Consider the following 41321-nt stretch of genomic DNA (forward strand, 5'->3'; position numbering starts at 1 on the left):
GCCTCGCGAAAATGCTTTAGATGTGCTTTTCAACCACGATGGCACTGGCGACGCAGAGTGCGACGTAAGTGACGGCTGAGCGCTGACGCTGATCCGGGGGATGCTCGGCAGGACGCCGAGCAAGCCGCACCGGGCCATGGATGGCCCGTTGCGGCGACCGCCGGATCAGTGTCAGGGCGAAGGAACCCGACGAAGTCGGGCCGGAAACGGAGCCAGGATTTTGCTTACTTTGATCCCTCAAAGTAAGGCGCCGTAAGGGCGCAAACGTGACCTGAGTCAGACGCAAATACCACTGACATCGCAAAACCGCTGTGTGACGCGGAGCGTCACGAACTGCATACCGACGCGGAGCGTCGGCACGATAGTCAGAGTCAGACGCAAATACCACTGACACCGCAAAACCGCTGTGTGACGCGGAGCGTCACGAACTGCATGCCGACGCGGAGCGTCGGCACGATAATCAGCGTCAGACGCAAATACCACTGACACCGCAAAACCGCTGTGTAACGCACAGCGTCACGAAAGGCGCCTCACCGTCATCGCATCCCGCTCACCCTCGAAAAACGTATCCAGCACCTCCTGAAATACCGGCCGGTCAGGCGCAGCGATGGCGAACAGCGTCATACTCGAGTGCAACTTCATATCATCCGGCGAACCGAACATCTGCCGCGCCGTACGTCCCACCTGAGGCACAATAATACTCGCGCACTGCTCCAGACGCGTTCCGAGCAGCGGGTGTTGCAGGTAGGCGCGGGCTTCATCCAGATCGCTGATGGCGTAACGTTGCGCCATATCACTATGGCCCAGCCCCTGAATCTGCGGAAACACGAACCACATCCAGTGACTGCGCTTGTGTCCCGCCTCAAGCTCGGTCAACACCTGTTGGAACACCAACTGCTGAGCGTTGACAAAGCGTTGCAGGTTGTAAGCATCGTTCATGATGACCGTCCTGTTTTTTAACGAACCTGTGGTCGTATGATGGCCGCCCGGCACGGGGGTTCGACCTGTCTCCAGAGTTTTTGCGTATGCCCGTCTTCAAACGCTTCACCCTTTTCATGCAACAAGCCTTGCGGGCCATGCACCTGGTCTGGACCACTTCCCGCGGCTTGTCCGTCGGACTGATTCTGGCGACGCTCGTTGCTGGCCTGTTGCCCGCACTGGCCGCCTGGTTGGGGCAGCGCATCGTCGACGCTGTCGTCGCCGCGATGCAGTTGCATGCCAGCGCTGGCGAAGCGCCTCTGTGGCCAGTGTTGCGCTACGTACTGTTCGAGGCCGGCGTACTGGCGCTGCTGGCCGGCGCGCAACGGGCGTTATCGGTGCAACAGGCGTTGCTGCGAGTGTTGCTGGGGCAGAAGGTCAACACGTTGATTCTGGAGAAGGCCCAGACATTGTCGCTGTCGCAGTTCGAAGACTCGGAGTTCTACGACAAGCTGGTGCGAGTCCGGCGTGAGGCTTCGACCCGTCCGCTGGCGCTCGTGACCAAATCGCTGGGCTTGCTGCAAAATTTCATTTCGCTGATCAGCTTTGCCGTGCTGTTGGTGCATTTCTCGCCGTGGGCGTTGCTGATTCTGGTGGTGGGGGCGTTGCCGGTGTTCTTCGCTGAGGCGCACTTTTCCGGTGATGCGTTTCGCCTGTTTACCCGCCGTGCCCCGGAAACCCGTCGGCAGAACTACATTGAAACGCTGCTTTCCCACGAAGGCTATATCAAGGAGGTCAAGCTGTTCGGCTTCGCGCCGCTGCTGCTTCAGCGCTATCGCGAGACTTTCGAGCGGCTGTATGCCGAAGACCGCCGCCTGACCCTGCGCCGTGATGGCTGGGGCTTTCTGCTGGGCCTGCTGGGCACGGCTTCGTTCTATCTGGCGTATGCCTGGGTGGTGATCGATGCGGTACACGGGCGGATCACCCTTGGTCAGATGACCATGTACCTGGTGCTGTTCAAGCAGGGGCAGGCGGCGGTCAGCAGCAGCCTCAGCGCGATCAGCGGTTTGTATGAGGACGGTCTGTACCTGGCCGATCTGTACGTATACCTCAGCCAGCCGGTCTCGCCACCGACCGGCAGCCTGACGCAGGGCGCGTTGCCCGGTGACGGCATGCGTTTCGAAAATGTGAGCTTCACCTACCCAGGCACCAGCCGCCCGGCGCTGGAACACATCGACTTGCACCTGGCCCCCGGCCGCAGCGTGGCGCTGGTGGGCGAAAACGGTTCCGGCAAGACCACCCTGATCAAGCTGCTGACACGCCTGTATCGACCCGATCAAGGCCGGATCCTGCTGGATGGCAGCGACTTGCAGGAATGGGACGAAAATGCGCTGCGCTCGCGGGTCGGCGTGATCTTTCAGGACTTCATCCGCTATCAGTTTCTGGTCGGCGAAAACCTCGGCGTCGGCGACACCCACGCGTTCCACGATGAAAACCGTTGGCGCGAAGCGGCAGCGCAGGGCATGGCTGCGCAGTTCATCGAGCAGCTCGACAAGGGCTACGCCACGCAATTGGGCCGCTGGTTCGCAGGCGGACAAGAGCTGTCTGGCGGGCAATGGCAAAAGATTGCCTTGTCACGTGCCTACATGCGTCGCGACGCCGACATCCTGATTCTCGACGAGCCGACTGCTGCGCTGGATGCGGGCGCGGAAGCGGCCGTGTTCGACCATTTCCGCGAATACGCCAAGGGCCGTATGACGCTGCTGATTTCCCATCGTTTTTCCAGCGTGCGCAATGCCGAGCACATTGTGGTGCTGGAGCACGGGCGGGTGCTGGAACGCGGTGATCATGACAGCCTGATTGCCGCCGCCGGGCGGTATGCCGCGCTGTTCGATCTTCAGGCGCAGGGTTATCGCTAAATAAAAAATGTTGCAGTGAGTGACCAGTCGGCGTTTTATGGGGACCCTGTTTCACGTCGTATTTTTTGAATCAAACGGAGACATCGATGCAATTTCGTAAATTGGGCAAAACCGACCTGTCGGTCAGCGCGATCTGCCTGGGCACCATGACCTGGGGCGAGCAGAACACCCAGGATGAAGCATTCGAACAGATTCGTATGGCCAAAGACGCCAGGGTCAACTTCCTCGACACCGCCGAAATGTACCCGGTGCCGCCGCGCGGCGAGACCTACACCAAGACCGAAAGCATCATCGGCGAGTACTTCAAGAAGTACGGCGACCGCAGTGACTGGGTGCTGGCCAGCAAAGTGGCCGGCCCTGGCCGCATGGACCATATTCGCGATGGCAATCCACGCCTGGACCGCAAGAACATCACCGCAGCGCTGGAGGCCAGCCTCAAGCGCCTGAACACCGATTACCTGGACCTGTACCAGTTGCACTGGCCGGACCGCAAGACCAACTTCTTCGGTGTGCTGGGCTATACCCATGACCCGGATGATCAGGCCGTCGACATCGAAGAAACCCTGTCGGTGCTGGGTGATCTGGTCAAGGCAGGCAAGGTTCGCCATATCGGGCTGTCCAACGAAACGCCGTGGGGCACCCAGCGCTTTCTGCAGCTTGCCGAAAGCCTTGATCTGCCGCGTGCGGTGTCGATCCAGAACCCCTACAACCTGCTCAACCGCACCTTTGAAGTCGGTCTGGCAGAAATCGCCATTCGCGAACAGATCGGCTTGCTGGCGTACTCGCCTCTGGCGTTTGGTGTGCTGGCCGGCAAGTACCTCAACGGCGCTCGCCCGGCCGATGGACGCCTGACCCTGTTTGAGCGTTTTCAGCGTTACAACAACCCGCAGGCCGTCAGCGCGACCGAAAAATATGTCGCGCTGGCCCGCGAGCATGGCCTGGACCCTTCGCAAATGGCACTGGCGTACGTCACCAGTCGCCCGTTCGTGACCAGCAACATCATCGGCGCCACCAGGCTGGATCAACTAGAGATCAACCTGCAAAGCATCGACTTCACGCTGTCCGACGAGGTGATCGCCGGCATCGAGGCCATTCATACCTCGCAACCCAATCCGGCGCCGTAACCTGAACCATGAATAAGCTGCACTGAACTTCTTTTCAGCCTCGCCAGTCAGCACTAATACGCTTACTCCGAGGCTGAATTCGATGCACATCTCACTCAAGCAACAAGTCGCAATCGTCACCGGAGCCAGTTCCGGTCTGGGGGCCGGTGCCGCAAGGGCGCTGGCCGATGCCGGTGCCGCCGTGGTCATCAACTACAACTCCAAGGCTGAGCCTGCCGAAAAGCTGGCCGAAGACATTCGTGCTGCGGGCGGCCGCGCCCTGGCTGTCGGGGCCGACGTGTCGAAAGAGGAAGATGTCGAGCGGATGTTTGCCCAGACCATCGAGCACTTCGGTGCGCTGGATATTCTGGTTGCCAATTCCGGGCTGCAAAAAGACGCTTCCATCGTCGACATGAGCCTGGACGACTGGAACACCGTCATCAACGTCAACCTGACCGGCCAGTTTCTTTGTGCTCGCGCGGCGTTGCGGCAATTCATCAAGCAAGGCATGCGCCCTGACGTATCGCGGGCGATGGGCAAGATCATTCACATGAGTTCGGTCCATCAGTTGATTCCCTGGGCCGGCCACGTCAATTACGCGGCGTCCAAGGGGGGTGTCGATCTGCTGATGCGCAGCATCGCCCAGGAAGTCGGCGAACTGAAGATTCGGGTCAACAGTGTTGCGCCGGGCGCCATTCGCACGCCGATCAACGCCGACGCCCGCAAAGGCGATGCCGAAAAGGAGATGCTCAAGCTGATTCCCTACGGTCGCATCGGTGAGCCGGAAGATGTCGCCAACGCAGTCCTGTGGCTGGCGTCCGACGCGTCGGATTATGTTCACGGCACCACGCTGTTCATCGACGGTGGCATGACCCTCTATCCGGAGTTCCGTGGCAATGGCTGACTTTCCGCAAGAGGCGCAGAACCGAATCGAGAATCACGGCATCATCGGCGACATGCGCAGTGCCGCGCTGATCGCCGACACGGGCAGTATCGACTTCTGCTGCTGGCCGGATTTCGACAGCCCGTCGATCTTCACCGCGCTGCTGGACACCCCGAACGCCGGGATTTTCCAGCTGGCGCCGGATTTGCCTGACGCGCGCCGTTTGCAGATTTATCTGCCTGACACCAATGTGCTGCAAACCCGCTGGATTTCCGAGCAGGCAGTCGTGGAAGTGACCGATCTGATGCCGATTGGCGAAGATCAGGACGACCTGCCCCGCATCGTACGACGTGTCCAGGTGCGTTTTGGCGAGGCGACGATTCGCATGCGCTGCCGGGTGCGGATGGATTACAGCCGTGCCGACACTGCCGCGCGTCTTGACGGCCAAGACGTCTGTTTCGAAGCCGAAGGGCAACCGGGCATGCGCTTGTCGGCGGCGACGCCGTTGCAGCTGGATAAGAACGACGCTGTGGCTGAGTTTCACATGCAGAAAGGCCAGACCATCGAGTTCATTCTGGGCGGTGTCGACGACCCGAATGTGGCGGCAGGCAAGTGTTCGCGTTACTTCGACGATACCCTGACGTTCTGGCGGCGCTGGGCCGGGCAGTCGCAATACAAAGGCCGCTGGCGTGAAATGGTCACCCGTTCGGCGCTGGCGCTCAAGTTGCTGACCTCCCGCAAGCACGGCGGCATCGTCGCAGCGGCCACGTTCGGTCTGCCTGAAACCGAGGGCGGCGAGCGTAACTGGGATTACCGGTACACCTGGATCCGCGACGCATCGTTCACCGTTTATGCGTTCATGCGCCTGGGTTACACCGATGAAGCCAATGCGTTCATGGGCTGGGTGCGTGAGCGGCTGGATGAGTGCTGCGAACAGACCGAAAAACTCGGCATTCTGTATGCCCTCGACGGCCATGCAGAACTGCCCGAAGAGCACCTTGATCATTTGTCCGGTTACGGCGGCGCCCAGCCGGTGCGGATCGGCAACGAAGCGTACACGCAGGTACAGCTGGATATATACGGCGAACTGATGGACGCCGTTTACCTGGCCAACAAGTACGGGGACGCGATCTCCCACGACGGCTGGAAACACGTGGTGCGCCAGGTCGATTACGTGTGCGAGCACTGGAACGACCGCGACGTGGGCATCTGGGAAATGCGCGGTGGCGATCAGCATTTTCTGCACTCGCGGCTAATGTGCTGGGTGGCGCTCGACCGGGCGCTGCGCCTGGCCTTCAAGCGTTCGCTGTCCGGGCCGTTCGAGCGCTGGAACAAGGTGCGCGAAGAGATCCAGAACGACATCTGGGAAAACTTCTGGAACGAAGAGCTGGGGCACTTCGTGCAGCACAAGGGCAGTCGAAATCTGGATGCGTCCATGCTGTTGATGCCGCTGGTGCGCTTTGTCGGCGCCAACGATCCCAAGTGGCTGGCGACGCTGGACGCCATCGAAGCGGCGCTGGTGCGCGACGGGATGGTCTTCCGCTATCGCAACGACGACGATCATGATGACGGCCTGGAGGGTGAAGAGGGCGCCTTCGTGGCCTGTTCGTTCTGGTACGTCGAATGCCTGGCCCGGGCCGGGCGGGTCGAGCAGGCGCATCTGGAGTTCGAGCAACTGTTGCGTTACGCCAACCCGCTGGGGCTGTATGCCGAAGAGTTCGACAGCCATGCCCGTCATCTGGGCAATACACCACAGGCCTTGAGCCATCTGGCGCTGATCAGCGCGGCCAGTTTTCTGGACCGCAAGCTGGGCGGCGGGCAGGCGCTCTGGCAGCCTTGAGTGCAGTGAACGTGGATGAATGAGCGCTGCACATCCTCCGTATTCGGGTCACTGGCGGCGTAAAACGTGCCCCGGCGCCTGTTCTTCCAGCGGGTCATCATTCGCCCAGGAGGGCGGATGATTGGCTGGCGAGCGATGGACGCTGGTCGTGCAAAGAGAAAAAAGAGGGAATTTTTCGGCAACAGTTCGTGTCACCTATACTCAAGCCACTGCTGAAAAAGGATCAGGCTTTCAATGGCACTTCCAAAGCATTACCGCATTGATTATCTGTTAAACGGTTCGTTCAAGAGCTTTTACATACGCACCGAGAACATGGATAACGCAGAGGCGTGGCACCACGCGAGTGTGGATGCAGGCCTCGCACGTATTCCTAAATACCGACTGGAGAAGGTTCAGCGCGTCTCCAAACCCTACGCTGAACACTTCGGTGTCACTGACGTGGAGTGGGCTCAGGCCTGAGCCACTCCACGGTTTATTGTCACCGCTTTATGTCAGCGGTGGGTTATCTGCTCCAGCGCCAGGTTGCGTGTGCGCGGTCCGAAACGACCGATCGTGATGATCACGATCAACATGCTGCTGACGATAAATGCCAGCACCCCCGGCGTGCCGAAATGGTCGAGAAAGATGCCGACCAGCAGGCTGCTGAACACGGTGGACAGGCGACTGAACGAGTAGCAAAAGCCGACCGCCCGGGCGCGGATGTTCGTCGGAAACAGCTCACCCTGATACGAGTGGTAACTGAAGCTCAGCCATGCGTTGCAGAACGTGATCATGATCCCGCAGAAGATTAATCCGACTGCACTGGTCTGAAACGCGAACAGGCTACCGAAAATCATTGCGCCCAGCGCCGAGCCCACGATCTGCCATTTGTTTTCAAACCTATTGGCAAACTTCACGAACAGCAACGGGCCCAGTGGATACGCCAGCGTAATGACAAATGCATATCCCAGGCTGTGGGTGACACTGACGCCTTGACCGGTCAGCAGGGCGGGCAGCCAGTTGCCGAAACCAAAAAAGCCTATTGCCTGGAAAATGTGAAACACCACCAGCATCAGTGCGCGACGGCGGTAAGGTGGTTGCCACATATCGGCAAAGCGTCCCTTGCCCTCGACTGCAACGATTTCCGGCTCTGGTTGGTCTAGCGGTTTGCCATGCTGTTTCGCGCAGCGTGCTTCAAGGGTGTCCATGATCCGTTCGGCTTCATCGAAGCGACCCTGTTGCGCCAGCCAGCGTGGCGACTCGGGGAGCGCGGAGCGCAGCCACCAGACAAACAGCGCGAACACGGCGCTGCTGATGACCACCCAGCGCCAGCCGGAAAAGCCGAACGGGTCTTGCGGCACCAGCCACCACGACATCAGTGCGACACAGGGCACCGACAAAAACTGGATGAAAAATGCGAAAGCGAAGGCTGAACTGCGGATGCGTTTGGGTACCAGTTCTGACAGATACGTGTCGATGGTCACCAGTTCGACCCCAAGACCAATGCCCACCACGAAGCGCATGCCTATCACGCCCAGCGCAGAAGTTTGCAGGCCCATGATCACGGTGGCAACGGTGTACCAGATCAGCGCAAAAGTAAAAATCGCACGGCGACCGAAACGATCGGCGATCGGGCTAAGCAGGCTGGCACCGAAGAACAGACCGAGAAAAGTGGCCGAGGCAAAGGCTGCTTGATCAGAGAAGCCGAACAGGCCCTGACTGCCGGTGGCGAAGATGCCCTCGCGGATCAGACCCGGGCTGATATACGCAGTCTGAAACAGATCATAAAGCTCGAAAAATCCGGCGATGGACAGTAGCGCGACCAGTCGCCAGATGCCCGCAACCGCAGGCAATCTGTCGATGCGCGCCGATATATAAGCTGCACGCAACGGTTCATTCGCAGCAGTGCCCGTCTGTTGGGAAGGATTCATCAGTGGCCATCCTGAGTTCTTGTTGGAGACTGGATGGTACGCCTTACACTTGGCAATGATTAGCGTCGAGTGCGTTTATCAGCTGTTTGTGGATGAATAATTGTTTAGTTTGCAGCATTGTTGAGTATTTATTTCACTTCAGCTTGAGTGGTGGCAAATTATTGGGTTGTCTGTCACCTAGGCAGATCAGACGGCAGGCACGCAATACAGTCCGCAATCTCAGCCCTGGTGTCTGGCATGTCATCTGTCGGATCACCGAATCATGGGCGTCAACGCCAGGATCCTCCGCTACGCTGAACTCAAGGGTATGCGCAGCATTGGAAGTTGAATCCGCACGGCGGCGATAGCGTGCGTCGTTCGAGATGGCATTACCTGAGACAGCGTTGATAGTTGAACTTAATGACAAGGATGTTGATATGTTGAACTTTAAGAAAAAGACGGGTTTGGTCTGTGCTTCATTGTGTCTGTGTTTTCCGCTCATGGCCTCGGCCGCCAGCTTTCAGGACACCAAAGTCACCGTAAAGTTAGATGGGAATGTCGTGAGTAACATGGATGTCCCGGGTCACACTGAGCAAATTAGTAGTTTCTCTATCCACCGGTCATCCCGGTACAGTGGTGGCCATATTGCTTATGCAGGAAATATTGATAACCACCCGGTCAATACACCTTATACCATCACGCGCGTGCCGCCCCAATCCGCACAGGCAGGGTCTTATCTGGATACCCTTGTCATAATTCAAGGTGTCTCCAAGAATGGTGCTCGAAGTAAGTCATGGAGCAATCAACCCTGACAGTGCGGGTGGCTGCCGCTTTTCTGAAGGGGCTAAAGGTATCTTTAAGCGTTCTTGATACTTGGGCAGCGTGACTTTCGTTGTGACGGTTGTAAAAATTGCAGCCAGGCAGATACGGACGTTAAGCCGGTCATTTGACGTGCAATGATCGGCTTATCAAGTTGGACAACCTATCGGAATGATTGGGCCGCTGACTCGTTCTGAGACGGAATTTCCGCAAGAACCCGGAAAGAATACATCCTTCCTGTCACAGAAAAGACCGGGTTGATTTCAGCTTACATGTATCAACATGTGTCGCAAAACCTTAGGATGAGGTTCTTCATTCTTTTGCCGACGGGTTCCCGTGACGTACAAACTGCCCAACACAGCTACCGCTCCGTTTTGCCCATCGGCGACCAGTGATAGCGTTGTCATCCCGCCCAATGCGTCGCTGCTGCGCAAAATGATGTTATTCGTCGGCCCCGGGTTGCTGATATCCATCGGCTACATGGACCCCGGCAATTGGGCGACGGCCATTGAGGCAGGCTCGCGTTTCGGTTATGCATTGCTGTTTGTGGTGGTGTTGGCCAGCTTGTCGGGCATGGTGCTGCAAAATCTCTGCTCGCGTCTGGGCATCGCTACCGGTCGTGATCTGGCGCAGTTGTCTGCCGCTCGCTACAGCCGTAACGTTGCCAAAGGCCAGTGGCTGCTGGCAGAGCTGTCGATCATCGCCACCGATCTGGCAGAAGTGCTGGGCGCTGCCTTGGCGTTTCACCTGCTGCTGGGCGTTTCCATCACCACCGGCGTGGCGCTGACCGCTTTCGATACGCTGATCGTGCTGGCCTTGCAAGGTGCCAACTTTCGACGCCTCGAAGCCATTGTGCTGGGGCTGATTGCGACCATCGCCAGTTGCTTCGCCGTCGAACTGATTCTGATCAAGCCGTTCTGGCCGGATGTCTTTGCCGGGCTGAAACCCAGTTGGGATGTACTGAGCAGTCAGGAACCGCTGTACATCGCCATCGGCATTCTCGGTGCCACGGTCATGCCGCATAACCTTTATCTGCACTCTTCGGTGGTGCAGACCCGGGTCAACGGTACGGACGTCGCCAGCAAGGCCAGTGCCATTCGTTATGCGCGACTGGACACCATCGGTTCGTTGAGCCTGGCGCTGCTGATCAACGCCGCGATTCTGATCCTCGCTGCCGCGGCGTTTCACAAGACCGGCCACACTGAGGTGGTCGAGATTCAGGACGCCTATCACCTGCTGGACCCGCTGGTGGGTGGCGCCATCGCCAGCGTGCTGTTCGGCGTTGCGTTGCTGGCGGCAGGGCAGAGTTCGACGTTTACCGGCACCATCGCCGGGCAAGTGGTGCTGGAAGGCTTTCTGCAGGCAAAAATCCCCTGCTGGCAGCGCCGCCTCATCACCCGTGCGCTCGCGTTGATCCCGGCCTTGATCGGGGTGATCTGGCTGGGAGACGGTTCGGTGGGCAAGATGCTGGTGCTCAGCCAGGTGGTATTGAGCCTGCAACTGCCGTTTGCGCTATGGCCGCTCATTCGCTTCACCAGTGATCCGCAACTGATGGGGCCGTTCGTGAACAGTCGGCTGGTCAAAACAGTGGCATGGGGGTTGTTTGGCCTGATCTCGGCGGCCAATCTGGCGCTGATGTGGTTCTGGATCAGCTGAACTCGGCCGAATTCAGCGACTCTCAACCCTGACATCAACGTCAGTCCTGGGGAGCCCGGAGATGAACACGAACCGTGACAATGGAGCAGTGTTCGAAACTGATTTGCCTGCCCGTCTGGACCGTTTGCCGTGGGGGCGTTTTCATACCTTGCTGGTCGTGGCGTTGGGCATTACCTGGCTGCTCGACGGTCTGGAAGTGACCCTCGCCGGTTCGGTCGCAGGGGCCTTGAAGGCCAGCCCGGCACTCAATCTCAGCAACAGTGACATCGGCCTTGCGGGTGCCGCTTATATCGCCGGTGCCGTGCTGGGCGCGCTGTTCTTTGGCTGGCTGGCCGACCGTCTCGGGCGTCGCAAGCTGTTCTTCATCACCCTCCTGCTGTACGTCGGCGCTACCGCTGCGACGGCGTTTTCCTTCAGTTTCTGGAGTTTCATGCTGTTCCGGTTTCTGACTGGCATGGGCATCGGCGGCGAATACACGGCAATCAACTCCACCATCCAGGAATTCACACCGGCCCGTTACCGTGGCTGGGTCGACCTGACCATCAACGGCACGTTCTGGCTGGGTGCGGCGTTGGGGGCAATCGGCTCGATTGTGTTGCTCGATCCGCAGTGGCTGGGCGCGGAACTGGGCTGGCGTCTGTGCTTCGGAATTGGCGCGGTGTTGGGGCTGCTGGTGCTGTTGATGCGTTTGTGGCTTCCGGAAAGCCCGCGCTGGCTGTTGATTCACGGCCAGACAGCAGAAGCGACAAGGATCGTCGAACAGATCGAGGCGGATTTGCAGCGTCAGGGCCATACGTTGCCCGCTGCCGAAGGCAAGCCGTTGCGTCTGCATGTGCGCGACCATACCCCGCTCGGTGAAGTCGCCCGAACGCTGCTGGTGACCTTCCGGCAGCGCTCGCTGGTCGGCCTCACACTGCTGACGGCTCAAGCGTTTTTCTACAACGCGATCTTCTTCACCTACGCCTTGGTGCTGACCGACTTTTATGGCGTGCCTGCCGAGCGGGTAGGCTGGTATGTGCTGCCGCTGGCGCTGGGTAACTTTTGCGGGCCGCTGCTGCTCGGCAGGCTGTTCGACGTGATCGGACGGCGGATCATGATCAGCCTGACGTACGGCGTGTCCGGGGTGTTATTGGCCATCAGCGGTTACCTGTTTCAGCAGGGGCTGCTGGACGTGACCCAGCAGGCCATCGCTTGGATGGTAATTTTCTTCTTTGCTTCGGCGGCGGCCAGTTCGGCTTACCTGACTGTGGCCGAAACCTTCCCGCTGGAAATCCGTGCTTTGGCGATTGCGGTGTTTTATGCGTTCGGTACGGGCTTGGGCGGGATGATCGGGCCGACGCTGTTTGGTGAGCTGATCGACACCGGCGAGCGCAGCAATGTGCTGATTGGCTATCTGATCGGGGCGGGGTTGATGCTGCTGGCGGCGTTAGTGCAGTCTGTCTGGGGAGTAGCTGCCGAACGCAAATCGCTGGAGGAAGTGGCGAGGCCGCTGTCGCACGCCGGAGACCGGTAGGCCGTCAGCTGAACACGCCGCGAAGGCCGTCTACTGATGCGCGCAAACCGACGATCCGCTCGCTGACTTCTCGGGCTTCGTGCGGGCGAGACGTACGTTCAAGGTACAACAGGTGCCCGGCCATGTTGGCCGAGACGCGTTCAAGGTCGTCGGCGGTGCGCTGTACGTAGGCCTGGATGTCTTTCAACTGCTCGATCTGCACGGATGTTCCCCAGTAGGTCGCATCCGAGCGCACTAGCTTGATAAATGGGCGGCTCCATTGAGCCTGCCCACACAATTTGTCGGCAACCTGAATAGATTTCTTTAATGCCTGGCTTAAATAAATTTATCAGGCAGCAGCGGCCCCGCTAATCTTCATCGTGTTCGTCCTGTTCCGTGTAGGAATCCAGCAACTCGGCCAGGGCCAGGGTGCGGTCCAGCCCGCTTCGGCTGGACATGATGTCAGCGACTGCTTGCGTGGCGGCGACTCTGGCCGCTTCGCGCTCGGCATCGGTGTTATTGGGCGTGGCAGCTTGCGCAGCCTCAATAATCGATTGCTCAAAGGTATTCATGATGCTCGCTCTTGGGGTTCAGGTAGCTGTGATACCGAGAAAGATGAATTGTTTCAAGGGCGATCAGTCACCTTCGTAGGGAAATTCCTCAAGTGTTTGCATCAGCGCAACGCCTTGAGGCCCTTGCATGTTGTCCAGCACCCAGCAACTGTTGGCATTTTTGGTCAGCAGCAGACGTGTCGTCTGGCTGGTGACCGGCTGCTGAGGCGCGTCCTTGTAACCCAGGTTGTAGGTCATCTCGACCACCGCCTGCTTATCGGAATTGGACACCAGCTTCCAGTCGATCGGCTTTTGCACGTCCCCTTCCTGTGCGTCGGTCCACGGGTTGGCGCTGACCGCACACTGATCACCGTTCTGACAGGCCCAGTCTTTCTTCAGCAGGCTCAATAAGGGCTTGGACAGGTAGTCGGCGCTGCCTTTGCCATTCGCGTAAAAATCCTGATGCTTTTCATAGATCCAGCGTGCGGTGTCAACCGGGCTTGCGGCGGGGCAGGCGGCGTGCGCGGTGGATGACAGCAGGCAGGCGAAGGCGATGGCAACGGTTCTGGACATGGAACAGGCTCGCAGAGAAGGTGGCAGAGATATTACAGGCAGATGCCACTTCATTTGTAAGCCATGCGGACAAAAAAGCAACGGTTTTACGCTGTGCGCCAGACGGTCAGATCAATGACGCGGTATCCAGGGCGATTTCTTTCAATGTAACGAGGGACTCTTAACGGATGCAGCAGAGCGGCGCGCATCATGCAGAGTGTCTCTCCGGCATTCTCAGGCGAAACGTGAGAAGCCGGAGACAGAAGCGTTTTACTTCTTGACCGGTACGATGTCCATGATGTTGCCATTGACCTTCTGGAACCGCACGTACTTGTCGTTGATCTTCACCCATTCGCTTTCCTTGGCCGGCTCCTCAAGGCCCTTGCTTTTCCAGTCCTTGACCTCGAGATCGCTGCGGCGGTACTTCTCCGGTACGCGGGAACCCAATTCCAGTTCATGCATGTTGTCCTTGGACTCGGTCACTTTCGGGTCTGGCGTCTCTGCTGCGTGAACCGGCAGGGTGACGGCGGAAAAACAGCCGAGCAAGGTCATGCAGGCGATCAGCGATTTGGTATTCATGTGAAGACTCCCAGTCTTAGGTATCAGGCGGCGGCTTAATGCCTGTCGTCATGACTGGGACCTTCACCGTTTGAAATCATTCGATCGGGTTTGCAGTGGCTCAGTCCTGCAGCGCCTCGGCGACGGTTACCGACAGCGGTGTCGTAGGGCGACCGATCAGGCGGCTCAACTGACGGCTGTCGTCGAACAACGCGCCTTTGGCGGCGGCTGCGTCGGAATCGGCCAGCAGCTGTGCCACGAAATCGGGCAGACCGGCTTGAATCAACGCCGCTTCAAACTCCGGTTGCGGCAGGTTGATGTAAGGCAGGGTTTTGCCCGCCTGCCTGGACAGCTCGGCAGCGAATTCAGTAAGGGTGTAAGACGCGTCGCCCGCCAGTTCGTAAACGCGACCTGTCTGATGCTCTTCAGCGGTCAGCAGCACAGCCGCCGCCTCAGCGTAATCAAGGCGCGAAGCCGAGCTGATGCGGCCTTCGTCGGCGCTGCCCATCACCGCGCCATGCGCCAGCGCTCCCGGCACGCCCGCTGTGTAATTCTCGGTGTACCAGCCATTGCGCAGCAGGGCGAACGGCACGCCGCTGGCGCGCAAGTAGTCCTCGGTCTCACGATGCTCTTTGGCCAGGCCCAGTGCCGAGGTGTCAGCATGCAAGACGCTGGTGTAAGCGAGCAGACCGGCGCCGGCGCGCCTGGCGGCATCGATCACGGCCTGATGCTGCGCAAAGCGCTGGCCTATTTCGCTGGATGAAATCAGCAATACCTTGTCGGCCCCGGCAAACGCGTGGTCCAGAGTCGACGGTTGCGAATAGTCGGCGTGCCGCACCTGAACGCCTTGCGCCGACAGATCGGCAGCCTTTTCCGGGCTGCGCACCGCAGCGATGATCTGCCCGGCAGGGACGCGAGCGAGCAGTTGCTCAATGACGAGGCGGCCAAGCTGGCCAGTGGCACCGGTAACAACGATCATGGCATGAGTCCTTGAATCAGGTTGAAAGGAAGTGCCAGCATAGTCATGATGCTTACCTTTCGTAAGTACGTACAAAAAGGTAAGTGTCATGCCAGAATCTGCCGCTCGTTCATCGTCTGAAACGGTCGAGTCCATGCTGGCCTTCGTGCGCCAGGGGCATGTGCTGGCCTCTGACTGCCCGTCAAGGGTTGTGCTCAACCACGTTTGCAGCCGGTGGGGCGTGTTGGTGCTGGTGGTGCTGCGGGGCGGTGTGCATCGCTTCAGCGAAGTGCGGCGCAAGATCGGCGGGGTCAGCGAGAAAATGCTGGCACAGACCCTTCAGCATCTGGAACAGGACGGCTTCGTCAGCCGCAAATCGCTGCCCGTGGTTCCGCCGCATGTCGAGTATCGATTGACGCCGATGGGGGAAGAAGTTGCCCTGCAGGTTGAAACCCTGGCCACCTGGATCGAGACCAATCTGCCGCGCATCATGCAGGCCCGCGAAGCGTCAGCCGAGGCCCGTACGACGCCGGCCTGAGGCATTTCTGACAGATTTTTCATCTGGCGATCGTCGGCGTAACTGCCTGTCGTCAGCCGCTTCTTGCTATGGTGCGCGCCCGAATATTCATTTACACGTTCAGTTGCACCGATTGCCCTTCATCGAGAAGCTGTAGAAATGCCCAATCCGATTCCCCTGAAAGACCACGAGAAAGAGACGCGGCTGGTCAACCAGCGGCTGATTGCCTGCGCCGTGCTGGTCGGGCTGCTGGCAGCCTGCCTGGTAGCGAGAATGTACTTCCTGCAGGTCACCGAGTTCGACTATCACTCGACCATCTCTGAAAACAACCGCGTCCATGTGCTGCCGATCCCGCCTGAGCGCGGTTTGATCTTCGACCGCAATGGCGAGGTGCTGGCTGACAACCGCCCCAGTTTCAACCTGACCCTGACCCGCGAGCGGGCCGGTGACTGGCACAAGGTGATCGATGAACTGATGACCCTGCTGGAGCTGCCTGATGAAGACCGGATTCTGTTCGACAAGGAGCTGAAACAGGTCCGGCACCCGTTCGAACCCGCGACCCTTCTGTATGAACTGACCGAAGAGCAGATCGCCGTATTGGCGGTCAATCAATACCTGTTGCCGGGCGTGGATGTGGCCGCGCAGTTCGTACGTCACTACCCGCTGGGCGCGCATTTTGCCCACTCGATTGGCTACGTCGGGCGCATCAACGAAAAGGAAGCGGCCCACCTCGACAACGAGTATCGCGGCACCCAATCCATCGGCAAGACGGGCGTCGAACGCTTTTACGAGTCCGAGCTGCACGGCCACGTCGGCTATGAAGAAGTCGAGACCAACGCCCAGGGGCGCGTGTTGCGGGTTTTGAAACACACCGACCCGGTGCCTGGCAAGAACATCACCCTGACCCTGGATGCGCATCTTCAGGCGGCAGCGGAAGAGGCGTTGGGTGATCGTCGCGGTTCGGTGGTGGCGCTGGACCCGGAAACGGGCGAAGTGCTGGCGATGGTCAGTAAGCCGAGCTTCGACCCCAACCTGTTCGTGACCGGCATCAGTTTCAAGCAATATGCCGCGTTGCGCGATTCCATCGACCGGCCGCTGTTCAACCGCGTTCTGCGCGGCCTGTATGCACCAGGCTCGACGGTCAAACCGGAAGTCGCAATTGCGGGTCTCGACAGCGGGGTGGTCAGCGCGTCCACCAAAGTCTTCGACCCCGGTTATTTCCAGCTGCCGGACTTCGATCACAAGTACCGCAACTGGAACCACAGCGGTGACGGCTGGGTGGACATGGACACCGCGATCATGCGTTCCAACGACACCTACTTCTACACCTTGGCGCACAAATTGGGCATCGACCGTCTGCACGACTACATGACCATGTTCGGCATTGGCCAAAAAGTCTCGCTGGACATGTTCGAAGAGTCCGCCGGCCTGATGCCGTCCCGTGAGTGGAAGCGTGCTACGCGCCGCCAGGCCTGGTTCCCGGGTGAAACGGTGATCCTCGGCATCGGTCAGGGTTACATGCAGGTCACGCCGCTGCAACTGGCCCAGGCCACGTCGCTGATCGCCAGTAAAGGCGTCTGGCACCGTCCGCACCTGGCGATGGAAGTGGGCCACGTAGCGCCAGTGGACGAGCACCCGATGCCGAACATCGTGCTGCGTGATCCTAACGACTGGAATCAGGTCAACACCGGCATGCAGATGGTCATGCACGACCCGCGCGGCATCGCCCGCGATGCCGCCAAGGGCGCGCAGTACCGGATCGCCGGCAAAAGCGGCACTGCGCAGGTGGTGGCGATCAAGCAGGGCGAACGCTACAACCGCCTCAAGACCCTTGAGCGAAATCGCGACAACGCTTTGTTCGTCGGTTTTGCCCCGGCCGATCATCCGAAGATCGTGGTGTCGGTCACCATCGAGAACGGCGAGGCGGGCGGCCGGGTTGCAGGTCCGGTGGTGCGGGAGATTCTCGATGCCTGGCTGCTGGACAGCGACGGCAAGCTGAAACCGCAATACGCCGTGCCCACCAAGGCGACGGGCAACCCGCACGCCTGAGCCGTGCCCTCGCAAGCGGCCTGACTGAGCCCTGAACAGGGCTCAGGTTTTCTGAACTGTCGAGAATCCATTGGGTCGACCACAACAGGCGTGGCAGAGCGCTGCGCGTGTCTTTCTGAACCCTTTATTGCCTCGACAAGGAACCCCTAATGTCCAAGACCATTGCCGATCATCTTGCGCAAACCCTCGCAGCGGCAGGCGTTTCCCACATCTGGGGGGTGTCCGGTGACAGCCTCAACGGCCTGACCGACAGCCTGGAACGCATCGATTCGATTCGCTGGATGCACACCCGTCATGAAGAAGTGGCGGCTTTTGCCGCCGGAGCCCAGGCAGCGTCCAGCGGCAAGCTGGCGGTGTGCGCAGGCAGTTGCGGGCCAGGCAACCTGCATTTGATCAACGGTCTTTATGATTGCCACCGCAACCGCGTGCCGGTGCTGGCGATTGCTGCGCATATTCCGTCCTCGGAGATCGGCCTGGACTATTTTCAGGAAACCCATCCACAGGAACTGTTCAAGGAGTGCAGCCACTTCGTTGAACTGGTCAGCAACCCCGAGCAGTTCCCCCGTGTGCTGGAGCGCGCCATGCGTGCGGCCATCAGCCAGAAGGGCGTGGCGGTCATCGTGTTGCCCGGTGACGTTGCGCTCAGCGATGCACCCGATGTGCCGGCCAAATGGATCGAAGCCACGCCGCCTACGGTGGTCCCGGCCGACAACGATTTGCAGTCCATGGCCGACATGCTCAACGGTTCCAAGGCTGTCACCTTGCTGTGCGGTGCAGGCTGCGAAGGCGCTCACGAGCAGGTCCTGGCGCTGGCCGACAAACTGGGCGCGCCGATTGTCCACGCGCTGCGCGGCAAGCAGCACGTCGAGTACGACAACCCGTTCGACGTCGGCATGACCGGTCTGATCGGCTTCAGCTCCGGCTATCACGCCATGCTTTCCTGCGACACGCTGGTGATCCTCGGCAGCAGCTTTCCGTACCGTAATTTCTACCCAGAAAAGGCCGACATCATTCAGGTCGACCTTGATCCGACACAATTGGGCCGACGCACGCCTGTGGCGCTTGGTCTGGTGGGCGGGGTGCGCGAAACACTGGAAGCGCTGTTGCCCAGACTCACGCCGCACATGGATCGTCGTTTCCTCGACAAAGCCCTCAAGCACTACGCCAAGGCCCGCGAAGCGCTGGACGAGTTGGCCACGTCGACACCGGATGGCACACCGATTCACCCGCAGTACCTCACCCGACTGGTCGACGAGCACGCCGACGCCGATGCGATCTTCACGGTCGATGTTGGCACGCCAACGCTGTGGGCCGCGCGCTATCTGCACATGAACGGTAAACGCAGCCTGCTGGGTTCGTTCAATCATGGCTCGATGGCCAATGCTCTGCCGCAGGCGCTCGGTGCCAAGGCTGAACACCCGGATCGTCAGGTCGTTGCCTTGTGCGGTGACGGTGGGCTGTCGATGCTGCTGGGTGATCTGTTGAGCATTCGCCAGCTGAACCTGCCGATCAAAATGGTGGTGTTCAATAACAGTTCTCTGGGCTTCGTCGACATGGAAATGAAAGCCAGCGGTTACGTGCCACATGGCACCGATCTGCACGAGACTAACTTCGCCGGTATCGCCTTGGGCGCGGGCATTCTAGGTTTGCGCGTAGAAAATGCCGAAGAGCTGCCCGCAGCGCTGCGCAAGGCGTTCGATCACCCCGGCCCGGTGTTGATCGACGTGGTTACCGCCAAGCAGGAACTGGGCATCCCGCCGAAAATCAAACTGGCGCAGGCCAAAGGTTTCAGCCTGTACATGATGCGCGCGATCATGAGCGGGCGGGGCAGTGAAGTGCTGGAACTGGCCAAGACCAATTTGCGTTAATCGTTCTCGGGCGTTGCAACGGCGGGGCGGTCAGACGGGTGATTGACCCCGTCGTTGGTTTTCACCTGCCCCAGATCGAAAGGATTCACACCTTCCAGGCAGGCGACGTTGTAACCATATTCATTGGGGTTGGAACGTCGCTGATGGTGGGTGTAGATCCCGCACCTGCCGCAAAAATAATGTTCGGCGGTACGCGTATTGAATTGATACAGCTTGAGCACACTCTGCCCGCGAATCACCCGAATCCCGTCCTTCGTCACGGAAGCAACAATTGCACCTCTGCGTCTGCACAGAGAGCAGTCACAGCGTCGCGGATCGACAATGCCATTCGGCAAATCCAGCTCCAACACGATCGCACCGCAATGGCACGAGGCCTGATGGACGGTTTTGATATCTGTTGATCCGACTTTCTTGATCATAAGGATTCCTTGTGCGTGTTATCAGCCCGCGTAAATGAAAATAATGTGGCGGTACTTCAAATTAAAGCAGACCGGTCGGTAAAGCTTGGCACCTCACAGCCGAAACAGTTGGACGGAAGCAAGACCGGCTACGGTAGGCTGATTACTGAATCATCTCTGGTTATCAAAAAACGTCAATAAATACAGAACGTCAGGCCAAAGATCGGTTTTATAGAAAGTCTGCAAGTCATGAGGTCTGCCATGCTTAAAAATGCTCCTTTGAGTATTAAATTACTGCTTATTTTGATGTTCCCGCTGCTGGGCTTTCTGGCTTTTGCAGGTCTCTTTGTGGCCGACAAAAGCGAAACGCTCGGCGAGAACAGTCGGGCGGTCACGGCCACCCACGCAGCACGAAAACTGAGTGATGTGGTGACCACCCTCCAGCGCGAGCGCGGTGCCAGCGGTGTGTTTCTGGGCAGTGGCGGCAAATCCATGCAGGATAAGCTCAAGACGTTTCGCCAGGAAACAGACAAGGCGATAAGCGAGATGCGTGCGCAATCGACCGACGATATTCCGGGCACGTCAAGCGTGTTGCGAGCATTTGAAGAGGTGATTGCATTGCGCCTCAAGGTGGATGCGCTGGCGATCAACAACACCGAGTCCGGCACCCGTTTCACCGACATCATCAAAACGCTCATCGGGTATAACTACTCGCTGGAAGCCAGCATTGAAGACCCGCAAATATTGCGCGCACTGAGCTCCCTCAATCAGTTCGTGGACATGAAAGAGCGCGCAGGCCGCGAACGTGTCTTGCTTGGCCTGGCCTTCAACCAGAACCGCTTCGATGCCGCATTGCTGTCGCGCTTCAGCCGTAACCTGGGTGAGTTCTCCGGTTATTTCGAAGCCTTTCAGCGCTGGGCGCCGGAGGTGTTCAAAAGCAAACTGACCGCTGTTCTGCAACTGCCAGGGTCTCTGGAAGTGGCACGTTTGCAGCGTCTGGGTTTTGATACCCCGCTGGGCGACCCGCTCAACATCAAGCCGGAAGACTGGTTCAACCTGTCCACCGACCGCATTGACCAGATGGCCAAGGTCGAAACGGAGTTGGGTCAGACCGTCGTTGGCCTGGCGGGTGCTGCGCGAAGCAGCGCTGAAAGCAGCCTGTACGTGGCAATCGGCATCGTTATCGCAATGCTGGTCTCGGTGTTGTGGCTGGCGTCGGTGATCATTCGCAACATCAAGATCGCCGTGGTCGATGTAAACCGCACATTGATTGCATTGTCGACCCGCGATCTGACCGCCAGAACCCGTTACGCCGGCAAGGACGAGTTTGGTGAGATCTCACGCAACCTGGACAACATGGCGCAACAGATCAGCGAGGTCATCCGCGAAATCGGCAGCGCTACGGCGCAGGTTGCCACGGCTGCGGAACAGTCCTCGGCCGTCGCATTGCAGACCAGCCAGAACGTGGCACAGCAGCGTCAGGGCACGGACCAGGTGGCCACAGCCATCAGCCAGATGAGCTCGACGGTCAAGGACGTTGCACGCAGCACCACCGATGCGTCGGAAATGTCGCAACGGGTCAATGCCAGCACAATGCAGGGCAAGGCTGAAATCGAAAACACCATCAGCCTGATTCAGGGGCTTTCGCTTCAGGCTGAGCAGACCTCGCAGATCATCAGTGAGCTCAAGGGCGAAAGCAATTCCATTTCCTCGGTCCTCGATGTCATCCGCGGTGTTGCCGACCAGACCAACCTGCTGGCGCTCAACGCTGCCATCGAGGCTGCACGTGCAGGCGAGCAGGGCCGAGGCTTCGCGGTGGTCGCGGATGAAGTGCGCAATCTGGCCAAAAAGACGCAGGACTCCACCGTCAGTATTCAGCAGATGATCGCCAACCTGCAGACCGGCTCCGAACGTGCTGCCGCGTCCATGCAGGAAACGCTGGGCAAAGCGCAGGCGGGTGCCAGTAACGTCGTGCGTGCGGGCGAATTGCTGGAAGAAATTGCCGAAGGCATCGCCAGCATCAGCGACCGCAATATCCAGGTGGCCTCGGCCGCTGAAGAGCAAAGCGTGGTCGCCGAAGAAATCCACCGCAGCGTCCACGACATCAACGCGCTGGTCATCCAGGTCAGCGCCGGTGCCGAGCAGACCGCCGTGACCAGCCGTGAACTGGCTCGACTGGCTGAACAGCAGCAGGGACTGGTGGGTCGATTCAAGGTGAGCTGACCGTAACGGCTTGTACTGATGTTCAAAGGCCTGGGAGCGCGAGCTTTCAGGCCTTTTTTATTGCAGCTGCCTGCATCCGCCCGTGACCATTCAGTCAGTTTTTCACGTAACTGCCGGTCATACATACGGTTATGTAGTGAGTAAAAATATTCACTACATAATCGTTGACGTACCTGTTTCCCTTTTGCATTATGCAGCTGTCTCCCTGATCGGGAGCGCAGCAAAGTGGTACTGAACAGGCTCGGCAAGCCGTCGAGATGTTCCTGGATGTAGGCTGCCCACAAGGCAGATTGATGGAGCTGAACTGGCATCGTCGTCGACAGGGGCGAGAAGCTGGCGAAATGTCCTCATGATGCTTGTAACGGATCGATTGATGATCCTGGGCCGGGTCTTTGGGTTTCGTGACTTCTTTTCTCTGCGCTGATGCCGTTGTGTAGCGGCTTTTCATCAAGGCTACCTGCATGTCCTTGAGGGCCGGAACTGTCTTCGACAAGCACGCCACCGTGTTTCGTGGATGAACGTCCGGCGCATGAACTTGATGCATCAACTATTGAACGGCCTGCGAGCGAAGGAGCATCACCATGAATATCAATACTCAACCGACTATCGATGAACTGGCTCGTCTGTTTGCCATGCGCAAGGATACGCTGGACAACCACATTGTCTGGATTGCCGATTCGGGCGAAGTCCATCTCGACGCCATGTCGCCTTACACCCAGGAAAGCGAATTCCGTGATGCGCATCCGCACATGCGCCTTGCGCTGAAAATGTTCCGCCGGGGGCAGGGGTATGTGGGCAAAAAGGCTGCCGCGGATCGCACGTTCATGGACAACACGCTGCAAGCGCTGAAAAGTGAATGGCAAACGGCGCGGCGGCAGGCTCATTCTCAGGTCGCCTGAACCTGAGGCCCGTCTTGCGTTGGATCTTGCAGTCCGTCACCGAGGTTCATCGGTGACGGACTTTTTCATGTGCAACGTTGATCAGCGCAGCGGCGACGCGGGGCCTATGAGTTGTACAAAGCGATTTTGGTGGTATAGATTCCGGCCATGAGTCTGCACTCTCGACTCTTCTCATTCCTGACCTGCCACCGCTACCGTGGCAGCGCTCAATCAGAGGTTTCCGATGCGTGCATCACGATGGTTATGGCTGGTGATCCTGCTCAGCGCAAACGCTTCGGCGGATTGGCGTGAGGCGTTGCCCAACGCCCAGGTCGTCGGCGGCGGAGACCTCAGCCTGTTCGGGTTTCGCATCTACACCGCCAGGCTGCTGAGCCCCGTCAAACCCTTTGTTGCCGATGCGCCGCTGGCCCTTGAACTGACTTATCACCGTGCCATTGATCGGGAAGATCTGGTCGATGCCAGCATCGATGAGATCAAGCGTATTTCAGGGCCATCCGTCACTGACGGGCAGTTGACTCAATGGCGCGAGCAAATGAACCAGTCATTTGTCGATGTCCAGCCGGGCATGAAGATCACGGGTGTCTACTTGCCCGGTCGCGAAGCGCGTTTCTATGTCGGCGACAAACTCCAGCATGTGGTGCCCGACAGCCGGTTTGCCAAGGCATTCTTTTCAATCTGGCTTGATCCGAAAACCCGTAACCCCGAACTTCGCGAGCAGTTGCTCGGCAGTACCGGCTCATGACCCATCAAGGAGGACGTATGCTGAAAAAGTGGATGTTGATGCTGTGTATGGGCCTTGCGCTGAGCGGCTGCGGTGGTGTGCCGGTGACTCACTACAGCCAGGAAACGCCGAAGCTGGATCTGCGCAAGTATTTCACCGGGCGCGTCGAAGCCTGGGGAATGTTTCAGAAGCGCTCAGGCGAAGTCGTCAAGCGTTTCACCGTCGTCATTGATGGCCACAGCGAAGGCGAAGTGCTGGTCATGCACGAAGCGTTCAGCTACAGCGACGGCACGAAACAGGTCCGCGAATGGCGCTTGCGCCCTGACGGCCCGGGCCGCTGGAAGGGGACCGCAGGCGATGTGGTCGGCGAGGCTTACGGCGAAGTGTCGGGCAACAGCTTCCACTGGAATTACGTGCTCAGGCTGCCGGTGGACGGCACGGAATATGACGTCAGTCTGGATGACTGGATGTACCTGATCGATGAGCAGACCCTGGCGAATCGCTCATCCATGACCAAGCTGGGCGTGGAAGTCGGGCAGATCACGCTGTTCTTTCGCAAGCCCGGCAAATAACCGGACGCACAGACAGGGCGCGCTGATCAGCCGCCCGTCATGTTCATGAAGCGCACCACCTGAACACCATCGTCATGGGTGAAGTTGTGGCTCCACGGCTTCAACTGCATGGCGTCGACGATGGCTTTCTCCAGCTTCTGCGGCTGGCCGGGGTTGGCGCGCAGAACCGACTTCAAGTCCACTGAGTGCTCATTGCCCAGGCACAGCAGCAGGCGGCCCTCAACGGTCAAGCGCACGCGGTTACAGGTGCCGCAGAAGTTATGGCTATGCGGAGAGATGAAGCCGATGCGAATGCCCGGCGCTTCCGCCACTCGCCAGTAACGTGAAGGGCCTTGAGTCGAGTCGGTGGAGGGCATCAAGGTGTAGCGTTCGCCGATCCGCTCGCGGACCTGATCGCTCGAGTAAAAGGATTCGGCGCGACTGTGCTCGCTGATGACGCCCAGCGGCATTTCTTCAATGAACGAGATATCAAGGTGGCGATCAATGGCAAACGCCACCAGATCGTTGATCTCATCGTCGTTGCGACCGTGCATCACCACACAATTGAGTTTGGTGTGTACAAACCCGGCGGCATTGGCAGCGTCGATTCCGGCAATCACCTTGTGCAGGTCACCGGTACGCGTCAGTTCGCGAAAGCGCTGTGGGTCGAGGCTGTCCAGGCTGATGTTCAAGCGCGTAACGCCAGCCTTGAACAGCGGCGCGGCGAGTTTGTCGAGCTGCGAGCCGTTGGTGGTCATGCACAATTCGCGCAGGCCGGGCAGGGCGGCGATTCGCTCACAAAGCCCTACCACACCGGCACGCACCAGCGGTTCACCCCCGGTGAGGCGAATTTTCCGGGTGCCCAGCGCGACGAAGCGCTCGGCCACCTGAAGGATTTCTTCGAGCGACAGAATCTGTTGCCGAGGCAGAAACGTCATCTCTTCGGCCATGCAATACACGCAGCGGAAATCGCACCGGTCGGTGACCGACATGCGCAGATAATCGACTTTGCGTGCAAAGCGGTCCATCAGGACGGGTTCTGACATTTCACCTTCTAACTGTTTGATAAAACTGCATTCCGTTTGGAGGCCAGGGTTTAACAGGCGTTCAGGACTTTTGCACACTGAATGCGGTGTTGCGCTGGCGTACAGGCTGGCAGAGTGCCTTGATCACGCTTCATATTAGCCATAGAAGCCCAGGTTGCACAGTCTGGATCCCCGCCACGCTAACCGAGTCGAAATGCCGCAGTCCAATTGCTTGTTCCGATACGCTCATCGACCTGCTCTATGGCCAGCGCCTGGCTTGTCCTTATCTCTCAGGGTTGGCTGAAGCGCTGCGCTCATAACGCTCCAGCAGCGGTTGAATGCTGATGCCGTGCAGAAGGATGCTGAGTGCCACCACCGACAGCGTCATGCCGATCACAACGTGCCCGACATCGTCGGCCAGGCCGTGGGACAGGGCAAAGCACAAGTAATAGAGGCTGCCGATACCGCGAATGCCGAACCAGCCAACCAGTGCTTTCTGTTTCGGGTTGAGCAGACGCCGACTGATCAGCAGCCAGACACTCACCGGGCGGATAACGCAAAACAGTGCCAGCCCCAGACCGATGGCGCGCCAGTCCCAGTAGGTTGCCAGTGCCGCGCCCAGCAGGGTGATCAGCAGCACTTCCATTGCGCGTTCCACCAGACTGCCGAACACCAGCATGTCGCCCATCATCACGCCAGCCGCCAGTTGTGAATCGCTCAGGTCATTGGTGTCGGCCACAGTGCCTTTTTCGAGAGAAGCTGTCATGTGCCCGAGCACCGGCTGCGCCACGTGCTCTGAAGGCAGGTCCGAGCAGGTTGCACGGACCTCGGCCTGGCGCAAGCCAAACCCTGCGGCGAATACCGATAGAAAGCCGAAGGCTCCCACGCTCTGGGCGAACACATACGCCAGCGCGATAAGCGCCAAGGCCAGAAAGTCGTTGGGCGAGGTGGTGCTGTCAGCATTTTTCACGCGCAGGAAGATCATCAGATGCCCGACGCCTCGTCCCATGCCATAGCCGATCAAAAGCCCGGCGGGAACTGCCCAGATCAGGTCCTTGAGCAGCCAGTCCTGCACCCAGTTGGCCATTCCTCCGCCAGAGGTCAGGTAGAGCAGGGCAAAGATCACGAAGGGAAATGCCGTGCCATCGTTGAGCCCGGCCTCGCCCGACAGGCCAAAACGCAGCCGATCCTGATCCTGCGCGCTGTTGACCTGCACCATTCCCGCCAGGACCGGATCGGTTGGCGACAGCATGGCACCGAGCAGCAGCGACACGCCCCAGTCGATACCGAACAGGTAGTGCGCGGCAACACTCACCCCGGCAATCGTTGCCAGCATCACCGGCCCGGCCAGCCAGTAAGCCGAATGCCAGGCCTTGCCGCTCAGCGGCAGGCGCAACTTGATACCCGTGCCGAACAATGAGAACAGCACGGCCACCTCGGTAAGGCGCTCCAGCCACTCGCGGGATTCGTTGAAATCCAGATCGACGATATCGAGCCCCATCGGGCCGATACCGAAGCCGAACGCCAGGCAGACGGCGGATGTCGTCACCGGCATCCAGCGCAGATAGGAAGAGGTCAGTGCCAGCAGCATTAACAACACGCCGAGCACGCCCATGCAGACCATAAAACTCATAGAGAAAGAACCACCGTTGAATGCGCCCCGAGAAGAGGGCGTAACGGTGGGACTGCGCTATGCAGTAATAAGTTGAAATAATTTGCCGTGCGGTAATGAATGCATGGATTTTTAGTTTTGTGACCTTGCCGCTGGCGGATGACGTTCTACCAGCGGGCAGCTCCGGACCTGCTAGCGCTCGATGCTGCGGCTCCAGCGGGCGTTCCACTCGGGCCGGATCTGATTGACCTGATCCCAATCGATGGTCACCGCCGTTTCCAGGTATTTTTCCATGGCCTCGACCTGCGCACGGGTCTTGTCGGTGGTCGGGGTTTTCGGGTTGGACGGGATCTGGTCACCGAACTCCAGAGCAGGCGCCTGAGCCTCGGGCGTGAGCAAGTAGGCCGCCAGTTTCTGGGCCAGTTCCGGCTGGTTGTTGTTGGCGATTGCGCATTCAGCCACGTTCAGCACGACGCCACCTTCCTTGGGCGACGCGTATTCCACCGGCACGCCCTTGATCTTCAACGCGGTGACTTGCGTCGGCGTCAATGGAAACAACGCGGCTTCGTCGGTCTGCACCATTTCGGAAATCTTCGCCGAGCTGGCGATGTATTCCAGCACGTTGGGGCCGATGGTTTTTGGCCAGGCCTTGAAGCCAGGCTCGACGTCTTTCTCGCTGCCGCCCTGAATACGGTTGAACATCAGAAAGCCATGCAGGCCGAACGTCGAAGAGGCCAGTGACTGGAACACGACCTTGTCCTTGAAGCGCTTGTCGGCCAGGTCCATCCATGACGTCGGTGTACTCCAGCCTTTCTCCTTGAACATCCGGGTGTTGTAGGCCAGGCCCGTCACCCCCAGGCTGACTGCCGCTGCCTGCTCCTTGATTTTTGCCTTGGCCGGCAGCTCGGCAAGGCTGTCGCTGGGTTGCAGGGTGTCGCACAAACCCATTGAAATAGCCCGGTACATGATGCCGTCGTCCAGAAAGATGACGTGCATCTGCGGGTTGTCCTTGCTGGCCTGAACCTTGGCCAGGATGTCGGCCGACGTGCCCGGCACAATCACGACCTTGACGTTGTTGGCCTTTTCAAACGCAGGCAGCACCTGGTCGGCGTAGAGCCGCTCCATCGTTCCACCGTTCATGCCCAGATACAGCGTGGGTTCAGCCTGGACCGGCATGGACGCAAGTAGCGCTGCGAAGGGCACGCATGACAGGCCGCTGAGGGCGAGAGGTTTGATACTTTTCATAGGGACGATCTTCCTCTGTGCAATGGGATGGCGTTTGGAGCGAGTTCGGCAGTTTCTTGAACGCGGGCTGGTCGGAAGCGACCGATGGAAAAGGCATCGAGCGAAATGGATGAAGCGCCGTGGCAGACCCATTCGGCCAGCGCTTCGCCAGCCGCAGGACCGATCTGAAAGCCGGCTCCGGCAAAGCCGAAACCGTGCAACAGGCCCGGCTGAGTCAGGCTCGGACCCAGTACCGGTTCACGGTCCGGCAGATAGCCTTCGGTGCCGCTCCAGGTACGAATGGCCTGGGCGCCGGCGAGCGGCGGGTAGAGTTCGACGGCGTTACGCAGAATGTCCAGCAACGCGGCCTGACCCGGTCTGGCGCGGGCAGGGTCAAGTGCAAAACCCTGCCCGCCGCCCAGCACGCAGTTGCCGCGTGCCACTTGCCGGGCATAGATACCGCCGCCTTCGACGCCTGTGCTGACGTCCATGAACATGGGCAGCGGTTCGGTCACCAGCATCGCGGGATGCCCGGAATACATCGGCACCGGCTCGTTGAAGTGCGCTGCCAGCTTCCCGGCCCAGGCCCCGGCGCAGTTAAGCAGCCAGGGGGCTCGCAGTGCCAGGCCATTGGCCGTTTTGACGGTAAAGACATCGGCATCATGGCTGACGTCTGTCACGGCCGCCTGTTCGATAATCTGCGCACCTGCCTGGCGAGCGGCGCGGGCAAAGGCCGGTGATACCAGACGCGGATTGGCGTGCCCGTCATCGGCGCACAGGGACGCACCGACCGCGACATCGCCCGCCCAGGGATAACGCGCGCGCAGTTGCTCGCGGTCAAGCAATTGCAGGTCCAGACCAAACCCCTGACTGGCTTCGGCGTAGGCGCGCAAGGCGTTCATGTCCTGCTCGCTGCGCGCCAGCTTGAGGTGACCGGAACGCTGGTATTCGCCGTCGATGCCGATCAGTTCACGCAGGCCTCCCCATATCTGGTGCGCCCGCTGCGACAACGGCAACTGCGAGAGTGGCCTGCCTTGACGTCGCACGCCGCCATAATTGACGCCGCTGGAGTGCGAGCCGCAAAAGTCGCGCTCCAGCAGAGTGACGCGCTTGCCGTTGCGGGCCAGCGCCAAGGCTGCCGACGCGCCGACAATACCGCCGCCGATGATAATCGCGTCTGCTTCAATCGCTGCGCTCATGATTGCGGCTCCCCTGAAGGTGCCTGCACGCCGAACGGCAGCGGCTTGATGGGCGCCTGGCCGCGCAGGCGACCGACCTGATCCACCGGGCGTCCGCTTTCGTGGGCGATCAATTCCGCTGCTGCCAACCCGCACATCCGGCCCTGGCAGCGGCCCATGCCGATCCGGCAAATGGCCTTGACTCGATTGATCTCCCAATGACCGTCCTGAACGGTGCTGCGGATGTCACCTGCCGTCACCTCTTCACAGCGGCAGACTACGGTTTCATCCGGCACGTTTGCGGCCCACTTCTCGGGGAACGGGAACGCCGTTTCCAGCCCGTGACGAAAGTGTTCGATGCGTTGCAGGCTCATTTTCAAATCGCTCACCCGCACGGCGTCCACCCCGATGCCGCAATCCTGCAGCAGGGCGAGCGCGGCAAGCTCACCGGCCATTTCAGCAGCGTCTGCGCCCATGATTCCGGCGCCGTCGCCTGCCAGATACACACCTGATACGCTGCTGCGCCCGCAATCATCGCGGCCGGGCAGCCAGGCGCGGTTCAACTGACTCCAGGCGAATTCACAGCCCAGCAGGTCTGCCAGTTGGGTCTCGCTGCGCAGCGCGTGTGCAAACGCCACGGCATCGCACACCAGTTGGCCCGCTTGGCCGTTGCGCTCCCAATGGATGCCGGCGACTCGTTGTTTGCCCACGATGCGTGAGAGGGTGGCAGCTTGATGCACCGGAATGCCTCGGGCAGACAACCACGCCCGGTAATACAGGCCTTTAGCGAGCGTCGCTGGCTGGCCGAGCAGCGCAGGCAGCGCCTTGCACTGGGCCGAGAACGGCGCGCTGTCCAGCACCGCCACGACGTTCGCGCCGGCCTTGGCATACTGATAAGCCACCAGGTACAACAGCGGCCCGCTGCCGCAGAACACCACGCCCTCGCCAATGGCGCAGCCCTGATATTTGAGGGCGACCTGCGCCGCGCCCAGGCTGTACACGCCGGGCAGTGTCCAGCCGGGTACGGGCAGCACCCGGTCGGTAGCCCCTGTGGCGACAATCAACCGGGTAAAGTCGACGGTGCCGGCTGTGCCGTTCTGCAAGGTGTCGAGCCGATTGTCTTCGGCGTTCCAGACCAGCGTTTGCGGTCGATAGTCGATCTGCGTGGCCAACGCATCAAGCGTTTGATGGACGGCAACCGCCTTGCCACGCTCGAAACCGTAAAGCGCTTTGGCCGAACGCTTGAAGTTTTCCGGCTGGCGACGATAGACCTGACCGCCGCCGCGCAAACCTTCATCGATCAGGCAGGCTCTGATACCGTGGGCCAGAAGGGTCTGCGCAGCGCGAATGCCTGCCGGGCCTGCGCCGATAATGGCAACCTTGTCATTGCTCATAGGCACCGCCCCGGTTCGCGAATCACAGCGTGACCGGCCTCCAGCAAGGTTGAGCAGGCGCGCACTCGCTGGCCGTCGCCCAGCCTGACCCAGCAATCCTGACAGGCGCCCATCATGCAGAATCCTGCACGCGGTTCGGCGCTGAAATCGCTGCCGCGCAGGTGTTCACTTTCGGTCAGTACCGCCGTCAGCAAGGTGTCGCCCAACAGACCACTGGCCGGTTGGCCATCAAGGGTGAAAGAGAGCACCGGGCGGTCGCGTTCGACCAGTCTTTTCAGCAGAGGCATAACGTCAACCCTCCGGGTTAGTGTTTGCCGACCAGCACACGGTCCAGCCCGTAGACCCGGTCGAGCAGGATCATGGTGGCGGCCGTCAGGGCGATGACCAGGGCCGACACTGCGGCCATCATCGGGTCAATGGATTCAGTGGCGTAGACGTACATGCGCACCGGCAGGGTCTGGGTGGCGGGCGAGGTCACGAAGATCGACAGCGTGACTTCATCGAAGCTGTTGATGAACGCCAGCAACCAGCCGCCCGCCACACCGGGCAAAATCATGGGCAGGGTGATCTGGCGAAACAGCGTGAACCGGTTTGCCCCCAACGACTCGGCGGCGTGTTCGGCACTGCGGTCGATGCCGATGGCCGCCGCCAGTACCAGGCGCAGCACGTAGGGCGTGATCACCAGCACGTGAGCGAAAATCAGCCAGGTGAAACTGCCGTTCACCCCCATCAGCGCAAACAGGCGCAGCATGGCCACCCCCAGCACCAGATGCGGAATGATGATGGGCGACAAGAACAGCGCGTTGAAAAAGTTGCGGCCCGGGAAGGTGTGCCGGGTGATTGCCAGCGCGGCAGGCACCGCAATCAGCGTCGCCAGGGTCGCCGACACAAAGGCCAGCATCAGGCTGTTATAAAACGAATCGATAAAATCGGCCCGCTCGAACACCGCCTTGAACCAGCGCAGCGAAAAGTCAGTGGTGGGCAGGCTCAGGGTGTTTTCCGGGGTGAAGGCCACCAGGCACACCACGACCAGCGGGGCCATCATGAAAATCACTACCAATGCATGAAACGACAGGGCCAAAGGACCGTTCTTGGACATGGATCATTCCCCCAGGGTTTTCTTGTAACGGCCTTCGATCATGCGGTTCCAGGACAGCATCACCAGCAGATTGACCAGCAGCAGCGCCACTGCCAGGGTTGCGCCCATCGGCCAGTTCAGTTCCGAGAGGTATTGGTCGTAGATCACGGTGGCAACCATTTTCAGGCGGCGACCGCCCAGCAGGCCGGGAATGGCGAAAGAGCTGGCGGCCAGCCCGAAGACGATCAGCGAGCCGGACAGCACGCCGGGCATGACCTGCGGCAGAACGATCAGGCGCATGACTTTCGCCTGGCTGGCACCCAGCGACAGCGCGGCCTGTTCAGCGGTGGGGTCGAGTTTCTGCAAAGAAGTCCAGACCGGAATGATCATGAACGGCAACATCACATGCACCAGCGCGATGATCACCGCAAAGGGGGTGTACAGCAGTTTCACGGGGCGACCGCCCATGAACTGGATGGCCTGATTGATCAAGCCGTCTGCGCCCAGCAGCAGGCTCCAGCCAAAGGCCCGGACGACCACCGAAATCAGCAGCGGCGTGAGGATCAGAATCAGGAAAATCGAGCGCCACGGCGTGCCCATGCGGCTCAGGATGTAGGCTTCCGGTACGCCGATCAGCACACAGAGCAGGGTCACGAGAGCACTGATCCAGAAGGTGCGCAGGAAGATTTCATAGAAATACGAGTCAGTGATCACGGCCGTGTAATTGGCCAGCGTGTAGCTGTCGCTTTTCACCCCGACCTGATAATCAAAGACGTTGAACGACAGTAGCAGCGTCAGCCCCAGCGGCAGTACCAGCAAGCCGATGTACAGCGCCAGTGCTGGCGCCGACAGCCAATAGCCGCGCCGGCCCTGACGCATTTCAGTCATCAGGCTCATGCGCGCACCTCGTCGGCGTCCAGCACGCGCAGCAACTCGCTCGGCCAGTCCATACCGACCGCTGCGCCTTCTTCCAGCGGGGCTTGACCATCGTTGCGACGGACCACGGTGATTTCGCCGATGCCGGTCTGAATGCGATACAGCCACTGGCTGCCGAGAAAGTAGCGGATGACGATGCGCCCGGACAGACGGCCGCAGCCCGGCGCGACAAGGTCGATTTTCTCCGGACGCAGGCTCAGGGTCAGTGCGCCGTCGCCGGGCAACTGGCGAATCTGCGGGCAGCCGCTGCTGTCCAGATCGCCCTGCAACATATTGGCCTTGCCCACGAAGCCCGAGATGAAGCGGGTGCGGGGGTGTTCGTAGAGCGTGTATGGCTCATCGATCTGAGTGATGCGTCCCGCCTGCATGACCACCACCCGGTCACTGATCGACAGGGCTTCGGCCTGATCGTGAGTCACCATGAGTGTGGTGATGCCGACTTCATTCTGAATGCGGCGAATTTCGAACTGCATTTCTTCGCGCAGGTTGGCGTCCAGATTGGACAACGGTTCATCAAGCAGCAACACCGGTGGCTCGATCACCAGCGCCCTGGCCAGCGCGACCCGTTGCCGCTGCCCACCGGACAGCTCACGTGGATAGCGTTCCGCATGCTGATCGAGTCGAACCAGCTTCAGCACTTTGCTCACCCGCACCTTGAGGTCCGCTTCAGGAACCTTGCGCATACGCAGGCCGAACGCCACGTTATTGGCCACGGTCATGTGCGGAAACAGCGCGTAGCTTTGGAACACCACGCCCAGGCCCCGGCTGCTGGGTTTGGCGTGGGTGATGTCGCGGCCGTCGAGCACAATGCGTCCGTCGCTGACGTCAACGAAACCGGCGATCATTTGCAGGGTAGTGGTTTTGCCGCAGCCGGAAGGGCCGAGCAGTGAAACGAATTCGCCCTTGTCCACCGCCAGGTGAGTGGCGACCACGGCGTCTATTGAACCGTAGCGTTTGGAGAGACCTTCGAGCTGCAGAAATGCCATGCCTGCTTCCACCTTTGTGCGTGCGAGCCGTGGCGCGCGTTTGTCTGGGCAGATGCGAAATGAAGTCATGCCATTCTGTGGACGTTGGCGCTCGCTCTGAGTCGGCTGCCGATGATTGTTCAAATCGCCCCTGTGGACTGAGAGTAGGACGAAGGCTAGGATGCGCTCAACAGGGAATTTCACTGAACAACATATTTATTCAGATAAATTCATTGAATGAATAAAAATAGAGATTTAATTGTGAAAGATTCCACTGATCGAAATTCAGGTGCTGCCGAGGTTGGCGTGGGGGCTGTATCCCGGCTGTTCGCTCTGCTTCGTTGCCTTGGCGAATGCGATGAAGGCGGTGAGCGCGTCACGCAACTGGCGCAACGTGTCGGCTTGTCGCAACCCACCACGCACCGTTTGCTGCGCAGCCTGATGGACGAAGGCATGGTCGAACAGGATGCGCTCAGCAAGCGCTACCGCCTGAGCATCGAGTTCTTTGTGCTGGCGGCGCGCGCAGGCAACACCGGCAACTTGCGCGACCTCGTGCGGCCCAGCCTGCTGCGCCTGTCTGCTTCGCTGGGCGACTCGCTGTTTCTGCTGGCGCGCAGCGGTTTTGATGCCATCTGCCTGGACCGCAGTGAAGGTCCGTACCCGATCCGCACCTTCACCGGCGATATTGGTGGCCGTGTGGCGTTGGGCGTGGGGCAGGGCAGCCTGGCGATTCTCGCATTTCTGCCCGAGGACGAGCGGGAAACGGTGATTGCCTACAACTTGCCACGGCTCAAGGATTTTCATCTGTACGACGAAGTGTTTTTGCGCTCCGAGGTCGACAACGTGCGCCGCCTCGGCTACGCGGGCCGCAACACCGGTGCGCTGCCAGGCATGGCCGGGCTGGCGGTACCGATTCTGGACCGTAGCGGTCGTGCAGTGGCGGCGCTCAGCGTGGCGACGATCAGCGACCGTCTGGGACCTGATCGGCTGATGACGGTGGTCGAGTTGCTCAAGCGCGAGGCGGCGACCATCAGCGCTCGAATCAACCCGTTTGACCCGTCGTTGCGGCGGCCCAGTCAGGTCTTTGGGCAGGTGGATTGAAGCGTTGTCCCGAGCGATCCTGGACCGCTTACGCCCATCCCGTCCGGCTCAACCCTTCGGCCTTAAACACCAGCGCCTTCAGGCCGCCGTCAACGCGGTCGTCCGGGAACTCCGGAGGATTTTCCAGGCGTTGCTGGAAACGCAGGCAGGGCGCTTCGATTGCAGTGTGCTCGATCAGAAAGTCCGGGCCTGTCGCGGGGTCGTTCATGCAAGCCAGCACCAAGCCGTCTTCTTCCAGCAACTCCGGCAGGCGGCGCAATACGCGCTGATAGTCCTTATCAAGCATGAAGCTGCCTTTCTGGAAGGAAGGCGGGTCAATGATGATCAGGTCGTAAGGCCCCGAGCGAGTCACCTTGGCCCACGACTTGAACAGGTCGTGCCCCAGAAACGTCACGCGACCGAGGTCGTGGTCGTTGAGGCGATGGTTCTCGCGACCGCGATTCAGCGCAGCGCGGGCCATGTCCAGATTCACCACGTGGTCCGCACCGCCGGCAAGGGCGGCGACCGAGAAGCCACAGGTGTAGGCGAACAGGTTCAGAATGCGCTTGCCCCTGGCCTGTGCCCGCACCCAGTCACGCCCGTAGCGCATGTCCAGAAACAGGCCGCTGTTCTGCTTCTTGCCAAAATCGACCTTGTAGCGCAAACCGTTTTCGGTGATCACCCATTCGTCCATGACCTCGCCAGTCAGCCACTGTGTGGTGCTTTGCGGCAGATAACGGTGCTGCAGCAGTAAGGTGTGAGCCTGGCTTTGCCGCCACTGAGGCGTGTCGATCAGCCCGGTGAGCACGTGCCTCAGTGCTTCCAGCTCGTCCGGTTGCGGTTCCTTGAACACACAGACCAGCACCACGCCCTGCATCCAGTCCACAGTGACGTGTTCCAGCCCTGGCCACACACGGCCACGGCCGTGAAACAGGCGGCGGGTTTCATCGGGAACGTTGCTCAACGCGTCGAGCAGGTGCTGTTGCAAAATGCTTAGTGCTTCAGGGGTCATGACAGCGGTCGGTTGTGAAAGGCGGCGTATGGTAAACGTATTTCAGCGAATGGGAATCTCAGCGTTCAGCGGGGCATGTAGCGGCGTTGCCAGCGATGAGGGATTTTCAATGACACCAGGCCCAGGATCGCCGACAGGCTGCCACTGACCAGCAAGGCATTCAGCCCAAGACGTTGTTCAAGGATTGCGCCGATCACCGCGCCAATGAACATGCCGATCCAGGGGATCAATTGAATGCGCCAGCCATCCCGGCGCTCTCCCAGCATCCAGCGGCCCAGACCGCGCCCGAAGCGTGACAGCGCGCCTGTGACGTAAGTCAGGCCGACCGGCAGTCCGTTGACCTGCTCGACAGCCGCGTTGAGCATGCCCATCGCCAGAATCGCCCAGATCAGGGCCAGTATGTTGTTTGCCAAGGGCCATGCCGCAGCGGCGCACAGCAGCGTGGCAATACTCAGCAGCAAAGGCAGGGCGCGTCGGCCGCCTAGTCGGGCAACAATGACGCCCAGCGCGTTGCCGCTGATGAACGCGAAGATGGCCAGCGTCAGTCGGGCGGTCACGTTCATATCGCCGTCACTGATCGCGACCGCGAGGCGGGTGGTATTACCGCTCATGAACGAGACGAAATCCCCGGTCGCCATGAAGCCGATCGCATCCGTCATGCCTGCCAGCACGGAAAGGCTGGCCGCCAGCGCCATGCCGACCCGGCCACGCCACTTCTGCATATGCAGGTGCCTGGGGCTGGCGCTGACGTTGGTGGGCGATGGCAGCATCAAAGGTCCTCGGGACCGGTGGAAGCGCGTCGTGTCGGTGGTTTCAGCAGGTCATAGCGGTTTGGCACGTACTATTCTTTTTGCCCTGACCTCATCAGCGTAGGCTTTGAGCTGGTCGGCGTCGCTATACAGCCGATTGACCATCTGCAGAATGGCCGTGACGTCCACGTCTTTCATTTGCGAAGCAAGCTTGAGGATTTCTTCTGCCGTACTTTCGAGATTCGTTGCGGTGCCTTTCAAGTGCTTTTTCAGCTCTTGAGTCGACTTATTGAGCGCCATACGTGTTCCTGTGCGAAGACCTGAAATGCCATGCCCGGAGCATGGCTTTTTCCGCGATAACAAGCAATCGGGCTTATGCCTTGTCAGGGTTATCGGCGTGATCCCGGTCAGGTTTAACCGAATGTCAGGCATTCAGTCGTCGCGGGTCAGCACTTCCAGCAGTTCTATTTCGAACGTCAGGTCGGAGCCGGGCGTGATGTGCGCGCCCATCGCTCTGTCGCCATAGGCCAGGTGTGCCGGCACGAACAGTGTGCGCTTGCCCCCCACCTTCATGCCCATCAGGCCCAGGTCCCAGCCTTTGATGACGCGTCCGGTGCCGATCACGCACTGAAACGGCTTGCCACGTTCATGCGAGGAATCGAACACCGTGCCGTCTTTCAGCGTGCCGGTGTAATGGGTGGTGATCAGCGCGCCCTTGACCACTTCCTTGCCATCGCCAGGGTGCAGATCGGTGACCTGTAATTCAATGCTCATTGCCGGTTATCCCGTGAAGATGACAGGGGGGTTTTCTCGCAGAAATCGTACCCTGTGACAAGCCGCCAGAACGAAAACGGGGAAGCGCTCGCTTCCCCGTCCGGACGTCACACTGTCGTGCTCAGAGGTTTTGCGAGCTGACGATCATTGCCTGAGCGATGTTTTCTTTCTGTGCCAGCGTGAAGCCGTCCCAGATGTTGGTCTTGGCGTAGTAACCGAGGCCTGCCAGGCAGTAGAGGCTGAGGGTCAGAACAATGGCAATCGACACAAAAGTCCAGCGGCCTTCGTCTTCGTGCTCCCGTGTGAAGCTGCGGGAGTAGTTGTCCTCTGCGCTGCGAAAGAGCAGCGCCGAAGACAGGCGTTTGAACCACTGGAACAGATGAACGACAACAATGCGCAGCATGGGGATATCACCTCAAAGGTTAAGAAAACGGTTTGCCGTGATGCCGGAGCGGGCATCGGGGCACAAAACCTGAAAACGAAAAAAGCCCGTCTATGACGGGCTTTCTTTTTATGATTCTGATCAGGCGGGCAGTGCAGGGCGATGTGTGGCGCTTCGCAAAAGGCACGGCGTGTGTCTGACGTTATGGACACATTTTAAAACAAATAAGCTGCATCATTCTACCCGCAGCCTGCCGTTGTCAGACAGCTGGTCGTGTCTGGAGGTGTGACAAAACGTCGCCCCGCGCGCGTTGGCGCTGCGTTATGAACAGGCTGACCGGTCAAGTCTTGTAATACTTCTTCAGCGCGCGAAACATCTGTGTGTATTGTACGATCAGCGCCCGTATTGATTTTCAGGACCGTATGAATACCCTCCAGGAGCCTCCGAGTTGTCCTCCGTTTATCGCCTATGGTTGTCCGGTGATCCCCCTTTCACCGAGCAGGCCGCTTCATCTCCGCACTGAGTCATCCAGCCTCTTGAACTGTTTCGACCCCGTCAGACCTTCGCGTCCGGACGTTGCAACGCCATGTTTGACGGTTCGCGATCACGTCTGGTCTACAGTGACCCATGCCACTCTCTGTCATTTTTCTCGTGAGGCTGCATAACTACCATGGAATGGATCGCTGACCCCACGGCATGGCTTGGCCTGCTGACCCTCATCGTGCTGGAGCTGGTGCTGGGTATCGATAACCTGGTGTTTATTGCCATCCTGGCCGACAAACTGCCGCCAGAACAACGCGACAAAGCGCGCGTCATCGGCCTGTCGCTGGCATTGATCATGCGCCTCGGCCTGTTGGCGAGCATTTCCTGGATGGTGACGCTGACTGAGCCGTTGTTCGAGGTATTCGACAAAACCTTCTCCGGGCGTGACCTGATCATGCTGTTCGGCGGTGTGTTCCTGCTGTTCAAGGCCACCATGGAATTGCATGAACGACTGGAAGGCCATGTCGCCCAGCGCGCCGGTAACGCGGGCTACGCGTTGTTCTGGCCCATCGTGGCGCAGATCGTGGTGCTCGATGCCGTGTTCTCGCTGGATGCCGTGATCACAGCGGTCGGTATGGTCGAACACCTGTCGGTGATGATGATCGCGGTGATTTTCTCCATCGGTCTGATGATGATTGCCAGCAAGCCGCTGACCAAATTCGTCAACAGCCGCCCGACGGTGATCATGCTCTGTCTGGGCTTCCTGATGATGATCGGTTTCAGCCTGACCGCCGAAGGCCTGGGTTTCCATATTCCCAAGGGTTATCTGTATGCGGCCATCGGCTTCTCGATCCTTATCGAGGTGTTCAACCAGATCGCTCGCAAGCGCAGCAAGAAGTCGGCGCACGGTCACTTGCCACGCCGTGAGCGTGCTGCTCATGCGGTGATGCGCCTGTTGGGCGGTCGCCGGCTGGAGTCTGGCGATGTCGATGAAGAAATCACCGACATGCTTGAAGGCGAAAGCAACGAGCCGGTATTCGATCGTCGCGAGCGTGTGATGATCAGCGGCGTGCTGCAACTGGCAGAGCGGCAGATTCGCACGGTGATGACACCGAGGGCTGAAATCGACTACATCGATCTGAACGATGATGCCGAGAAGATTCGCCTGAAGCTGATGCACTCATCGTATTCGCGACTGCCATTGATTGGCGAAGGCGGCATTGATGAACCACTGGGGTTCGTGCATAAAAAAGAGCTGTTCAAGGAGTTGCTGGCCGGTAATCAGCCGGACTTGAAGCTGATGTCACGCAAGGCCATCAACCTGCTGGAAAACTTCACGATCCTCAACGCCCTGGAACAGATGCGCAAGGAGTCGACGCACATTGCATTCGTGGTCAATGAGTTCGGTGATTTCATTGGTGTATTGAGCATGACCGACATTCTGGAGTCCATCGCCGGCCAGTTGCCTGACGCCAGCGAAGTGGAAGGCCCGGACATTGTTGTGCAGGGTGAAGACTTCGTGGTCTCCGGAGCCCTGAACCTGAGCCTGATCCGCGAACGAACCGGCTTCCAGGCCAAGGCCACCGAGGACTATCAGACACTGGCCGGGTTGGTCATGAGCCTGCTGGACCGTTTGCCGTCCACGGGTGACAGCCTGAACTGGCAGGGCTGGAACCTGAAAGTGGTGGGTGTGGAAGAACGTCGCGTGACGCGGGTATTGCTGCAAAAGCAGTCCGAGGTGAGTGCTGGTCAATAAGCGCTGAGCAGTATCGAAAACGGGGCCGCCATTTTGTTGAGCGCGCCCCGTTTTTATGTGTGCTTATCTTCGACGCGGGCGTGACACCACTGATTCGATATTCTTGCGACCGATCAGCTTGGGTTGCACGGGTTCAGCCGCCACTGGCGCTTCAGCCAGCCACTTGAACATCACCAGGCAATCCACCAGACCCAGACGGGCATGGCGATAAGCCTTGGGCAAACGCCCGACCGTTTCGAAACCCAGCTTCGCCCACAACGCCACGGCGACCTCGTTGCTGGCAACCACTGAATTGAACTGCATCGCCAGAAAACCGCTGTCCCGCGCCAGTTGTTGCGAGTGTTCGCACATCAACCGCGCCACACCACGACCTCGCGCCGCGCCCGTCACCATGTAGCCACAGTTGCAGACGTGATTGCCCGGCCCAGCCGCATTGGCTTTGAGGTAATAACTGCCCAAAAGCTGACCGTCTTCCTCGGCGATCAACGTGTGCAGCGGCAGCTCCACCCACAGACTGCGGGCTTGCTCCTGAGTGAGGGCAGGGTCGTACGCATAGGTTTCCTGAGCGATGACAACAGCCTGAAAGGTGGGCCAGAAGCGGTCGAAGTCTTCCGGGGTCATGGGGCGGATCTGGATCATGAGGAGCCTGAGTAGAGGTTGGCTGGATTGTCCGGGCTGTAAGTTAGCCTGAGCGCACTATCACTTCCAGGCTTTTTCGGTGAATTCGGCAGTGGTGGGCAGTACGGTGTGAAGGAAATTGAGGTACTTGTTAAACAGCACTTCGTGCTGGAAACGGGCCTCGAAACCGAGGGTGACATCCGTGCGGTGCGTGATGATCATCAGACGCTTGCGGTCGACCGTAACAAAGTTGTACTCGCCCCAAGGCAGACTTTGTTCGTGGTGAATGGGGTTTTCCCAGCTCAGCAGTTTGACGGCGGCGACACAGGCAATGGCTACCGGACCGACCAGAAAGAGCAATGAGCCGGTGAGAACGGCGACGAAAATGAGTGTCAGGATGACGGCGATGGCAATGCCTTTGAAGAAGGCTGAGGCAAAGTCGGGATAGTGGAGGTAGTACTCCACGTGGGCGCAGTCAGTTCTTATGGTGTAGTTGTAGATGGTTTTTTGGCGGATGAGCAGGCCTGTGTAGTAAGCAAGATTTCCTGCAAACGCTAATATTACAGTGATGAGCCGGTGCGGACTGTCTGAAAACATTACCCAGCCTCCCCAAATAATAAGTGCGCCGAAGATTAGGTGAATGGCGGTAAATCCAAGCTGCGTGATCATGATCTCTTTAGGTGACCTCGCA

Annotated in this window: 41 protein-coding genes; 17 read left to right on the top strand and 24 right to left on the bottom strand. The window is 59.4% G+C overall.

Annotated elements, in window-relative coordinates; all coding sequences use genetic code 11:
* Positions 1 to 516 precede the first annotated feature (516 nt).
* On the bottom strand, positions 517 to 939 hold the full coding sequence (locus tag BW686_RS24710) for a DUF1810 domain-containing protein (RefSeq protein ID WP_084920503.1): 423 nt from the start codon (positions 937 to 939) through the stop codon (positions 517 to 519).
* Positions 940 to 1025: 86 nt separating this feature from the next.
* On the opposite strand from BW686_RS24710, the gene BW686_RS24715 reads away from it, so the two are divergent.
* The 5 genes from BW686_RS24715 to BW686_RS24735 all read left to right on the top strand — a co-directional run bounded on the left by BW686_RS24715 (position 1026) and on the right by BW686_RS24735 (position 7122).
* The gene (locus tag BW686_RS24715) at positions 1026 to 2837 is read left to right on the top strand and encodes an ABC transporter ATP-binding protein (protein ID WP_084920506.1); all 1812 of its coding nucleotides are present in this window, start codon (positions 1026 to 1028) and stop codon (positions 2835 to 2837) included.
* Positions 2838 to 2923: 86 nt separating this feature from the next.
* The gene (locus BW686_RS24720; RefSeq protein WP_084920509.1) at positions 2924 to 3961 is read left to right on the top strand and encodes an NADP(H)-dependent aldo-keto reductase; all 1038 of its coding nucleotides are present in this window, start codon (positions 2924 to 2926) and stop codon (positions 3959 to 3961) included.
* Positions 3962 to 4043: 82 nt separating this feature from the next.
* Positions 4044 to 4844, top strand: a complete 801-nt coding sequence (locus BW686_RS24725; protein ID WP_084920512.1) for an SDR family oxidoreductase — start codon at positions 4044 to 4046, stop codon at positions 4842 to 4844.
* Positions 4837 to 6663: a glycoside hydrolase family 15 protein gene (locus BW686_RS24730; protein ID WP_084920515.1), complete on the top strand. Its 1827-nt coding sequence runs from the start codon at positions 4837 to 4839 to the stop codon at positions 6661 to 6663. Before BW686_RS24725 ends, BW686_RS24730 begins: the two co-directional genes overlap by 8 nt.
* A gap of 234 nt (positions 6664 to 6897) precedes the next feature.
* Positions 6898 to 7122, top strand: a complete 225-nt coding sequence (locus BW686_RS24735) for a DUF6555 family protein (protein ID WP_005893272.1) — start codon at positions 6898 to 6900, stop codon at positions 7120 to 7122.
* Positions 7123 to 7154: 32 nt separating this feature from the next.
* Here the strand turns inward: BW686_RS24735 and BW686_RS24740 are convergent, their stop codons facing one another.
* On the bottom strand, positions 7155 to 8573 hold the full coding sequence (locus BW686_RS24740) for an MFS transporter (protein ID WP_084920518.1): 1419 nt from the start codon (positions 8571 to 8573) through the stop codon (positions 7155 to 7157).
* A gap of 416 nt (positions 8574 to 8989) precedes the next feature.
* Here BW686_RS24740 and BW686_RS26700 point away from each other — a divergent pair, with 416 nt between their 5' ends.
* The 3 genes from BW686_RS26700 to BW686_RS24750 all read left to right on the top strand — a co-directional run bounded on the left by BW686_RS26700 (position 8990) and on the right by BW686_RS24750 (position 12540).
* Positions 8990 to 9364, top strand: coding sequence for a hypothetical protein (locus tag BW686_RS26700; protein WP_143514219.1), 375 nt, complete (start codon positions 8990 to 8992; stop codon positions 9362 to 9364).
* A 355-nt stretch (positions 9365 to 9719) separates the two neighbouring features.
* Entirely contained in the window at positions 9720 to 11027 is a 1308-nt protein-coding gene (locus BW686_RS24745; RefSeq protein WP_179149379.1) for an Nramp family divalent metal transporter, read from the top strand.
* A gap of 61 nt (positions 11028 to 11088) precedes the next feature.
* The gene (locus tag BW686_RS24750; protein ID WP_084920524.1) at positions 11089 to 12540 is read left to right on the top strand and encodes an MFS transporter; all 1452 of its coding nucleotides are present in this window, start codon (positions 11089 to 11091) and stop codon (positions 12538 to 12540) included.
* Positions 12541 to 12544: 4 nt separating this feature from the next.
* Here BW686_RS24750 and BW686_RS24755 read toward each other — a convergent pair whose 3' ends face one another.
* The 5 genes from BW686_RS24755 to BW686_RS24775 form a co-directional block, all read right to left on the bottom strand.
* Positions 12545 to 12742, bottom strand: coding sequence for a hypothetical protein (locus BW686_RS24755; protein WP_084920527.1), 198 nt, complete (start codon positions 12740 to 12742; stop codon positions 12545 to 12547).
* Between the two features lie 145 nt (positions 12743 to 12887).
* On the bottom strand, positions 12888 to 13091 hold the full coding sequence (locus tag BW686_RS24760) for a hypothetical protein (protein ID WP_084920530.1): 204 nt from the start codon (positions 13089 to 13091) through the stop codon (positions 12888 to 12890).
* A 63-nt stretch (positions 13092 to 13154) separates the two neighbouring features.
* A complete protein-coding gene (locus BW686_RS24765) occupies positions 13155 to 13643 on the bottom strand; it encodes a DUF3828 domain-containing protein (protein ID WP_179149378.1) in 489 nt (162 codons plus the stop codon).
* Between the two features lie 249 nt (positions 13644 to 13892).
* Positions 13893 to 14201: an RcnB family protein gene (locus BW686_RS24770; protein ID WP_084920536.1), complete on the bottom strand. Its 309-nt coding sequence runs from the start codon at positions 14199 to 14201 to the stop codon at positions 13893 to 13895.
* 100 nt (positions 14202 to 14301) lie between these two features.
* A complete protein-coding gene (locus BW686_RS24775; protein ID WP_084920539.1) occupies positions 14302 to 15159 on the bottom strand; it encodes an SDR family oxidoreductase in 858 nt (285 codons plus the stop codon).
* An 88-nt stretch (positions 15160 to 15247) separates the two neighbouring features.
* On the opposite strand from BW686_RS24775, the gene BW686_RS24780 reads away from it, so the two are divergent.
* From BW686_RS24780 to poxB, 3 genes are all read left to right on the top strand, one after another.
* The gene (locus BW686_RS24780; RefSeq protein ID WP_084920541.1) at positions 15248 to 15676 is read left to right on the top strand and encodes a winged helix-turn-helix transcriptional regulator; all 429 of its coding nucleotides are present in this window, start codon (positions 15248 to 15250) and stop codon (positions 15674 to 15676) included.
* A 138-nt stretch (positions 15677 to 15814) separates the two neighbouring features.
* The gene (mrdA, locus tag BW686_RS24785) at positions 15815 to 17704 is read left to right on the top strand and encodes a penicillin-binding protein 2 (RefSeq protein WP_084920544.1); all 1890 of its coding nucleotides are present in this window, start codon (positions 15815 to 15817) and stop codon (positions 17702 to 17704) included.
* Positions 17705 to 17853: 149 nt separating this feature from the next.
* Complete coding sequence (poxB, locus tag BW686_RS24790; RefSeq protein WP_084920546.1) at positions 17854 to 19572, top strand: ubiquinone-dependent pyruvate dehydrogenase; 1719 nt, start codon at positions 17854 to 17856, stop codon at positions 19570 to 19572.
* Here the strand turns inward: poxB and BW686_RS24795 are convergent.
* Positions 19569 to 19991, bottom strand: a complete 423-nt coding sequence (locus BW686_RS24795; protein ID WP_084920549.1) for a GFA family protein — start codon at positions 19989 to 19991, stop codon at positions 19569 to 19571. The genes poxB and BW686_RS24795 overlap by 4 nt on opposite strands.
* A gap of 285 nt (positions 19992 to 20276) precedes the next feature.
* On the opposite strand from BW686_RS24795, the gene BW686_RS27715 reads away from it, so the two are divergent.
* The 4 genes from BW686_RS27715 to BW686_RS24815 all read left to right on the top strand — a co-directional run bounded on the left by BW686_RS27715 (position 20277) and on the right by BW686_RS24815 (position 24385).
* On the top strand, positions 20277 to 22193 hold the full coding sequence (locus BW686_RS27715; RefSeq protein ID WP_179149380.1) for a methyl-accepting chemotaxis protein: 1917 nt from the start codon (positions 20277 to 20279) through the stop codon (positions 22191 to 22193).
* Positions 22194 to 22774: 581 nt separating this feature from the next.
* Positions 22775 to 23092, top strand: coding sequence for a hypothetical protein (locus BW686_RS24805; RefSeq protein ID WP_084920554.1), 318 nt, complete (start codon positions 22775 to 22777; stop codon positions 23090 to 23092).
* A gap of 223 nt (positions 23093 to 23315) precedes the next feature.
* Positions 23316 to 23834: a chalcone isomerase family protein gene (locus BW686_RS24810; protein WP_084920557.1), complete on the top strand. Its 519-nt coding sequence runs from the start codon at positions 23316 to 23318 to the stop codon at positions 23832 to 23834.
* A gap of 17 nt (positions 23835 to 23851) precedes the next feature.
* Entirely contained in the window at positions 23852 to 24385 is a 534-nt protein-coding gene (locus BW686_RS24815) for a DUF3833 domain-containing protein (protein WP_084920559.1), read from the top strand.
* Between the two features lie 26 nt (positions 24386 to 24411).
* On the opposite strand, the gene moaA is transcribed toward BW686_RS24815, so the two are convergent.
* From moaA to BW686_RS24860, 9 genes are all read right to left on the bottom strand, one after another.
* Positions 24412 to 25410, bottom strand: a complete 999-nt coding sequence (gene moaA, locus BW686_RS24820; RefSeq protein ID WP_084920562.1) for a GTP 3',8-cyclase MoaA — start codon at positions 25408 to 25410, stop codon at positions 24412 to 24414.
* A 262-nt stretch (positions 25411 to 25672) separates the two neighbouring features.
* Complete coding sequence (locus BW686_RS24825) at positions 25673 to 27022, bottom strand: cation:proton antiporter (RefSeq protein ID WP_084920565.1); 1350 nt, start codon at positions 27020 to 27022, stop codon at positions 25673 to 25675.
* Positions 27023 to 27193: 171 nt separating this feature from the next.
* Positions 27194 to 28246: an ABC transporter substrate-binding protein gene (locus tag BW686_RS24830; protein WP_084920567.1), complete on the bottom strand. Its 1053-nt coding sequence runs from the start codon at positions 28244 to 28246 to the stop codon at positions 27194 to 27196.
* Positions 28243 to 29424, bottom strand: a complete 1182-nt coding sequence (locus BW686_RS24835) for an NAD(P)/FAD-dependent oxidoreductase (RefSeq protein ID WP_084920570.1) — start codon at positions 29422 to 29424, stop codon at positions 28243 to 28245. The genes BW686_RS24830 and BW686_RS24835 overlap by 4 nt, the downstream gene beginning before the upstream one ends.
* Positions 29421 to 30797 carry an FAD/NAD(P)-dependent oxidoreductase gene (locus BW686_RS24840; RefSeq protein WP_084920573.1) on the bottom strand — a complete coding sequence of 459 codons (1377 nt, stop codon included), beginning with the start codon at positions 30795 to 30797 and terminating at the stop codon, positions 29421 to 29423. The genes BW686_RS24835 and BW686_RS24840 overlap by 4 nt, the downstream gene beginning before the upstream one ends.
* Positions 30794 to 31084 carry a (2Fe-2S)-binding protein gene (locus tag BW686_RS24845; RefSeq protein ID WP_084920576.1) on the bottom strand — a complete coding sequence of 97 codons (291 nt, stop codon included), beginning with the start codon at positions 31082 to 31084 and terminating at the stop codon, positions 30794 to 30796. The genes BW686_RS24840 and BW686_RS24845 overlap by 4 nt, the downstream gene beginning before the upstream one ends.
* A 17-nt stretch (positions 31085 to 31101) precedes the next feature.
* The gene (locus BW686_RS24850; protein ID WP_084920579.1) at positions 31102 to 31896 is read right to left on the bottom strand and encodes an ABC transporter permease; all 795 of its coding nucleotides are present in this window, start codon (positions 31894 to 31896) and stop codon (positions 31102 to 31104) included.
* Positions 31897 to 31899: 3 nt separating this feature from the next.
* The gene (locus tag BW686_RS24855) at positions 31900 to 32772 is read right to left on the bottom strand and encodes an ABC transporter permease (protein ID WP_084920581.1); all 873 of its coding nucleotides are present in this window, start codon (positions 32770 to 32772) and stop codon (positions 31900 to 31902) included.
* A complete protein-coding gene (locus BW686_RS24860) occupies positions 32769 to 33797 on the bottom strand; it encodes an ABC transporter ATP-binding protein (protein WP_084920583.1) in 1029 nt (342 codons plus the stop codon). Before BW686_RS24860 ends, BW686_RS24855 begins: the two co-directional genes overlap by 4 nt.
* Positions 33798 to 34037: 240 nt before the next feature.
* On the opposite strand from BW686_RS24860, the gene BW686_RS24865 reads away from it, so the two are divergent.
* Positions 34038 to 34877, top strand: a complete 840-nt coding sequence (locus BW686_RS24865; RefSeq protein WP_084920586.1) for an IclR family transcriptional regulator — start codon at positions 34038 to 34040, stop codon at positions 34875 to 34877.
* Between the two features lie 28 nt (positions 34878 to 34905).
* On the opposite strand, the gene BW686_RS24870 is transcribed toward BW686_RS24865, so the two are convergent.
* From BW686_RS24870 to BW686_RS24890, 5 genes are all read right to left on the bottom strand, one after another.
* Positions 34906 to 35868 carry a class I SAM-dependent methyltransferase gene (locus BW686_RS24870; protein ID WP_084920589.1) on the bottom strand — a complete coding sequence of 321 codons (963 nt, stop codon included), beginning with the start codon at positions 35866 to 35868 and terminating at the stop codon, positions 34906 to 34908.
* 65 nt (positions 35869 to 35933) lie between these two features.
* Positions 35934 to 36638, bottom strand: coding sequence for a YoaK family protein (locus tag BW686_RS24875; protein WP_084920591.1), 705 nt, complete (start codon positions 36636 to 36638; stop codon positions 35934 to 35936).
* A 51-nt stretch (positions 36639 to 36689) separates the two neighbouring features.
* The gene (locus BW686_RS24880) at positions 36690 to 36917 is read right to left on the bottom strand and encodes a hypothetical protein (protein WP_005893216.1); all 228 of its coding nucleotides are present in this window, start codon (positions 36915 to 36917) and stop codon (positions 36690 to 36692) included.
* Between the two features lie 132 nt (positions 36918 to 37049).
* The gene (locus BW686_RS24885) at positions 37050 to 37391 is read right to left on the bottom strand and encodes an FKBP-type peptidyl-prolyl cis-trans isomerase (protein WP_084920594.1); all 342 of its coding nucleotides are present in this window, start codon (positions 37389 to 37391) and stop codon (positions 37050 to 37052) included.
* Between the two features lie 121 nt (positions 37392 to 37512).
* Positions 37513 to 37794, bottom strand: a complete 282-nt coding sequence (locus BW686_RS24890; protein ID WP_084920597.1) for a hypothetical protein — start codon at positions 37792 to 37794, stop codon at positions 37513 to 37515.
* A 649-nt stretch (positions 37795 to 38443) separates the two neighbouring features.
* On the opposite strand from BW686_RS24890, the gene BW686_RS24895 reads away from it, so the two are divergent.
* On the top strand, positions 38444 to 40012 hold the full coding sequence (locus tag BW686_RS24895; protein ID WP_084920600.1) for a TerC family protein: 1569 nt from the start codon (positions 38444 to 38446) through the stop codon (positions 40010 to 40012).
* Positions 40013 to 40075: 63 nt separating this feature from the next.
* Here BW686_RS24895 and BW686_RS24900 read toward each other — a convergent pair whose 3' ends face one another.
* Positions 40076 to 40651 carry a GNAT family N-acetyltransferase gene (locus BW686_RS24900; protein ID WP_084920603.1) on the bottom strand — a complete coding sequence of 192 codons (576 nt, stop codon included), beginning with the start codon at positions 40649 to 40651 and terminating at the stop codon, positions 40076 to 40078.
* 60 nt (positions 40652 to 40711) lie between these two features.
* The coding region (locus BW686_RS24905; RefSeq protein ID WP_084920605.1) for a permease at positions 40712 to 41321 on the bottom strand (610 nt) is incomplete at its 5' end.

The sequence above is a fragment of the Pseudomonas syringae genome (assembly GCF_002157375.1).
GTDB lineage: Bacteria > Pseudomonadota > Gammaproteobacteria > Pseudomonadales > Pseudomonadaceae > Aquipseudomonas > Aquipseudomonas syringae_T.

Coding starts and splice junctions, on each gene's coding strand:
- BW686_RS24725 (WP_084920512.1), top strand. CDS start 4,044: ATGCACATCTCACTCAAGCAACAAGTCGCAATCGTCACCGGAGCCAGT.
- BW686_RS24835 (WP_084920570.1), bottom strand. CDS start 29,424: ATGAGCGCAGCGATTGAAGCAGACGCGATTATCATCGGCGGCGGTATT.
- BW686_RS24860 (WP_084920583.1), bottom strand. CDS start 33,797: ATGGCATTTCTGCAGCTCGAAGGTCTCTCCAAACGCTACGGTTCAATA.
- moaA (WP_084920562.1), bottom strand. CDS start 25,410: ATGTCAGAACCCGTCCTGATGGACCGCTTTGCACGCAAAGTCGATTAT.
- BW686_RS24775 (WP_084920539.1), bottom strand. CDS start 15,159: ATGATCGTTGTTACCGGTGCCACTGGCCAGCTTGGCCGCCTCGTCATT.
- BW686_RS24830 (WP_084920567.1), bottom strand. CDS start 28,246: ATGAAAAGTATCAAACCTCTCGCCCTCAGCGGCCTGTCATGCGTGCCC.
- BW686_RS24810 (WP_084920557.1), top strand. CDS start 23,316: ATGCGTGCATCACGATGGTTATGGCTGGTGATCCTGCTCAGCGCAAAC.
- BW686_RS24805 (WP_084920554.1), top strand. CDS start 22,775: ATGAATATCAATACTCAACCGACTATCGATGAACTGGCTCGTCTGTTT.
- BW686_RS24845 (WP_084920576.1), bottom strand. CDS start 31,084: ATGCCTCTGCTGAAAAGACTGGTCGAACGCGACCGCCCGGTGCTCTCT.
- BW686_RS24855 (WP_084920581.1), bottom strand. CDS start 32,772: ATGAGCCTGATGACTGAAATGCGTCAGGGCCGGCGCGGCTATTGGCTG.
- BW686_RS24750 (WP_084920524.1), top strand. CDS start 11,089: ATGAACACGAACCGTGACAATGGAGCAGTGTTCGAAACTGATTTGCCT.
- BW686_RS24870 (WP_084920589.1), bottom strand. CDS start 35,868: ATGACCCCTGAAGCACTAAGCATTTTGCAACAGCACCTGCTCGACGCG.
- BW686_RS24885 (WP_084920594.1), bottom strand. CDS start 37,391: ATGAGCATTGAATTACAGGTCACCGATCTGCACCCTGGCGATGGCAAG.
- BW686_RS24795 (WP_084920549.1), bottom strand. CDS start 19,991: ATGATCAAGAAAGTCGGATCAACAGATATCAAAACCGTCCATCAGGCC.
- BW686_RS24765 (WP_179149378.1), bottom strand. CDS start 13,643: ATGTCCAGAACCGTTGCCATCGCCTTCGCCTGCCTGCTGTCATCCACC.
- BW686_RS24825 (WP_084920565.1), bottom strand. CDS start 27,022: ATGAGTTTTATGGTCTGCATGGGCGTGCTCGGCGTGTTGTTAATGCTG.
- BW686_RS27715 (WP_179149380.1), top strand. CDS start 20,277: ATGTTCCCGCTGCTGGGCTTTCTGGCTTTTGCAGGTCTCTTTGTGGCC.
- mrdA (WP_084920544.1), top strand. CDS start 15,815: ATGCCCAATCCGATTCCCCTGAAAGACCACGAGAAAGAGACGCGGCTG.
- BW686_RS24740 (WP_084920518.1), bottom strand. CDS start 8,573: ATGAATCCTTCCCAACAGACGGGCACTGCTGCGAATGAACCGTTGCGT.
- BW686_RS24760 (WP_084920530.1), bottom strand. CDS start 13,091: ATGAATACCTTTGAGCAATCGATTATTGAGGCTGCGCAAGCTGCCACG.
- BW686_RS24890 (WP_084920597.1), bottom strand. CDS start 37,794: ATGCTGCGCATTGTTGTCGTTCATCTGTTCCAGTGGTTCAAACGCCTG.
- BW686_RS24720 (WP_084920509.1), top strand. CDS start 2,924: ATGCAATTTCGTAAATTGGGCAAAACCGACCTGTCGGTCAGCGCGATC.
- BW686_RS24815 (WP_084920559.1), top strand. CDS start 23,852: ATGCTGAAAAAGTGGATGTTGATGCTGTGTATGGGCCTTGCGCTGAGC.
- BW686_RS24850 (WP_084920579.1), bottom strand. CDS start 31,896: ATGTCCAAGAACGGTCCTTTGGCCCTGTCGTTTCATGCATTGGTAGTG.
- BW686_RS24880 (WP_005893216.1), bottom strand. CDS start 36,917: ATGGCGCTCAATAAGTCGACTCAAGAGCTGAAAAAGCACTTGAAAGGC.
- BW686_RS24875 (WP_084920591.1), bottom strand. CDS start 36,638: ATGCTGCCATCGCCCACCAACGTCAGCGCCAGCCCCAGGCACCTGCAT.
- BW686_RS24770 (WP_084920536.1), bottom strand. CDS start 14,201: ATGAATACCAAATCGCTGATCGCCTGCATGACCTTGCTCGGCTGTTTT.
- BW686_RS24780 (WP_084920541.1), top strand. CDS start 15,248: ATGCCAGAATCTGCCGCTCGTTCATCGTCTGAAACGGTCGAGTCCATG.
- BW686_RS24715 (WP_084920506.1), top strand. CDS start 1,026: ATGCCCGTCTTCAAACGCTTCACCCTTTTCATGCAACAAGCCTTGCGG.
- BW686_RS24840 (WP_084920573.1), bottom strand. CDS start 30,797: ATGAGCAATGACAAGGTTGCCATTATCGGCGCAGGCCCGGCAGGCATT.
- BW686_RS24710 (WP_084920503.1), bottom strand. CDS start 939: ATGAACGATGCTTACAACCTGCAACGCTTTGTCAACGCTCAGCAGTTG.
- BW686_RS26700 (WP_143514219.1), top strand. CDS start 8,990: ATGTTGAACTTTAAGAAAAAGACGGGTTTGGTCTGTGCTTCATTGTGT.
- BW686_RS24900 (WP_084920603.1), bottom strand. CDS start 40,651: ATGATCCAGATCCGCCCCATGACCCCGGAAGACTTCGACCGCTTCTGG.
- BW686_RS24895 (WP_084920600.1), top strand. CDS start 38,444: ATGGAATGGATCGCTGACCCCACGGCATGGCTTGGCCTGCTGACCCTC.
- BW686_RS24730 (WP_084920515.1), top strand. CDS start 4,837: ATGGCTGACTTTCCGCAAGAGGCGCAGAACCGAATCGAGAATCACGGC.
- BW686_RS24735 (WP_005893272.1), top strand. CDS start 6,898: ATGGCACTTCCAAAGCATTACCGCATTGATTATCTGTTAAACGGTTCG.
- poxB (WP_084920546.1), top strand. CDS start 17,854: ATGTCCAAGACCATTGCCGATCATCTTGCGCAAACCCTCGCAGCGGCA.